Source organism: Leptospira montravelensis, assembly GCF_004770045.1.
GTDB lineage: Bacteria > Spirochaetota > Leptospiria > Leptospirales > Leptospiraceae > Leptospira_A > Leptospira_A montravelensis.
The window spans coordinates 1-56768 of the sequence record NZ_RQFO01000004.1; the positions used below are offsets into that span (position 1 = coordinate 1).

The window sequence follows — 56768 nt, forward strand, 5'->3', positions numbered from 1 at the left end:
TCTTATCAAATTGTTTATATAGAACTTGTTGGAATTCGTTCATAGTATAGATTTTTAGGGCATTGCATATAACGACACCTATTTTTGTTTTAGTTAAATGTCGATATTGGGTTAGTTTCTGGAGTTCTTCTTCGTTTAATATACAATTTCAGTTGCTTATTGAATAGCGTATCAATGTTGAGTATTGCTCAGATTTTGTTGACGTGTTATCAGTTATTTTTTGTAAATTTCTGTATTTCGTTTATTCGCACAATTGCTACTTTTTTCTGCTATATTAAGGTTTTATTCTGCTGATTTATTATGAGACATAATCTATAGTTTTGGTTTTTTTATTTTTGTTAGGGCGTAGCTCCGCCCCCTGAGTCCCAGTAGGTGAAAAACGAATCTGAGTCTTTTTTGTAATGGGGTGAGTGCAAACGTTTTTTAAATCGGCTTTAGAAATTCTCATCTAACATGCTTTTTTTATTTTGTATTTTGTGATTTTTTTTTCGATTCATGCAATAAAAGTAAATTTGCATATTGTAATGGATTTCATTTTTTCTTTTGTTTGGTTCTAAAATTGAAATGGTAATAACGGTTCGTCGCTAATGAGTTCATTAAAGTTATTGAAAGTTGCGATGCTTATCCAGATTTCTTTGAACGAGGAAAGTAATAATTTTCGGTAATGGTTTTTGTCGTAGATCAGAATGTTTGTCTGGTATTTTGTTTCTATTCTTTCTTCTGTTTTGTATCTTTCTCCTTTTCGTTCCGACTGTTTGTTTACTACCAAATAACGAATTTTTTCACCAGCTTGGACATGAATTCCCATTTCTAAAAGGTCTTTGACTGCCACTGCACTCGGGGCATCGACACTATAACCCTCTGGATCTTGAGATGTGGATCTGAGGATAAGGAGGTCCTTCCAGTGAACTTCTCCTTTTGAAAGAGGGGTATCAAATTTTTTGAAGATTTCTAAAATTTCATCTTCATGTGATTGCATTTCCGCTATGGTTTCAAACTGACACATCCATCGAATCATTTCATCTTGTGCTACCTTTATGTAACGAGGAAAGTCTTTTCTTCGAATGGCAATTCCCCTTCCTTTGAAGTGGCCGCTGATGAACCTTCCCATATAACGGTTAGCAACTGGCATTTTTTCATCTTGAGTGGATGGTGGAAAAGATAACCAAGAAAAGATACCTTCCACTTCCATTGTTATTTTTGTTTTTTGTTTTATCGTTTCACAAATTTCTAAGAGGTTTTTTTCGTTAATGGGTGATTTGTCTTTTTTTTGAATGAAGATACAATCGGTAATGGCATGTACTAAGTTGTAACCTTGGTCTTCTGCAATTTCTTTTGCCATAAGTAATTTTTCTCTTCCGAAAGCGGTGACAGCTTCATGGCTTTCTAGTTTTCCAAATTTTGCATTCCGGTAACCCAGATAACCGAAAGAGGTAACCAACATCCATTTTAAACTGGATTGTTTTTGTTCGATGTAATGTTTATTGATAATGTTTTTGTCCTTGATTTGTTTTTTGTAATGAGTCCTACGTTCGATGATATGCGCTAGTGCCAAAGAAACAACTCCGTTTCTTTTTTTGCAGATTCTATATCCAAGGGAAGGAACTCTTTCGATTTCGGAATCATCTTGGCAACATAAACAGTTGATGGTTTCGGGAGATATATTGTGTGTCACCATTACGTTGGGATACATTTGAGAAAAATCTAATTGAGCCACATTTTCTAATACAAAACCGTTTTGAATGTCTGCTTGAAAAACTAACCCACCTTTGTCGGCATTTAAAAGATCCAATGCTGTTTTTGGGGCTTCTAATGCACTTTTTTGCCAAGGAACAAGATAGTTCAATCTTAAGGCCACATCGACTTCAATGTAAGTGAGAGCTTTTCCTGTGGATGCTCTTGCCATTTTTTGGATTGGTAAACGAGAGATTCGAGCCAGTTCGATGATTCCCATAAGGTCGGCTTCTTTATAAACAAAACCGTTTTTTGAATCAATATGCCAGCGACCAAAAAGTGGGTAACTGGGGGCTCTGAATACGATGGTTCCGTAGGTATTGAAGCTAGTTCCTTGTGTTTGTATGGAGCGCCTGATGATGCTTGTTTTATCTCTATCAAATTCTGTTGTTAGGTGGTTGTCTTGTGAAGTTTTGAAGAGGTAAGGAAATAGGATTTGATCGCCGTAGGCTGTGAGAACAATATCGGGATCATGTTTTATAAAGATTTGATTTAATTTTTGGATTAAGTTTTTAGAATCATTTGTGGGTAGTTTGTACTTGTCGGAATGAGTTTCTACAATGAGTGTATTATTCCCAAGAGGAATCCTGTGGCTTTTTTCTAGGTAAAGAGAAACAGTTCTGAAGTTTGGGATTTCGTAATCTAAGTCTGTGATATTTGTGAAACTTTGAATTTTTTTGATTTGGTTTAATGCATTTTTTGTTTCATAGCTGACTTCTAAATATGCCAGTGGGTAAATTTCTTTTTCTACCATATAACCTGTGGTAATTTCTATATCTGAGTGATAGATATCGTATTTTCCATAGAGATAAAAAAGTTTTTGGGTGATTTTTGGTAAGAGTTGTGGTTTGGAGATTACTAATTTTAGTACAGAAACTGTTCTATTTTCATAAAACAGTTGTTTTTCTACAAAGGTTGGAATTTCTGCTAAGGCATCCAACTCATAGAATCGTTTGACTAACTTTTGGAGAATGTTTTGGGGTGCGTCAATATAGATTGTTGGTAAAAACTCATCGGAGAATAATCTTAGCTCTCCTTCAAGAGACCTTAACCAAAGGTAAATTTTTTGTTCTGAGTGGTAGATATCAAACAGGTAACCTTTGAATGTTTCCATAATTTTTTTGTTTTATTGTAGTCATTTGTCTGGGATTTTTTTTAGGCCTTTCTTAATTTCGTTCACTTCTTTTTTTAAATCGATAAGCATGGTTAGGATCATCGAGTCAATGGGGTATGGCAATGAGGCCATAACACCAGCTTGCACTTGTAATTTGGAGATTCTGATGAGATCATCGAAGATTTCTTGGTCTTGTTTGCGGAGAGACCTTCGAAAGTCTGATAAGTTCTCTTCTATTTGTAACATCTGGCGAGAATAGGGGGCAATGGTTCTTCCCATATTATATTCCTGTAATTGAAGTTTTTCTTGTACGAATGCGAGAAAGGCCTTTGTCTGTTTTTAATTCCCAGAGGTTTTGTGTGGTGCGTAGTAGTTTGGGAAAAAAGAGTTGAAAGTTTTTGTGGGAATAGGTCCAGGATTCGATGATGAGTAGGGGAACATCTTCGTTAGGAAATTTTTCAATTAATTGTAACATCAAGTTTAACAAAAACAGGCCTTCGTCTTCTTTGACATCCCCATCTAAAAATTGTTTGCAAGGAGCTAACAGAAAGTAAATGGTGTTTTCTTCTTTTGTGGTAAGGATGGTTTTTAGTGCATCTAAGATTTGATAGGGGGTGAAAGCTCTTTGGACTTTAATTTGTTCTAAAAACGGTTCTGGTTGTAAATATTGTTTTCTGGTTTCTTCAGCAATGGTGAAGGGGTTGAACCGAATGGCACAGTCTAAGTTGAAAACTTGAAACCCAGAACAAACTAGGGCATATTGCCAAAAATGAGCGAGGCGGTACATTCCTCTCTCTCCGGTCAGTAAACCTAAATCCCTCTGGTTCCAAGTCTGAATGGGTTCGTAGACATTGGTTGAAACTTGAGATTGTTCCGTTAGATCCATAATTACTATTTATATGTGTAGTAAAAATATGTAAAGTGTAATTTGTATGATCGGGAATGAGTATGGGAGTGGGAATATTCTAGAGGCCTTGTGGGCCTCTAGCGAAAAAAGGCTAGGACTTAGAGTGGGGGAACTTCTTGGACGGTTTTGATTCCAGTTACAAAGTAACTTGTTTCGGCAAAACAACTAAAGGGAACTCCCACATGTTCTTCATATTCCAAAACCACTCGTTTGCCAATGGATCCATTCAATTGTTCCGCAATGGCTTCATCACGAACACTGAAGAAAAACTTTTCTGTCATTGTTCCTGGCATTGTGACAAGGGCCATTTCCCCTTCCCAAGTTTTGCAAATCCAACCTTTTTTGGAAAGTTTTTGGATGTATCCGGCACGGTCTCCCTCGGAGTAACTCCACTGGAGAGTGAGCCAAGTATAACCCGCAAACAAAAGGGCAACCAGGATAAGGAAGAAACTAAAACGAATTAAAAATTTACTCATAATTTAATCCAGAAGTATCGTAAACGAAGGGAAAGTTTCAAGACAATATTTGGGGTGGGAGCTTACAATTTTGCAAATACAAATGGTTTCTCCTGCGCCAGGGCTACGAAGGGCTTGGTCTGGCCCAAGGCCAGACGGGAGCGAATGCGGACCCCGAAGTGTGCCCGGTCCCTTTTGGGGATTGATTCAACTCCACTAACAGAGTGGAGGCGCCCCTAAACAAAGAAAAAAGGGCGTGAGTCAAAATATGAACTTTTTGAATCAAATTTTTTTCGAGGTGTCGAATGGGGTGGCAAAATTTGGCCGTTCGTGATAAGTGTGAACCATTGGGTGGCGGGTCTAGTTCCCCACCCTCAGATCCGGCGGGGATACTATATTCACACAATCTTTCTTGCCAAACTCACGAACCCCCACCAAACTCTCCCCAATGCGCCTTTTATTATTTCTCATTTTCTTTTCATTTTTATTTGTTAGCTGCTCTTCTGTTTCCTACCAAAAAATAGACAAAGCCAAGGCCACCAAACAGTGGGGAGTTTTGGAAGTAAAAGAAACGGCTCGTAGTATGAGCCATTCCTTATCTAACTATTATAAGTCAGATTTGAAATCTGGGTATTTAGAGTGGAAGGCAATCCAAAATTCTACCTCAGAACATATTGATACAAAACTCATTAGTAATGAAATTTTAAATCAACTTACAAAAGATAAAATTCCGTTTGTGGATACTTCCATTCGAGAGGAAGCAAGCGCCGAGATGGCTTTTGGAAAAACGGGCATGGTTTCAACTGATTCGCGTTTGGCGGTAGGAAAGTTTAAATCACCTTCTCATAAAATAAAAGGTGAAATTAATGAAGTGGTAAATTTCGAATCGGGGTCTCGCATCCAATACATTACAGTGACACTATTTCTTGTCAGTATGGAGACCAATCAAATTGTTTGGTCAGAACAAACCAACTTTTTAAAAACAAGTAAAGTAGAAGGTTATGGCCTCTGAATGTCTGGGAAAAAACCAAATCGAACTTTTACTTTTCCCAAAGCAGGACTTAGCATATAAGGTAAGGTTTCAGGATTCATTTGAAGTTTTGGTGAGATGAGAGCAGACCTTGATTTTCCGATCCAAACATATTCTGGAAAAAAACGAACATAACGGTATTCGTCGGAGACATCTAAATCTTTTTTCATATTCCTTCTTGCATCATCGTAAGTAGTAGCAATCCAATCGGCACCGAGTTTAACACCATAGGCCATGATGACGATTCCCATTCCGATAGCATCACCCGAATGTGCTTCGGCACCTAAGTAAGCAACACCGGCACCAAAGGCAACAATGGTAGCACTGGCAAGGATGGCACCTGTGACTTTCACCGTTCCCTTGGTTCCTTCTTTTAAGGCACTGGCAGAAACCAGTTGAAAATACTTAGAATCTTGGATGAGTTCGGAAATTTCATTATCGCGTGTTAGGTGTCTTTGATACCAACCAAGGGTATCTTTTTCTAAAACAAGTGCAGATTTTTTCTCACCATCGACGAGTGTGAGTGAAGATTGTTTACCAGATAAACGGAATTTTAGATTTCTTAGGCCTCGGATGAAGTTAAGATTCACCGACGGATCCATTTCTGGTTCTGCACCTGGTCCACCAAAAATCAAAATGAATTCTTCGTTTTTGTCGTACCTTTCGTTTGCCATTGCGCGAAGGGCAGTCGATTGGGGTTTGAGTTGGCTTGCTTTTCTAAAATCTACCTTTGCCTCATCAATGGAACCTGTGGAGAGCCAAAGAGAGGCGAGTAATAGGCGCAAGGTGGGATCATCAAATTGGCCTTCGGCACTCCACTCACCACTGAGTAAATTCCCGGCGAAACGTGCTTGGATTTTTCCTTTTTCATATTCTCCCACCCTTACATAATACAAACCAAGAAGGATATGTAGGTAAATAATTTCTGCTTCGGAGGCATAGTATCCTTCCTCAGTTTCCATATAGAAAAAAGATTTAAGCGATCTTGAGGCACTAAAACGAAGGCGTTCTTTACTTTCTTCCGCAATTTTTTCTAAGGTTTTGTAGTTTGTTTCCCCTTTTAAAAAACCTAAATGCGCCCGCTCCAGAACGGCAATAAAACCTTTCCTTTCTTCTGTGGGAAGGTAATCAATGGCTTTTTCTAGGTTAGCTTTTTTGTATGCACGGAGAGATTCTTCATATTCTTGTCGTTTGGCGATGCTTGTACATTGGATACAGAGTAGTAAAAAAACAAGAATAAGAAAGGATAGGCGCATTCGGCCTATCCTATTTAAAAATTTAGTTTTGTCTATTCGAAATAGGTTTTTAGACCAGATTCAAATTCTGTCTCTAAAGATTTAGAAGTCCATTCCCATTGGAATCCATTTCCTTTAACAGAAAGAGAGGATTTAGAATTGGATTTACCTAAAGTTGAAAAACCAAGTCCCGCCTGGGTATATTTTGCTTTGACTTTCTCTTCGTCTTTCACAAGAAAACTAATCACAAAGGATGCTCCTGTTTCACCAAAACAAAGTTCGTCGAGCCGTTTGAATCTTTTCTGAAGTTCTTCTAGGTTTACTTCCAATCCTCTATTTCCGGAAATTACAATTTTTGCAAGTGCTACAAGGAGTCCACCGAGTGACAGATCTTTTGCGGAAGTGAGAAGTCCTTCTTTGCGACAAGAGATGAGTGTATCAATACTTGCTTTTTCTTTGGCGAGAGAAATATTCGGAATTTTTCCCGTATCTAGACCATGAAAACGGTAAAGGTATTCTGATGCCGAAATTGTTGGTTGGAATTCTCCCACAAGGGCATACAAAACTTCTTCCTCTGTCCGCGGGTAGGTGTGAAGGCCTTTTGCCACATCATCAATCACTCCCACCATACCAATGGTAGGTGTTGGGAACACAGGTCCTTCTGGAGATTCATTATAAAAGGATACGTTTCCTCCGGTCACGGGAAGGCCAAGAAAACGACATGCATCCCCAAGTCCTCTCACACATTCACTAAAGATATAATAGTTTTCTGGGATGTATGGGTTTCCAAAATTAAGGTTGTTTGTGACTCCGTAAGGTTCTGCACCCGTAGAGGCTACGTTTCTTGCAGATTCACATACAGCAATTTGTGCCCCTTCGTATGGGTTTAGATAGGTATAACGCGAGTTACAGTCTGTTGCGACAGCAATTCCTTTTTTAGTTCCAGGGATGCGTACAAGGCCTCCGTCTTCACCAGGTTCTACCACTTTCACAAGTCCCACTTCTGTATCATACTGCTCATAGAGAGGTCGCCTCGAACTGATATTTAAAGAAGCAAGGAGGGTATTTAGAGTTTGGGAAACCGTGTCTTTGGATAAGTCATTTATTTTTGTTGGATCAAACTTTGTTACCTCATCGAGGTAAGTCGGTCTTTTTTCTTCTCTCACATACCTGGGAGCACCACCACCAAGGACCAGTGAGTCGGCTGGGATTTCTGCTTTGAGTTTTCCGTCTTTTTTAATGCGAAGGATTCCGTCACCGGTAACCGTTCCTATTTCCACGGCATTTAGGCCCCATTTATGAAAGATAGAAACTAGTTCTTCTTCTTTTCCCGTTTCTGGAATGACAAGCATTCGTTCTTGGGATTCGGATAACATAATTTCGTAAGCATTCATATCCGATTCACGGAGAGGGACTTTGTCTAAGTCCACATCCATTCCGGTTTTTCCTTTGGCACTCATCTCGGATGTTGCACAAGATATTCCGGCAGCACCCATATCTTGGATTCCTACAAGGAGATTCTTTTGGATGGCTTCCAGAGAGGCTTCCATCAGAAGTTTTTCCATAAAGGGATCACCGACTTGCACGGCGGATCTTTTTTCTTCGGATTCTTTGGTTAGGTCTTTGGAGGCAAAACTGGCCCCGTGGATCCCATCCCGACCCGTTGTGGCACCCACGATGTAAACTTTGTATCCTACTTTTCCTTTGGTTGAAGCAGAGGCCATTTGGTCATGTCGGGCAATTCCTACAGTCATGGCATTGACCAGTGGATTTTTGGTAAACGTGGGATGGATGAATAATTCGCCACCACCTACAGCAATCCCAAGTGAGTTGCCATAGTCTCCGATTCCTTTGACAGCACGAGTAAGCAAATACTTGTTACGTGGTTCTTTTGGATCACCAAACCTAAGTGAGTTGAGAGAAGTGATGGGACGAGCTCCCATTGTAAAAATATCTCGCATGATCCCACCAACACCAGTGGCCGCACCTTGGTAAGGTTCTACCGCTGTTGGATGGTTGTGGCTTTCGATTTTGAAGACAACGGCAAGTCCGTCGCCGATATCCATCGCTCCCGCATTTTCTTCTCCTGCCTGAGCGAGGAGTTTATCCGATTTTGTCGGTAGGGTTTTTAATTTTAAAATTGAATTTTTATAAGAGCAGTGTTCCGACCACATGGCGGAGAAAATTCCCAGTTCTGTGGAGTTAGGCATTCTTCCCAAGATCTTTTGAATTTCTACAAATTCAGTTTCCGTAAGACCATGTTCTTTTGCATCTTCCAGATTCACTTTCTCTTTTTCCATACTGATTCCTTAAACGAGTTCCCTATAATTTCGATTGAAGTAGAGGAGGGGAGAACCTTCTCTCGTGACCACTGCCTCCACAAGACCTATGAGGATCCAATGGTCCCCGGCATCAATAGTTTGGTTCACTGTACAGTCAAGTGAGGCCAAGGTATCCGGTAAAACCGGTGCACCGGTAGAAAGTGTTCCTGGTTTTAGTCCTTCCAAAACAACCGCTTTGTCCAGGGAACCAGAAGCAAAATCAGCGGAAATTTGTTTTTGTTCAGCAGAAAGAATATTCACCACGAAGTTTCCCGTTTTTTCGATGGGTTCTTTGGCACTGGAATCTTTTGCCAAACAGAATAAAACTAACGGCGGTTCTAAGGAAACAGAAGAAAAACTAGAAACAGTAATTCCTCCTTTTTTATTCGATGATGCATATGTAATCACACAAACGCCACTGGCCCAAAGAGAAAGTGAAGTTTTAAATTGGTCTATCGATGCCGGCATAAAGCCTCCGTATTGACAAATATCAATTTCTGGAAGGATTCTAAAATCCAATTTCCATTTGACCGACTGATAAATTGTAGGTGAACTTGGGTCAAGGGATTTGTATGAAAGCACTCACAAAACATAGAGAACTAATTTTTAACGACCTAAGAGAAAGAAAAGACCACCCCACAGCAAAGATGGTTTTTGAATCGGTAAGAGGAAAGGCTGACAAAATCAGTTTTGCTACTGTTTATAATTCCTTGGAATACTTGGTAGAACACAAGATGGTAAACAAACTCAATATCGAATCGGATTCGGTTCGTTATGATGCCTTTTTGGACAACCATTCGCATTTGCTCTGCACTGAATGTGGGAAGGTTTTGGACGTACCTCCTCTAAAACTCAGTGATGATGCGGATCTGCAAAGCCTAGGTTTCCAAGTCAAACACGTGGATATCGTGGTGACAGGAACCTGTTCTTCTTGCCATTCTCTGTAATTTTTTCTGGATAGGGAGGTTCCCTATCCCATGATTGTCCTATGGGCATCATTCATTCACTTTCGGCGGATCTTATCAACCAAATTGCCGCCGGAGAGGTGATTGAGTCTACCCATTCTATCCTCAAAGAACTCATCGAAAATTCTATCGATGCCGGTGCTAGCAAAATTGAAATTGCTACCGATTCAGCAGGTTTTGGACGTATCCTTGTCTCCGACAATGGACATGGAATCCAAAAAGAGGATTTGCCTCTTGCCATCAAACGTTATGCCACTTCCAAAATCCAAGACTTCCATGACTTAGAACATCTCTTTACCTTTGGGTTTCGGGGAGAGGCTCTTGCCTCCATTGCTTCTGTATCTCGGATGGTTTTGGAATCTGGTACTGAGGGAAACCGCACCGCTTACCGAGTCACAGTGGAAGAGGGAAAAATCGTAAAAGAAGAAGAGATTCCTTTTTTTCTGGGAACCAAAATTGAAATCAAAGATTTATTTTATAATACTCCCGTTAGGCGAAAATTCTTAAAAACCGAAACCGGGGAAGAGAAAAAAAACAGGGCCCGCGTCCAAACGATGGCAGTTTCTGAACCGAGTATTGGATTTAGGTATTTGCAGAATGGAAAGGAAGTTTTGAATGTGGTTCCAGAAGAAGGCCTAGAACGAGTGTTATCTGTTTATGGCGAAAACTTACGTGACCACCTATTACCAGTGAATTCCAGTCGGAATGGGATGACCCTTCGTGGTTGGATTTCTCATCCTGATTTTTATAAATCGTCTCGCACCGGACAATTTTTCTTTGTAAACAACCGTTCTGTGGAATTAAAGTTTTCAGCTCAAATTCTCAAACGTTGTTACGGGGAACTCCTTCCTAGTGGTGCCTTTCCTTACGCCTATTTATTTTTTGATCTCCCTCGTGAGTTTGTGGATGTGAATGTCCATCCCCAAAAAAAGGAAGTTCGGTTTTTATCTGAAGAAACCATCACAGGAATTCTATTCCAAGGGATCACAGAAGTTCTACGGACCTCGACCCCTGTGGAATTTTTAGAAATGCGCCGACGACTTTCTATGCCCATTCCTTATGAAAATCGGGGAGGGGAATCAACTTTTGGATCTGGATTCGGTGGCCCTGGATTTGGGTTTGGTGTTGGCCAAGGGATGTTTGGGAATCTCCAAACAGAGGGTGAGTCACTCATTGGTCCAAGTTCCATTGAAGGAAGACAAGGGTTTTCATTAGAAGGAATTGGTGCTGGAACCAACTTGCATTTATTAGGTGAAAATCTTACCAAGCACAATTTGTTTGTCCCAAAAAAACACTACGGAGTTTTATTTGAAACCTTCATTCTCGCAGAAGCAGAGGACGGGCTTTATATCATCGACCAACATACAGCCCACGAAAGGATTCGTTACGAAGAAGTTTTGCGAGACCTAAAGTCCAAAGCCTATAAATCCCAAAGCCTACTCACACCCATTCGTTTAGAACTCACGAAAGAAGAAGCGGAAGAAATGTTAGAAGAAAAACATAGGTTCTCCGAACTCGGGATCACTCTGGAACCATTTTCCGGGGGCACCATTCTCATCCGAGAAGTCCCATCTTATATCGATCCCGGTAAAGAAACCGAAACCATTTTGGATTTATGGGAAAGGTTCAAACAAAAAGACCCGGAAGACAAAGAACTCTATGATGAAATGGCCAAATGTGTGGCCTGTCGCTCAGCCATCAAAAAAGGAGACCAGGTCTCGGATCCCATCATCGGGGAATTGTTACAAAGATTGTCCTATTGTGAAAACCCCTCCCTTTGTCCCCACGGTCGGCCAACTCTCATCAAACTCACAAGAAAAGATCTAGAAACGATGTTTCATAGGATCTAAGCCAGAAGAAAGAACCGAAAAACATTGATAGAATTCTCGGATTCGAAATTCTAGGCCTCATGCCACGCCCCCTAGAAGGCAAAAATATGACCCTGCGGGAGAAGGAAAAAATCCTCCTCCAAAAAATCAAAGCAGGGGATCCGACTGCCTACATGACCTTAGTGTCCCCATTTCGGGAACGATTGTTCCGCAAAGCTGTCTCTATGGTAAAAGATGGAGACGATGCGGAGGATATCGTCCAAGACGCCCTGATTTCCGGTTATAAATCCATCCAAAACTTTCGCGCTGAGGCCGGAGTTTATACCTGGCTCTACCGCATTGTGGTGAATAAGTCCAAGGATTTACTTGCCAAGAAGAAAAGAGGTAGGGAAAAACCTATGGATGACTCGGGAGATAACCAATTTGTGGATTCTCGTGTCGGATATGAAAAAAAATTGGAACTTTCTGAAGAGTCTCGTTATCTAATGGATAAGATTGCACTCTTAGAAGATTCCTACAAACAGGTTTTGGAACTTCGTTATTTCGAAAATCTTTCGTATAACGAAATTGCTGAAATCATGGAATGTAATGTAGGTACGGTTAAGAGTCGTCTCTTCAAGGCCAAGGAGTTTTTGAAGCACCTCATCCAGAAAGACGAAAAGGGAGAAGGGTTCTTTGAAAAATAAGTTTATGAGTTTAAAAGATTGGTTTCGTTCACAATATCCGGGTCTCTTTACAGATGAGACAGACAATGTAGTTTTGGAAAATAAGATTTGTTCTCTTTTTCAAAGGGTTAAGGAAAAGGAAGATACCATCCTTCCGCGAATGTCCCAAGACTTTGACACACGTCTCCTGAACCTATTAGAATCCGTCACCTTTGACAAACCCAACCAAAAGATCTCCTTCACTTTTCGCGATTTAATCGAAAACCGAACGGTTCAATATTCTTTTTCTGCGGTGATGGCAATTAGCCTAGTGTTTGTTCTTGCCACTCGCAATTCCCAAGAGCCTACTCTTGCGGGGAATGACAGTGCTGGTGTTGTGATTGAACAAAACAACTACCAAAATGAACCTACCAGTCTTGATCTAAACGAATCCTTCCAAAAACGTGAGTTATTGGATCATTTACGTTCCGCTCCCGGTGCTGTGTATGGGCTTCGTGAATTAGAATTGTATTATGAAAAAACAGGAAGAGAGTCTGCTGCAGATGAACTTCGTCTTTTAATTGAATCTGTCGAAAGATAGATTTTAAACAAATCCCTTTGCAAATTGGACGGCGTCCCGAGAACGGATGTCGTCTGCCGAATGCAAAATGGCTAAAGCAAACTGCTCCATTCTTGCTTCCAAACGAAAACTTCCCCCACTTCTTTCTTTACTATCTGCCAGTCTTTTTAGTTCAGAAAACCAAATTTGGATCGTGGTTTCGTCTTTTTTAACAAGAGGACGAAAGATTCCTTCTCTCCAAGCAAGGACGGGAACCAGTTCCTTCATTTCGTCTTCTTTGGTAGTCATTTCAATGGCTTTTTGGATGAGAGTGAGAAGAGGCGGCCAACGAACGATGGTATGGGGAAAAAGTTGGGGATCATTTAAGAAAGCGGTGCGGTAGGTTTCGATTCCTTCTCTTTCATTTCCTGTCATCACTTGAGTTTCGGCTAAATAATACTGAAGTACGGGAGATTGTTTATTCCCTCCATAGAGTAATACTTCTAATGCCATTCCATAATCTTTAATTTTAATGAGGCAGATGGCAAGGTCACGTAACAAATCTTTGTCGAGAGCATTGGCACCTTCCCATTGGTAGGCAAGTTTTAGGTGGTCTCTTGCTTCTTTAAGGATACAATCTTGGGTCACTGAAAAACTTTCTGTATTTTGAAATCCACGTTTGCGGATTTCTGTTTCAAAATCGGCAAAAAATCCAAGGAGGAGTTTGCCTCTTTCTTTTCCTTCTCTGGTTTTTAGAATTAAATCAAGTCTATGGTCCCAAAAACTGGAAATATAATAACCACTGATGGAGGCAAGGTCAAGTGGATCCCTGTCCAGAAGTACGGAATAGAGAGACTTAGCAGTTTCAAACTCACCATTAGAAAGATAAGTGAGTGCTTCTTCCGACTTCTGAATCATATTAGAGATTAGTGTTGGCTTTTTTTATCGTGGTGTTTGCTTACTTGAGAAAGGATTTTGTCTTCCAATCCATCGATACAAACATATACATCTTTGTCTTGGTTGTGAGCGTTAAAATTGGTTCCATCAGCGTGTAACTTTAAGTTAGAGCTAATTTCTCCATGAATGGCTTCAAATGATACTTCGCAGGATACGATTTTTTGAACGTATTTTGTAACTCTTTCTAGTTTTTCATCCGCATATTTTTCAGCGGCTTCGGAGCGGTCTAAGTGTTTCCAGGTATAATTGATTTTCATAGTTTGTCCCAATTTGGTATGGAATGATTGTATTTTGGAAAAAAAGCAAACGTCAAATAAAAAAGAATTGAAGGTGAGTGTTTCTCATCTTTAAGCTTGGAGGATGGCAAATGAAGAGAAAAAAGTTGGCGCCAAAAAAAAGTCCGCCCCTAAAAAGAAACAGTCAGTTGTCAGCCCAAAAGAAAAACCAGTAATCACTGGTGAAAAGAAAGCCGTTAAAAAAACGGTAAAAAAAACAATTCCTCTTTCTCGGTCTGTTTCTCCTGTTCTCATTTACAACGATTCCAAATTTACAAAACATCCAGAAATACCAGGGGATGATCTTATGAGGGTTCTCATTCGGACACCTAAAGAAGCTTTTGTCTTTTGGAAATTTTCTGAGAAAACACTAAAGAATGTTTTGAACGACTTAGAATCTCCTTCCACTGAAGGTTTAAAATTCCGGTTGAGGGTAGAATATAAAAATATATTTGGAAGTGAACGAACTGAATTTTTTGATCTTCTTCCATTTACAGAATCATATTATTTAAAGTTTATGTTTCCAGTGAGAGAAATCCAAACTTCTATCATTGTTTCTTATCAGAAAAAAGAAGTTTCGGCTCTTCATACGAGTGGAAAAGATTTTCCTGGTGGATCCGAATCCTTTCGTTTGGATAAAGAATGGATTCATCCGCAATGGATAGAGATGGGGCTTGTTGCCAAGTGGGCAGGTAGTGATGAGTATTATTTTAAAGATGGAGATCCTTCCGAGTTTTATGTAAACCCTAGAAAAATGGGTGGCCCAGAAGGACAATCGAATCCAAACCAAGGGCCTTCCTCTATAGGGAATGGATCAGGATCAGGAAAAGGACTTTTGTAATGATTCATTTTGTAAAAGGGCATTTGGTATTTGTTTTACATGCCCACCTACCTTTTGTTAGACACCCAGGATACGAAACTCCCTTTATCGAAGAAAACTGGTTGAACGAGGCCATTCTTGAAACTTATATTCCTCTCCTCCGTGTGTTTCGGAATTTAAAAAAAGAATCAGTTCCCTTTCGGATCACCATGTCTTTTACGCCCACCCTCTCGTTAATGTTAACGGATCCCTACTTACAAAATGGATTTCGAAAGTACATAAAGAATCTAATAAGTTTAGCAAGTCACGAAACCAAACGGACAACATACGATCCTCATCTCAATTATTTATCCAAACGTTATTTGGAACATTTTTTAGATACTGAATCCATCTTTGAAGAAACAAATGGTGATTTAACAAAAAGTTTTCTTCCATTTATCGAATCAGGTGAGCTTGAGGCCATGACAAGTCCTGCTACTCACGCCTTCCTACCTTTTTATGATTCGGAAAGTTCGATCTTTCGATCTCAACTAAAGAATGGTAGGAGGACCTTTCGCCGTATTTGGGGAAGGGATCCCAAAGGCATTTGGCTTTCCGAATGTGGATACACACAAAAACTAGAAGAGGAACTCGACCGGGAAGGATTTCGGTATTTTTTTGTGGACACACATGGAATCACTCATGCAAGCCCAAGGCCTAAGTTTGGAGTGTATGCGCCGGTAGAAGTGGGACGCGGTGTTTTTGCTTTTGGTAGGGATCCGGAAAGTAGCAAACAAGTTTGGAGTTCTATCGACGGGTATCCCGGAGACTTTCGGTATAGAGAATATTATAGGGACATTGGACATGACCTTCCTTGGGAAGATATCTCCCCATACCTTCATTCCAATGGAGTAAGGATCAATACCAGCATCAAATACTTTCGAATCACTGGGAAAACCCAGGATAAAGGATACTACCATCCCGACTGGGCGATGGAAGCGGCAGGAAACCATGCGGAAGATTTTTTACGAAACCGCATCCGCCAAGCGGAATATTTATTTGAAACAAACAAACAACCAGCAGTCATCGTATCCCCGTATGACGCTGAGTTATATGGTCACTGGTGGTATGAGGGCCCGCAGTTTATAGAATTTTTATTTAAAAAAATTCACTTTAACCAAAACACAATTCAACTTTCCCACCCATTAGAGGCAGCCCGTGGCATCCCTAGGGTCCAATCAGTAGAAATGAAAATGTCAAGTTGGGGAGAAAATGGATACGGAGAGGTATGGCTCAATTCTACCAATGACTGGATTTATCCTCTCATCCATTCGCTGAGCATACGGATGCACAAAAGAGTCCATGAATTTGGATCGGGAACTGATTTACAAAAACGGATTTTGAAACAAATGGGCAGAGAGCTTTTATTATTACAAAGTAGCGACTGGGCCTTTATCATGAAAACAGGTACGATGGTGGATTATGCAGTGCGTCGTACCAATGTGCACTCCAATCTTTTTCTTAGTTTGGAAGGGATGTTAAACGGACCTGTGGACGAAGGAATCCTTACGGCCGCAGAAAATGAAAACAATGCCTTTCCCGACATCCGGATCGAAGATTTCTATTAGAATTCTTCTAAAAAATTTCTTGCCTGGGCAGGGGCGGGTAAGAGGCTTAACATAAGTCGGAGGGTTTTATGCCGAATGCATTTCGTTTTCCCTTGGTTCTTACAATGATTATCTTTTTTGCCAATCTTTTGGTTTGCCGTTTGGTACACAAAGAGAGTAGCGAAGGAGTGTTTCGGATGGATGATTCCGTGATCCGTTATGTAGAAGCATTAGAAGCAGCCGATGCCCACAAAGCTTCTTCCAAACCGTCTTTTGGAAATAACGATCTCCTCTAAGGAGATCTTCACATTTGTTTTTTATTTGGATTTGGGCCAAATGGATTTTGGCCCCAAATTGCTTCTTACTTTGGTTTGAAGTCCACATTGTCCCAGTAGTCCTTTCCGTAATCAAAAAATATTTCTGATCCTTCTGGGATTGTTTTTAATACCTTAAACCTGGCAGTTTTCCATCTGACAGATGTGACAAGTTCTGCGTTCGGTTTTGAGGAATGGTTGATATAACGGGTGTAATTGGATTCTCGTCCTTCCCCATAAATCCACCAGTCTTTGCAGATCCAAAGTAGATATTTTGAGTCTACGTATTTGTTGGATTCCGCTTGTTCATCGGTAATGATTTTACCCATGTAATAACCAACGGTATCTCCCTTGTATAATGTTTGTTTGGTGAATAGTCCCATTCCAATATTAGGAATAGAGGAAGGTTTTACAATAAAGTCACTCTCGGTATACACAACCGGTTTTCTTTTTTTGACCTTCTTTACGGATTTCTTTTTCTTCATTTTCTTCCTATATGACATAAGAGGAAAACAATTCTACCTTGTAAAGTCATTGGCATTTAAGATTGGATGGTTTGGCATCCGACCTTTAAGTTTAAGAGGGGATCTATGAACCGAGAACCACAAAAACTGAACGATGATAAAACCAATGTGGTAAATCTAGCGATCTACCGTGCCAAAAAAGCTTTGGAACGAGATGGGTTTGAGGTTGTAGAAAATCCAGACGGAAAGATTACCCTTGTCATTCGTCTTGCGAAATAACCACCTCCTAGGATTTTGGATACATGACAGCTACACTGGAAGGCACACGCATCGGAAACGGACAAAAACATTGTGTCATCGTTTCAAAGTTCAATGAATTCATTACCGAGTCTCTACTCAAAGGAGCCAAAGATGCATACAGACAACATGGAATCGCAGATTCCGATGTCACTGTCATCTATGTTCCCGGTGCCTTCGAACTTCCACAAACCGTAAAACGAGTTTTATCATCCAAAAAATACCAATTCTCTGCCATCGTATGCCTGGGGGCCGTGATCCGTGGTGCCACTTCTCATTATGATTTGGTTTCCGGCGAAGCCGCCAAAGTTGGGTCAGTGGCTGATGGATCAGTTCCTGTGATTTTTGGGGTCATCACCACAGAATCCATTGAACAAGCCATTGAAAGAGCCGGTACCAAAGCAGGAAACAAAGGATACGAGGCAGCCACCACAGCCATCGAAATGGCAAATCTTTTCAAAGAGATCGGATGAGTTCTAGACACCGCGGGCGAAGTCTCGCCTTAATGTGCCTCTACCAAATTGACCTGGTGGGAACCGACCCGGACCGGGCCATGAAATTCGATTGGTATGACAAAAAAATCACTCGTGAAGAAAAGGATTATGCTGTCTTTCTTGTGAAAGGAGTGGTCGAAAATCGAAAAGCGATCGATACTCTAATCAAGAAGTATTCGGAGAATTGGGAACTTTCGCGTATTTCCGTGGTCAACCGTTGTATTTTACGTTTATCAATTCTTAGTTTGCAAAAGGAACCTTTCCTTGCGGCCCCCGTTGTCATCAATGAAGCGGTCGAACTCACAAAAGAATTTGAAACAGACGAATCGGCACAGTTCATCAACGGATTACTTGATGCCTTCTATAAGAAGGAGATCGTAGCGAACAAACCCCAGTAAGAGAAAGAATGGATCCCATCCAAAAAAACCGGTTTCGTATAGAGGAACAATCCTCACAGCCAAGTTATTACCAGGAAGATCCATACTTACGGAACCTGGGTCGTGAAAAAGAAACCAATTACGAATCAGAAACCACGGCTCGTCGTCCTGTTTTATCTTTTCTATTTTGGTCTTTTCTTGTGATCCTTGTCCTTGGATTTTTAACCGCCGGTTACTGGTGGTATTTACAAAAAAAACAAAACCCAGAAGAGATCGCAAAAGCCTTAAAGAACCTTCCCACAGACAAAAAGGCACTGAACCTTCTTGTGGATAAACCTTACCTTCCTGATGATTCCGTAAATCCGAAACTCGCGGCCTGTCTCAATGCCTATCACAACCGTTATGTGAACCGAGTGGGAAATGTTTGTGAGGAATTTTTAAATTCACCAGGCAGTGACGAAGACAAATCCATCGCTCTTACCGTTCTTGGGGTGATGTATGATGAAGCCGGTCGTTATATCAATGCCATTGAACGATTGGAAAAAGCCATCCAATACGATTCCAAAAACTATTTTGCATTTTATAATTTATCTCTCGCATTCAAACATGCGGGAAAATTTGAAGAAGCAAGACGGGCCGCAGAAAGAGCCAAAGAAATTGCCCCGAACGATTACCGAGTGGCACTCCTCCAAGGAAATTTATTCCAAGAGATTGGAGATCCGGCCAGTGCCATCGAAGCCTACAAAGAAGGGCAGTCTTTGGCCCCGGCAGATGTTACCCTTACTTACAACTTAGCCATTAGTTATTTAAAACAAGGAAATATCGCAGAAGCCATTTCCGAATTCCAAAAGGTAGTACAAACAGCACCCAATTCCCAAACAGCCGTTTTGTCTTATGGCCATCTTGGAACTATCTTTTACCAAAGAGAAGATTATGATAGGGCTGAGTTTTATTTCAGAGAAGTGATTCGTTTGAAAACAAACGACGCGAAGTCTTACTATAACTTAGGTTTGGTGTATTTAAAAAAGAAAGTGCCAGAAGAAGCGGCCAAATACTTTCAGAAAGCCCTCGATTCCAATGCCAACGAACCAGAAGTGTATCGTTACATTGCAGATGCCTTTTTATCCATGGGCCAAACCAATATGGCCATCACTGCCTTAAAAAAAGCATTGTTACTGAAACCAAGTGACGTGGATTCTCTTTTTGCTTTGTCTGAGCTCTATTATAAAAAAGGGGAACTAGTAGAAGCCGAAAGTTTGTTTCGTAGGATCATTCGCCTCACGCCTGGAGATACGTATTCGGAAACCGCTTATGTAAACCTTGGAATCATTTTAGATGAGATGGAACGGTACTCCGAAAGTATTACTGCTTTTGAAGGGGCACTGTCCTTAAATCCCAAAAACCAATCTGCCTATTACAATTTGGGCCTTGCCTATTTACATGCCGGAAAACCTACGATGGCCATTGAGTCCCTTCGTAAGTCACAAGCCCTTGATCCAAACCATACACAGTCACGACTTGCGATCGCCGATTATTATTTAGAAAACCGTTTTTATTCAGAAGCCATCGCTGAATACGAAGAGGCCATTGCTTGGAAACCAGAACTTTATGAAGCCCGATTAAAACTGGCAGATGTGTACATCCAAACCAAAAACTATCCAGCCGCAGAAAAGATGCTCGTGTATGTTTTAGAAAATTCTAAAGATCCTAAAGAAATCAAATTGGCTCATAGAAAACTGGCTTTAAGTTATGCAAATAGCGGAAACTCTGGGTTATCAAAAAAAGCCAAAGAGGAAGCATTTCGTGCGACTCATATCGATCCCGAAGATATGGAATCAAGGCTTGTTCTTTCCAAAATTCTCATTGATTCAGGTTCTCTTGTGGACCGGGAAAAGGCGATTGAGGAACTCATTGTCATTACGCGCTCCGATGTCACACCTACCATTTCTTCCAAAGCCCATAATTATTTGGGAGTATGTTATTTTAAAAATGGGGAATTTAAAAGAGCACTTTCTAGTTTCCAAACAGCCATTGATCTAAACCCAAGCCTTACCGAAGCCTATGAAAACAAAAGGGCGGCTAGGGCTCAGTATGAAAAATCCCTCGAATCCAAAAAGAGAACGTATTTTTGAGTTTATTCGAATTTATCCCACATAAAAAATTTCCAGAGTATTATGAAGAATGCCAACATACAGGTGTTCTTCGGTATCTTCCTGCTAAACATAGAGAGTATGGGGACAGTTACTTTATGGAAGAGTATAAGTCCCAATACAAAAAATCCTATTACGAAGATGAACCAAACTTACTAGGTATGGCAAAACGTAGGCTCCACAATTTGGAATCGGTGGGGGTTAGTCCGATGGGAAAATCCCTTTTGGAAATTGGATCGGCGGCCGGATTTTTTTTGGATGAAGCAAGGAGTGCCGGTTACGAAACGCGGGGCCTTGAACTTTCTCCAAAGGAAGTGGAATATTCTAAATCCACACTGGGCCTTGCCGTAGACCAAACTTCTGTTTTGTCAGTGGAAAGTCATTTATGGAAACATTCTTTTGATGTCATTGCCGCCTTTTTTGTCATTGAACATATTGAAGATATAGAAGGGCTTTGGAAACGACTAGGGGATTGGATTCGGCCTGGTGGGCATTTGTATCTCGCGGTTCCTTCTAGTTTTGGCCCCAGTTTCCAAACCAATCCCAAGGAATGGTTTTTAACCCATCCGTCTGACCACTTTTTTGACTACTCTGTTCACTCATTGAAAAAACTCTTGTCAATCCTTGGCTTTGAGGTGAACTATGTAAGACCTATGTCGTATCACTCCTACCGGGATTTAGGGCCTAGAGGCAAACTCCCCGAATGGCTGTATCGCCTCTATGCAAACCAATTTGCCTATGGTGATACCATCGAACTAATCGCCAGAAAATTAAAACACTGAAATCCATTATGAAATTTAACGAATTACCCTTTCACGAGTCTCTTGTAAAAGCACTAGATAAAATCGGCTACACAGAACTCACCCCCATCCAAGCCAAGTCCATTCCGTTCGCGATGGAAGGAAACGATCTCACGGGCCTTGCACAAACAGGTACTGGAAAGACTATGGCTTTTTTACTTCCCACTCTCCATAGGCTTTTATCTGCCGAAGAAGAGGAGGCTCTCCCTTATGCCCTTGTCCTTGCACCCACAAGAGAACTCACCATCCAAATTGCTGAAGAAGCAAAAAAACTTTTAGAGTTCACTGACCTCGGTGTGGCTACGATCATTGGGGGAACCGATTATAAGTCCCAAGAACAGGCGTTAGGAAATAAGGCTTGTCTCATTGTGGCAACTCCCGGAAGACTCATAGACTTTGTCAAAAACCACGGCCTCTCTTTGGAAAATATCAAAGTAGTGATTTTGGATGAAGCGGACAGAATGTTCGATATGGGATTTGTCCAAGATCTCAAATACATCTTTCACAAATGTAAAAATAGAAAACAGTCTCTTCTTTTTAGTGCTACTCTCAGTTACGAAGTGGTTCGACTTGCGAGTAAATACTTAAACGATCCGATTGAAGTCCATATCAATCCAGAAAAAGTAATCACCGAACGAATCGACCAAAACTTACTCCATTTAGGAAGGGAAGAAAAACTTCCTTACCTTGTGAATTCACTTTTGCATAATGAGATCGAAGGCCTGGGAATCATTTTTACTAACTACAAAATGAATATCCCGAAGATTGTATCTGTTCTTCGAAAGTTTGGAATTACGGCAACAGGACTTTCTTCCGAGCTCGATCAAAAAAAACGGATTCGTTTGTTACGTGATTTCAAAGCAGGAAAATACAAATACTTGATTGCCACTGATGTCGCTTCTCGTGGAATCGATATCGAAAACATCGATGTGGTTTATAATTATGACCTACCACAAGATGCAGAAAACTATGTGCACCGCATTGGACGTACTGCTCGTGCGGGAAGAAAGGGAATGTCGATTGGATTTTGTTCTGAAACCGATTATACCGAACTCGAACGAATTGAACGTTACCTAAATTCCAAAATCCCTATGGGAGAAATCCGAGAAGAGTATTTGGAATTTCCTAAGGGAGAGTTCACTCCTGTATTTGCCGATGAATCCATTCCTGGTGAAAAAAAATACCAAGACCGGGAAAGAGGAGAACGTGGAGGTCGAGGTGGAAAACCAAGACATGGAGGAGAGCAGAGAGGCGGCGAACACAGGTCAGGTGACAGAAACCAAAACCGTTCGGGAGACCGTGGACGTGGGAAAGGAAAAGGGGAAAAACACCATCCTGCCGCTAAGATGGCGCACCCGCACACTCATGAGGGAGAAGGTGATCATAAACAACCGGCCAAAATGACCCACCATGAATTCAAACATGGGTCACATTCCAAAGATGGAAAGGGCAAAGGCCAACATAAGAAAAACCAGTCAGGGAATGTTCATAAAAAAAATGATCCAAGACGGAATCTTTTCGATATCAACGAAGTAAAAAAATCCAAAAAACAGAAACAATCGATTTGGCAGCGAATTCTTTCTATCTTCAAAAAAGATTAGTTCTCTTTTGTTTTTGTATTTTCCCGAATTTCCTCGGAGCTGAGGTCGCCAAACTTCCGCTCTACGGGAGAGGGAACTACGTGGCATTTTCGGATTTAAAATCGATTTTGCCAGAACTATCTACCAAATTAAAAAAATTCACAAGAGTTGGTTCCATTTACACTCCCCAAGGGAATCTTCAATTTCGACTAGGGTCCAGTTTTTATACTCTGGATGGAAAAATTTTCAAAATCCCCAAAGCCATTTTGAAAAAGGAAGAAGATGTGTATCTTCCTTTGGATCTTGTGGAAGCAGTTTTACTAAACCTAATCTCCTATGATGTTCGTTATCAATTCAAAGAAACAGAACTTTGGGTCCTTATCCCCAAAGAACCGGTCCCCAAACGAAATTTGAATGTAAAAGCCATTGTGATTGATGCCGGTCACGGAGGAAAGGACCCAGGCACTTCCGATCCTAGTGGATTCTTTGAAAAGGATGTGAGTCTTGGTGTGGCCCGTTATACTTATTTATACTTACGAAAATACTACCCGGAAATTCGCGTGCAGATGGTTCGTAAAAATGATAGTTTTGTGGAACTTGAAGATCGTTCGAAACTAGCCAACCAAGTTTTGCAAGATACAAGGGATGTAGTCTTTATTAGTTTCCATTGTAATGCCTCCCTGTCGGATAAGGCAGCCGGTTTTGAAGTGTATTACCTTTCGCAAAGCCCAAGTACAGAGGCGGCCCGTGAAACAGCCCTTTTGGAAAATCGGTATGTGGGAAAACATAAGAACCCTGTTGTCTCCCAAATCCAATCACAGATGTTGTCCAGTGTCACCCAAAGGCGATCAAAGAAATTGGCGGCGGCTGTGGCAGAACAGTATGAAAAGGCCCTAAGCCCCGAGATTCCCTCTCGAGGAGTGAAAAAGGCAGATTTTTCCGTCTTGCGAGGAAGCCTTATGCCTGCGGTACTTGTGGAAATGGGGTATCTGACAAACCCAGAAGAAAGTAGGAAACTACGGGATAAAACCTACCAAAAGAAAATTGCCCGGAGTGTCATCAAAGGAATTCATGAATACGCATCTTCAAAAGATTAAGGAATATCTTCGTTCGCTAAGCGAAATCATCAAAATACTCGTCACTCGATTTTATAAAATCGGAACGGGAGAAACCAAACTCACTCGCGATTTTATCTTTTTGTTTGCTTCTTGGTTTTCTCTCCTTATTTTCTTTAGTTTTTTTATTTTAGCAGAACAAAACCCATTTCGGTTGCTTGTTCCTTTCCAACTTTATTCCTATCCCTCACTCGACCATAGAGAACCCATTGTGATTTATATTTCCAATGGAGAAGGGGAACAAATCCCTATCCACAGAAAGGTTTTAAAAAGAGAAGAAACAGGGGATTTTATTTATCAAATCGTAGGAGAAGTTGGTTCACCACCTTACTTTGATTCTGTGGAAGCATTGGCAAAAGATGGCAAACTTTTTTCTCCTAAAAAACTTTTGGACATTCGATTTGCTTTGAAACAAACCTGGTTTGTGGAAAAAGGAAACAAACTTGTGATTGATTGGAATGTACAAATTTTACAAGATGTAATGGAAAAATATAGACTTCCCCGTACAAAGTCTGATGAAGCCGACACAGATGAAGAGAATACAAATACTCCTGTGGATACCATTACTTATTATACAGGTGGTACAGAAACTGGACCCAAAGAACCAGAAGAAGTCATTCAAAAACGTAGGTCTCTTGCAATGGAATCCACCATACGTGCGTTAAATGCAAGTCTATTTGAGAACTTTAAAGACCTAAAAACAATCGAACATAAATTTTCTGGAGAAGGAAATCCCGTTTACCACTGGGATTTGATATCTCCACTCGCCATTCGCCCCTAATTACGGGGCACACATTAGTTTCCTAGGTTTCCACCTTCTCCTGGCAAAAACCAGGGGAATTCCTATACTTTTCCCTATTTTCCAAATTTTGCTTATGGAAAATAGGGATTTGCCGATCATCGTATGGGGGAATTTAGAACTTTTTTTTAAAAAAAATAAAACGCTAAAGTCACTAAAAACTTTCCAAAAATAGCAAAAAAACTCCAAAAAATCCAAAAACACCTCCAAATCTTCAAATTAATTTCTTCTATCCAATCACCGACGTACAAAGGGAACAAATAGAGATTTTAGGCACCATAGGGGCCTGAAAGCCAGACACAAAAAAACCAAAGAGAGAAGGGATTCTCTCTTTTGCCAGATCAAGTTTCAAGGAGGAAACCAATGATCATAAACCACAATTTAGCCGCGATCAACTCACATCGCGTCCTCAAGTTCCAAAACGAGGAAGTCTCCAAGAATATGGAGAAACTATCCTCTGGTATGCGAATCAACCGTGCAGGTGATGATGCATCAGGCCTTGCCGTTTCGGAAAAAATGAGAACGCAAGTGAATGGTCTTAGACAAGCAGAAAGAAATACCGAAGACGGTATGAGCCTTATCCAAACTACGGAAGGTTATTTGCAAGAATCGAATGATATCATTCAAAGAATTCGAACTCTTGCAATTCAGTCGTCTAACGGTATTTATACTGACGAAGACAGACAAATGATCCAAGTCGAAGTTTCACAACTTATTGACGAAGTGGACAGAATCGCTTCACAAGCTGAATTCAATAAAATGAATTTGCTTCAAGGTGATTTTGCTCGTGGATCTAGAGCAACTTCCATGTGGTTCCATATTGGACCGAACATGCACCAAAGAGAAAGAGTGTTCATTGCTACAATGACTGCACGTGCACTTAATCTTAAAGGTCAAAGTGGAGATCTCTTGTCTTTGTCAACAGCTGACAAGTCAAACGATGCGATCGGAACTTTGGATGCTGCGTTAAATCGCATTAGCAAACAAAGAGCAAACTTAGGTGCTTACTTTAATCGTCTTGAGCATGCTGCAAAAGGGCTCATGAACGCTTATGAGAATACCCAAGCCTCCGAGTCTAGGATCCGTGATGCGGATATGGCAGAAGAAACTGTGGCTTTCACAAAGAACCAGATTTTAGTTCAATCTGGAACTGCTATGTTAGCTCAGGCGAATGTTCGTCCACAAGGAGTTCTTTCTCTCCTCCGTTAACATTAGTTAGCGTAGTGAGTGGTTAGTGTAACTGAAGAGTTGTAATTAGATAATCAGCCGGCTTTCCCCTGCCAGGTGGCAAAATGAAAGCTCATCCTTGACACCGGACAGGGATTGTCCGGCTAAGAACGCAATACATATCGTTCTTGGTAATACACAAAGGAGTGTAGGCCAATGATTATCAATCACAACATGAGTGCGATCCAATCACATCGTGCTCTCAAGTTTACACAATGGGATGTAGATAAGACTATGAGGAACCTCTCCACCGGGCAAAGGATTAACCTTGCCGGTGATGATGCTTCTGGTCTTGCTGTTTCGGAAAAACTACGAACACAAATTCGTGGTTTACGTCAGGCCGAAAGGAATACGGAAGATGGACTGAGTTTCATCCAGACTGCAGAGGGTTACCTTGACCAGTCGGCGGAAATCGTCCAACGAATCCGGACCCTAGCGATCCAGACTTCGAACGGAATCTACACACCGGAGGACAGGCAGCTCGTGCAGGTAGAAGTATCTGCGCTGGTGGATGAGATCGATCGAATTGCTTCGCAAGCAGAGTTCAATAAAATGAAACTGTTTGAAGGAGACTTCGCTCGCAAGTCAACAAAGGCATCGATGTGGTTTCACATGGGAGCAAACGCAAAGCAAAGAGAGCGTTTCTACATTGGAACTATGACTTCGAAAGCTCTAAAGATGTCAGAAGGTGCAAATAAAATTGCTCTTTCTACACCTGGTAAAGCTGATGAAGCGATTGCTAAAGCGGACTTCGCCTTGAACAAGATCATGAAGCAGAGAGCAGATATGGGAGCTTATCAAAATAGGCTTGAAAGTACTGCAAAAGGCCTCATGGGTGCATACGAAAATATGCAAGCATCCGAATCAAGGATTAGGGACGCAGATATGGCGGAAGAAATGGTAGCGCTCACGACGAAACAAATTCTCGTGCAAAGCGGTACGGCAATGTTAGCGCAAGCCAGTGTTCGGCCAAATTCTGTATTACGACTTTTGAATAACGCTTAAGTTGTAGTAAGGCAAGAGTTGCCTTAAGACGGTTGCCTCTTCTCGAAGGAAACTTCGCGGAGAGGCTTTTTTTATTAGAGTTTGTTATTTTTTCTTCTGCCCAATCTTCCAGCTAATTGTATAAATTTTCGTCAAATTGTTTGGTTAGGGAGATGAGTTTTGAAAAAGAGTATCTTGAGGAATTATTTATATTTATCACTCGTTTTTGGAATTCTCATGGGAATTCTCTTCAGAACCATTACGTTTCGTTTCATTCTCCGCTATTACAAATGTCTTTTACTGTGTTATGTGTGATTGCGGGAATATTTGTAGGTTTATTTTCCTATTGGATTGGAAAAAAATCACTATTAAAAACAATACTTGAAATTAGTAATTTTTCAAAGGAAGTATCACTCGGAAACTTTAAAGGAATATTAAATATTGATTCAAATGATGAGATTGGAGAATTTGTTTCCCATTATAACGAGGTAATGGAGAAATTAAAAGAATCAATTTTAAGCACAAAATTATTAGCAATTGAAATCAATCAGTCAATGTCTGAACAAAAAATTGCTACCAATGATTTATCTAGCAATACTCAGAAATTATCTGAAAAGTATGAATGGATGAATCAGGATACAGCAAACAATTCACAAAATCTTTTTTATTCCATTTCACAATTTAATATTTTATGCCATTCAATGGATGGGTTGATGAGTCAGATTAAAGAGTTATCTAGTGCCATATCGAAATTAAAAATAATTTCTGATAGTGCTATTGATAGGACAAAAAAATTTGAAAGAAGGTTTGTCTATTTAGAGGATAGTTTGATATCTTTAAAGTCCAAGATGGATAGAATCCGACTTAGTTCTGATGAAATCACTAAAACGGTTGTGGTGGTTCAAACCATATCAGATAAAATCAATTTATTGTCTTTAAATGCTGCTATTGAATCTGCTCGTGCTGGTGAAAATGGTCGAGGATTTGCAGTAGTCTCTGAAGAGATTTCTAAATTAGCAACTCAAACAGGTAATAGTTTAAAATTAATTCAATCGCTTGTCAGAGAGAATAACAGTGAAGTCAGTATGGGTATGGAAGTATTCCAGGAAAATTTTAATACCGTGAATGAATTGTCTCAAGAGACAAAACGAATCACTGCTGAATTTGAATCATTGGGTTATGAAATGAACCAACAAATAGAGAATCAAACAAATGTGTCAAAGGAAGCAAATGAAAGTATTGAAATTTCGAATATCATCCAATCTTATTTAGAAAAATACCAGAACTCTGTGGAAACAACAAAACGAATCATTGATGAGATGGGTGAGTTAGGTACAGCCAATGCGGCCTCTGCAGAAGAATTATCTGCAGCCTCTGAGGAGATTGTTCATATAACGCATCAATTGGTAAAAAATATGGAATATTACCAATTTTAATAAAATCGAAAGTGTAGTCGTGATTTTTGCTATAAAAATCTAGTAATCGAATTTTGAATTCTTCCAAACACAAAATAGTGAAAAATGTTGTAAAATAAATAGGTATTTGTGGAATAAAAACTAACGAGAATTATTTGACATAAAATAAATAGGTTTTTTATATAACCTCATGTTATGTGAAGGATTTAAAATGAAAAATAGTATTATTAGTCTATTATTGTTTGGTGTTATTGGATGTTCCAATATATATTCCCCAATGGGAGTCAAAGGAAAAGATGCAAAAAAACAAATTAGGGATTTGAATAGTAATTTAGGATTATTATCCTTTCCTCTCCTTCTTTCCTCGGCAAGTTCCACTAGTTCTTCTAGCTCAAATACAAATTTTATTTGTCCTACCGAATCAAATGCCAATTTAGGTTCTGCCAGTGATTCTACAGCTGCAAATTTTACATTGCCGGCTGCGAATAATTATGTTGATTTAGATGCCAAAGCAGGTGGATCATTATATTTTCGATCGAATGCCTCTGCATCCAGCACAGCTTATATCGTTAAAGTGTTGCAGACTGCAAACACTAGTTCTACTGCTTCTTGTACTTATACAACGGGTGCCAGTGCCTGTACAGGCGCAATTTCTGCGGCTTTGACATTAACAACTACAACTACCACTCTATCGGCAACTTATTGCCTTGCCATTAAATGTACAGCAGCTGCCTATATCAGAATCCAACCTTCAGCGACGGCAACAAGTACTTCTTCATCTAGTACTAATTCATTTTTGTCTTTAGCACTTGCACCTGAAATCTTAAAATCAGTTTCAGGTATTGAGGATGATAAATATTATACAAAGGATTCATTAGAAAAATGTAAAGAAGGTTTAACCAATATTTCTCTTCTGCAAACAGCGTCGTTAAGTGCCTCTTTTGGCAATGTGAGAGAAGTTTCCTATTGTAATAAACCTTTGTCTATTATTTCTTCAGGAGTTGATAGTAGCGGCATTGCTGCCTTACAAGGAAATGAATGTAAATTAGATGAAGTGAATCCGATCGGATTCTAATTAAATGAAAAAGATCTCTCCTTTCAGAATAACGAGTAGGAGAGATCTTCCTATCTGAAAAGGCATAAGTTTGCCAATGTAAGATCATTTCCCTTTTTGCGATTTATTTTATTCTAAGTCAGTATATACGTTTTGTGATCCATAATTGGATGTTCCATAAAAAAACAATCGTTTTCCTACTAAGACGGCTCTATATCCATCGACTAGTGTATTCGGAGTCCAAGTAGCACCAGAATCGCCGGAATAGTTGTTAGACAATTGTATTCTTGTGCTAAACACGGAAAAAAACGTTGGTGTTAGAGGTATTTACACTAGCACCTAACTTTGAAAAATTGGTTCCGTCAGTGCTTGAGTATACAATCGAAGTATTATTTATCGTATTAACAAAGAGAACATAGGTTGTTTGGTTTCTTCGATCAAGTGATATTGAATCAGTTGAATTGGTACTTACAAATGGAGTAGAAAAACTAGTCCAATTTCTAGTTGGACCTCTTCTTATTATTTTAAATAAGGCACTGGCGATAAAAAATCCTTCTAGAGTTCCTTGGTCGAGCAAACTTCCTTTTGGTTTTTCATCAACAACTGATCTCTTCGTTTGAAAGAGTTATGATTTGTTTATTTTGTTCTATCAATCAGGTGATTAATTCATCGTTTAATTCATCACTTACATTTGCCGAGGATTCTTGTTTTTGGTTTGCGACATCGACAATTTTATTAACTTCTTTTTCGTCCAGGTCCCTATAGGTTACTTTGAGGATATCATTTCTTTGAAATTGTAAAACCTTTCCCTCCTTATTCTTTAGTTTTAAAAAACCGGGAAGCAAGGCGGAGTTTTACGATGATTCGTTTCGAATTTTCCAAATAGGCATCGTATTTAGGTAATTGACTTGAAGGATTACCGATAGGTTTATCAACAAGAGGATCTATTTTTTTTCCTTCAAATTTCGAATGGCATCTGGGATACAAATCAACCAAATGCACGGAACCTTTGTTTTTTGTAAGACAAACACTTGTTCTGTTGTGAATTAATGATCAAAGTTTTATGAAAAGCCAAATGACTATTCGAATTGGTTTTTCCTTTTCATTTGTAATTCCTCTGGGACTCAATTCGGCCCCTTTCCTAGGCAGAAAAATGGTTGAATCCGATAAGTTTCCAAGGGGATACTTACCAATTACAATGAAATGGATATACCTCTTTCTCGGAGATCCGAAAAAACATTCTCTCGAACACCGGTTGTTTAATACAGTTTCGCTAACTAACGGATTATTGAACTTACTAGGTGTATTTGGTGTCCTTTATCTAGAAAACTACCAGATACTCATCTCATTAAATGTTGGTTCTGGACTCCTTATGCTTGCCATGTACTACCTAAGCCGATTCAAAAGTATCTATTTTTCATTGTATTGGCCCTTCAATTTAACAATTCTTTTTTATCTTGCATCCATGTGGTTTTTTAATGGTGGTTCGGTAGGAGGAAATCATTATTATTTGATTCCATCTCTTGTAATCGCTTTGATCCTCATCCGTAATCACAATATTTGGTTGGTTTATTCGATATACATTGGAGTATCTGCATCACTTTATTTGACAGAATACTTTCATAAAGATTGGGTTGTTGGTTATGCAAGTGAAATGGACCGTTACCTCGATGCAGGTGGTAATTATTTATTCGTTCAAATTTTGACAGGTATTTTGATTTTTATATTAAGTCGAAATTTGAATATAGAACGGAAAAAATCAGAAACATTACTTTTAAATATTTTACCTGAAACCATCGCTGAAGAATTAAAAAGAGAAGCTCGTGTTATACCTAAAAGGTACGAACTTACATCTGTATTGTTTTGTGATATGGCAGGTTTTACAAAAATTGCTGAGAAAATGAATGCGGAAGAATTAGTAGGCGAATTAGATACTATTTTTCGTGAATTTGATCGTATATGCAAAGAATATAGGTTAGAAAAAATTAAAACCATTGGCGATGCCTATATGGCGGTTGGTGGAGTACCTGAAGAAAACCAAACTAATTCCGTTGATGCAGTGTTATGTGGATTAATGTTTCAACAGTATATGGCAGAACAAAAAGAAATTCATTCTTTGCGCGGACGTGAATTTTGGGAGATTCGTTTGGGAATTCACAGTGGTCCACTGGTCGCAGGAGTTGTTGGAACAGATAAATTTGCTTATGATGTCTGGGGAGATACAGTCAATACCGCAAGTCGATTAGAGAGTTCAGGTGTAACGGGCGAGGTGAATATTTCTTCCCAAGTGTTTGAAGAGGTAAAGTTTTACTTTGAATGTGAACCAAGAGGATTTGTATCTATTAAAAATAAAGCAGATATTGAAATGTATTTAGTAAAAGGGTTTTTACCTGAATATGCAGATCCAATCAATTCTAAAATGCCAAACGTACTTTTTAGACGTTTATATGAATCGGGCGCTTTATTTACAAGTAGTGAAGTATGAGGATGTACCATAAACAAAAGAAATGTCTAAGATTTGTATTGTTTCTACTACCTTTTTTGACATTAATTTTTTGTTCTAATGATTCCATAGAAGGGGAAGAACCCATTCAAAGTGCCAATTTACCTTGGCAGCAATTTCATATTCATTTTTTATCAAATGATTGTAAGGCGAAAAAAATACTTTTAGTTTTGGTGCATGGCTCTCCAGGTTCCTCCTCGGATTTTAAAACGTATCTGAAAAATAAGGAACTTCAGGACAAGTTTTGCATTTTTGTTCCTGATCGATTCGGTTATGGTGAATCTGCAAACAAAGAATCTTTACCTAGTATTTTCAAACAAGGGAATGCATTGGCACAGATCATTGAAACCTATATAAACAAAGAAAGTTATACTTTTGAAAAAGCGATCTTTGTTGGTCACTCTTATGGGGGGCCAATTGCAATTGTAATGTCTATGGCAAAGATTCCAACCTTTCCTAGGAAGATACAAACTATTTTACTTTCGAGTCCATCTGACCCAGATTTAGAAGAACTACATTGGTATAACCATTTAGCAAATATCCAAATTTTCCAATGGTTCCTTCCCAAGTCCTGGATTTTCAGTAATGAAGAAATGTTTACATTAAAATTTGATTTAGAACAACTAACAACGAAATTAGGAAAATGCAATTTGGATTTATTATCGGTGCATGGAGAAAATGACCAATTAGTTCCTTTGGAAAATGTATATTACTTTACGAAAAGGAAACTAAATATAAAACATAGGTTTCAAATCCTAAAGGGCGAAAACCATTTTATACCCTGGACTAGTTTTGCAGAAATCAAATCAATTTTATTAGCCGAAGGTTCTAAATGAAATTACCAAACATTCAATCCATTTTGTTTCATCTCGCCCGATTTGTGGCGGCTGTCATCATTGCACAAACTTTGTTTTTTAAATTTTCTGGTTCCAATGAATCTAAGTTTATTTTTTCCACTTTAGGTATGGAACCTTGGGGAAGATATGGGCTTGCGGTTTTGGAATCATTTTGTGTTTTGTTTTTACTCAACCCTTCTTTTGTATGGTTTGGTTCTCTTTTAAGTTTAAATTTAATGTTAGGTGCCATTTTATCACATTTTGTATTTTTAGGAATTGTTGTACAAGATGATGGCGGATTGCTCTTTTTTTTGGCTATCGTTGTATTTTTACTTTCTTGTTATCTTTTTTATGTAGAGAGAAAAAAAGTACCTTATCTAAAAGAGTATTTAGATTAGTTTTTTGTCGGAAGCGGAAAAAATGTTTAAGATTCTCAAACTCTAACAAGTTTGTGAATCTTAGTCTAAGTATTTTTCCTTATACTTTTTGTGATTTTTTATCAATTGATAAAGTTTATTGTAGGGATATAAGCTTACACCTGTTTTATAGTTTTCATATCCGATTTGGAAAAGAATTTTCCATTGACCAAATAAAATTGAATAACTTTTAAAAATTGAAAATTTCGGATCATAAAGATTGGTTGATTCACTGGTGGCACCATTGAGTTCAATGATTTTAAAATCTTTTCCTTCTTTGAATTTTTCTGGATCGGAAAACCGAATGTCAAACCTTCCAAAATAAAATCCTGGAATCGAATCGCCAATTTGTAGGATTATTTTTTCTAACTGACTTGACCTCCAATGGTTTCCGTCTTGAAACATACAACCTTGTATATGATTTCCTATAGACCCAATGGAAATAGATTCGCCTAAAGATAAAATTCTATTGTGTTGGTGTTTGTTGTGGTTTATATGTACTAATTTTTGGAATCGATATCTTGGATGGTTCGAAATTAAGGTTTTTAAATCCGAAAAACCATCACCTATAATTTTTGGAAAAATTTTATCTGTGATAGAAAAGATATTACCCTTTTTGTTTTTTGGAAAACGATAATAAAAAATCCCCACTTCATACGGCCCTGTTTCATATTCTTGAAAAAGCCAGTCGAGGGGATATGTTTTGAGAAGTAAAAAAGATTCTTCTAAGGAATTTATTTTTTTAATTAAAAATCCACGTTCGCCTTTGTCTGGTTTGGCGATTATGGGAAATTCTATTTCATTTTCCAACATCCAATTTTTGATTTGAGAAATCGAATTTTCGTTTTCCTTGGGAACTAGTAAAAAACGTGATACAGATTCTTTCGGAATTAAATTTAGAATCTCCGCCTTGGATTCCCCGGCAATTCCTGAAGCTAAAATCCCTGGGTTGACAGTTGTGATATAACGAATCCCTCTATAACGTAAAATTAAAAAAAGTAGATAGGGCACAAGAGGCAGATAAAATAAGGAAGCCGGCCAAAATTCCAGTTGAGATATTTTGGATGTATAAAATATAAAATTCTTTCTTTCCTTCTCGAAAATAACCAATCGAAGGATTTGATAAAGAAGATAAAAACTAAGACCTACTGTCAGAATTAAGAGGATTGTATTGTTTGTTTTCCAGTATACGCTTACTAAATTTCCATAAATAAAAACGATACAAACTAAGATCGTTGTCCATAGTGAGACTGCAAATAGGCTAGTGTATAAAAAAGGAAAGAAGGGAAGGCCAAAAAAACCACTACTAAGATAAAGTGGTAATCGAGTCCCAGGTAAAAACCTGGAAAGAAAAATTGATTTCCGGAAATGATGGCGCCAGTCCGTAAATATATCTTTGGACTCCCAGTTTAAGACCGTACTTTTAAAAAAATTGGAATGATGAAATCCTCGCCTAACAAGATTTCCTATTAAATACAATAAGCAGTCTCCAACAAAAATTCCAAGACCTGTCACCAAAATGGCCAAGGAAAGTTGTATTTTTCCTTCCCTGGCTAGAAGTCCGGCGCCAATACAGGTCAGGTCTTCTGAAAGGAAAGTTGAAAAAAATAATGTTAAAACCATCACTACGGAAATTTGAAAGAAATTTACCTCGTTGGTCAATGGAAAACTTTTTTTAAAAGGTTTTCCTCTCTACGGATTTTGTGAATTTGTCTCGTATGCCTAAAATTTTGATTTTGTTAGTCCACCCTGTACTTGAAAAGTCGAAAGCCAACCAAATGCTCTTGGATTCTCTTCCTCTATCTGAAAACATCACCTTACGTGATTTATATGAAGAATATCCTAATTTTTTTATCAATGTAAAAGCTGAACAGGAATTATTATCCAACCACCAAATCATTATATTCCAACATCCACTGTATTGGTATAGTTGTCCTCCGCTTATGAAATTGTGGATTGATATGGTTTTAGAGGACGGTTGGGCCTATGGTCCGGGTGGAAACAAACTATTGGGGAAAAAATGGATCCAAGTCATCACTACAGGAGGTTCCAAGGATGCTTACTCTAAAGGTGGTTTTCATGGCTATTCTACCGAGGAATTTTTATTACCGTTTCGCAGAACAGCAGAACTTTGCGGTATGGATTATTTAAATCCTTTTTTGGTTCAGGGAACGTTTCAATTAAACGAAGAAGATCTGCAAAAAGAATCTAGCCGATATTCTTTGTTTATTAATCATTTGTTAGGTAGTAATTATGAATGAGCTCGGTTTTTTTGTTCAAGCTTTAATTTATCTCACAAGTGCAATCATTATCGTTCCTATTGCAAATCGATTAGGTCTTGGGTCAGTTCTTGGTTATTTGATTGCAGGAATTGTCATAGGTCCTTTTGTTTTTGGATTTGTTGGAACCGAAGGAAAGGATATGTTGCACTTTGCCGAATTCGGCGTAGTGATGATGTTATTTGCAATTGGTTTAGAACTTGAGTTGGATCTACTTTGGCGGTTAAAGTTTTGGTTACTTGGTCTCGGTGGGTTACAAATCATCCTAACTACAGCGATTACCGCAGGTTTTGCTTTTGGATTTGGGTTTCACTGGAAACCATCGTTGGCACTCGGACTAATTCTTTCTTTATCTTCTACAGCCATTGTATTACAAACATTGAAAGAAAAGGGACTTATGAAATCGGTTTCTGGGCAGGCAGCTTTTTCTGTACTTTTGTTCCAAGATATGGCAGTCATTCCGATACTCGCCATATTTCCTATGTTAAGCGATGCTGAAGTAACCACATCTTCGCAGGGACATTCTCTGATTGAACATTTACCTGGTTATGCAAAAACTTTGGTAGTTTTGTCTGTTGTGGTCGGAATTATTTTAGTCGGAAGATATTTACTCAGCCCATTTTTTAGATTACTTGCCAAGTCGGGAAATCGAGAAATCTTTACAGGGGCAAGTTTGTTACTTGTAATCGCCATATCGGTGTTAATGGGGGCTGTGGGGGTGTCGGCAGCACTCGGAACCTTTTTAGGAGGAGTGGTCCTTGCCAGTAGTGAATACCGCCATGAATTAGAAAGTAATATTGAACCGTTTAAGGGACTTTTGCTCGGTTTGTTTTTCCTTAGTGTTGGTGCTTCGATGGACATTCCAGTGGTCATAAATAGTCCAAGCAAAATTTTAGGAATTGTGTTTGGTATCATTTTTATCAAAGCATTGGTTCTATTTTTACTCGGATTAACATTTCGGCTTCCTCTAGATCAAAACCTATATTTTTCCTTAGCACTTTCTCAGGTGGGGGAGTTCTCATTTGTTTTGTTTGGATATTCGGAAGGTTTGGGACTTTTTAGGGAAGAATCGATTATCATTTTAGTGGCTTGTGTGGCAGTAAGTATGGCAATTACTCCCGTACTTCTTTTGTTATATGAAAAAACTTTTTTTGGACTCTTAGAATCGAAAATTCCCAAAATACATTCCGACCAAAATATTCATAAACAAGAAAACCCTGTGATCATTTGTGGATTTGGTAGGTTCGGTAATATGTTAGGTAGGTTCCTACGTTCCAACGGAATCGCTATTACCATTTTAGATTTTGATGCAGACCGTGTAGAGATGTTGGGTCGTTTTGGATTTAAAGTGTATTTTGGTGATCCCACTCGTTTGGAGTTATTAGAGTCAGCAGGATTGGAACATGTTAAGGTGTTAGTGGCCGCTTTGGACAATCCTGAAAAACAAACAGAACTCATTCGAAACGTAAGCCAACATTATCCACAAATCAAAATTGTGGCAAGAGCTGGCGATAGGGAAGATGCCTATAATTTAAAGGAAATGGGAGTGACATACATTTATCGAGAGACTAGGGAAACCGCAGTCCAAATGGGAAAGGATGTATTAAAAATTTTAGGAACTAGGGCACATACTGCTGAAAAAGCAAAAAATCTTTTTTTAAAACATGATGATGATACCTTCCACGAACTTTTTGCACTGAGGGCTGACAGAGTGCAATATATGAGTCATGCTAAACAGAGAAACGCAGAGTTAGAAAGGTTGATGTTTGTGGACTTAGGAAAAGAAGAGGAACTTGGAAGAGATCCTTGGAGTGAGATGGAGAGGTAGGTGAGTCGCTTAGAAAAAAAGTGAAAGTAGAAACTCTATTCCCGAATGATCTTCTTTTTTCTTTCGAGAATAGAGTTTTTTTGATGGTTTTACTTTGGTTGGTTTCATAGAAAAAATGATTCTAGAAGCCGCTTTGATTTGGGAGATCTGTTTTGGTTTTCCTTTTGCCTTCATATCCATTAGACTTATGAAGGCAAAGGGAAGAATCAATTCTTATTTTTTAGAATCTAGAATTTGGTTCCACTCATCCAAAAAGGGTTTTGCCACTGCTAACACGGAAGACGGGTCACCTTCGATCGTGATTGTTTCGATGACATCACCTTGTCGGATCGCATTCACTACTTGTTGGTCAGCTTCATCGACAACAGCACCAAATACAGAATGTTTTCCATCAAGCCAAGGAGTGGGGACGTGTGTAATAAAAAACTGACTCCCATTGGTTCCAGGTCCTGCGTTGGCCATAGAAAGAATTCCTGGTTTGTTATGTTTTAAACTAGAATCAAACTCATCTCGGAATTTATAACCTGGTCCACCGGTTCCTGTTCCTTGTGGGCATCCACCTTGGATCATAAAGTCTTCAATGACCCTATGGAATTTGAGTCCATTGTAAAAATTCCTTTGTGCTAGGTTTACGAAATTGGCTACAGTATTGGGTGTTTTGTCAGGATACAAATCAATGCGAATTTCGCCTTTGTTTGTTTTGAGAATTGCTCTAAGTACGCTCATTCATGCATCACAATCTCTTTAATTCCCTTGGCAAGTCGAAAAAAGGTTTGAGTTCTTGGAACGTTCCCATACAATTTTTGTTTTCTTATGGAGGATTTTTATGAAAAAAAACATAATTCTTTTATTTATCATTTTTGCAATTCCTCTGTTTTCCGGAACTTCCAAAAAGAAAAAAATAAAACAGGTCCCGATTGAAAACAAACTCATTAATTACGGAGAATTCAAAAGGATCGTCAATCGTTCCGAAGGGGAAAGAGAAACTCATCGCCTAACAGAAGAACAATTTTTGAATTTGATGAACGAAGAAGGTGTTATATTACTTGATGCAAGAAGCGAAAATCGTTTCCATATTTTGCATATAAAAGGAGCAAAAAATCTTCCTTTCACTGAATTCACTAAAGAATCATTAGCAGAGATCATTCCTCTGAAAAATACAAAAATCCTAATTTACTGTAACAATAATTTTGAAGGAAACCAGGAAGCCTTTGCTGCCAAAAGTCCTGCCGCTTCTCTCAATTTATCTACATACAACTCACTCAAAGCTTACGGGTATGAATCGATTTACGAATTAGGACCACTTCTCGATGTGAAAAAAACTATACTTCCACTCGTAACGGACCAACCGGAACCTTGATTTCGATTGACCAAAGAATTAATTATGGACTACTAGAAATAAATTTATGATTCAAGGTGAGCTTCTTTCCGAAATCATTGAAGCCGTTTCTAATACCTATGGAAACGAATTTTTAGATAGAATCACGCTGAAATTAGCATCGACCATTCAAGCTGATTATACTTTTATCGCCATTTTTGATAAAGAAAAATACGAGTCCAAAACGATCTCCCTCGTAGCAAAAGGGGTAATTGCGGAAAACATGGCTTATTCTTTAAAAGATACACCTTGTGCATATGTTTTTGATAATTCTATTTGTTATTATCCAAATGATGTGCAAAAGTTTTTTCCCCTAGACCAACTTCTGATTGAAATGAAAATCGAAGGATACATTGGTACGCCTTTACTCAATTCTAAAAAAGAGGTGGTAGGCCTTATTGTAGGATTATTCGAAAAGGAAATTCCAAACAAAGACAAAATCCTAACCTTATTTCAAATTTTTTCCGGAAGGATCGCCGCTGAATTAGAAAGATCAGAATATGAAGCTAGGTTGGAAAAAAACAACCATGAATTGGAAACCCTTGTGGAAATGAGAACCAGTGAACTAAAACGGACATTAGATGAACTAAGGGAAAGACAAAACCAACTCATTGAATCCGAAAAAATGGCAAGCTTAGGATTACTTTCTTCCGGGATCGCCCATGAAATCAATAACCCTTTAAACTTTATATTAGGTGGATATTTTGGAGTTCGTGGAATTTTGGAAGGTTCAGTTTTGGAATCGGAAAAAACGAAAATGTTTTTAGAGGCAATCAAAGAAGGGGTGGAACGCACATCCAAAATTGTAAAAGGTTTAAATCAATTTTCTCGCAGTGGGGATTCCAAAGAAGAGGGGTTTGATTTACATGAGATTTTAGAGAATTGTTTAGTGGTTCTCAACCATTCTCTTCGTGATCGAATTCAGGTGGAAAAAAATATGTATGAAAAACCTTTAGTGATTAAAGGGAATTCAGGAAAAATCCATCAGGTGTTTTTAAACATCCTCACCAATGCCATCCAAGCGATGGAAGGTAAAGATGGGATTTTAGTCTTAAAATCTTATAGAGACTCTCACTACGGAACCATAGAGATTACAGATACAGGTGTCGGAATTCAAAAAGAACACCAAAACCAAATCAGAAATCCTTTTTTCACAACCAAAGACCCAGGGAAAGGTGTGGGGCTTGGATTACCTATTGCTTATAAGATCATTCAAGACCACAATGGTTCCATTGAAATGGAATCCGAATGGGGAAAGGGAACTACCTTTCGGATTAAACTTCCGATGCCAATATGAAAGGACAAAATCACAAACAAAAAATTAGTCCCAATATTACCTATTGTATCTTAACTGGGTATGATCTTACAACGGAAATCGAAAGAGCCATTGGAGAAAAAAAGGTTGCTCGTTATTTTTCTAAACCGTTAGATCCTACAGAGATTTTATTATTTCTCTCCGTAGGACCAAACAATGAATAAACGATAGTTTATTTGTTTTTAAAATCGATTTCTACAACACCGCGTTTGGAACTATTGATGTTTAAGGTTTTACTACTTAGAAAACGGAAACTAGAATCTTTTTTATACATCAGCTCTTCAGCAAACATAGATTCTTTTCCAGGATAAGTCAGTTCCCATTCCGATCCATTCATTTCTGTTTTACGATCATTGATTTGTTTGACTGAAGTGTATTCCAACAAATCGTTTTTGAAATTGATAGCATCTTCCAAACCAAGGCCTTTGAATTTTAAGATCACTGTGTTTTGTTCTGTGAGTTTGAACCATTCATCTTTGATTTGTTTTCCCACTTTGACGGACACAAGGTTTGCCCAATCTTTGACGGCTTGTTCTCTAGAAACTTCTTGGGTGATATCTGCCCCGCGTCCTTCTAAACTTCCCGAGCCAAAAATTTTTCCATCACCCCAAAGTTGGATGATGCGGTAAGGACCAGTGGCCGCCGAACTTAAAAAATCTGTTTTTTTCCCACCAGGTAAAACCACTGGTTTTTGGTCTGTTGTTGTGACTTTAGCAATGATCAATACTTCTGCCCCAGAATCTTGTGCGAGTGTGAGTAAAGGACTTCCTTCTTCCACAGACGTGAGGTCAAGTTTGGCAAGGCTTGGATTTTTTTTGAGTAGAGCTGTGAGTTGGGAACTATCCACAACCTTGTTTCCTTTGGCTCTGAGTTTTTCGATGAGTTCTGCTTCTGCGATATTGGTTGCCGATCCAATCGGATAGGATTTTCCGTTGACGACTGTTTGGACTAACACTGCTATTCTTGGATTTCCTACATCATCCAGGAGGGCATCTACTGCTGTGGAAAGTTTGGTTGCTTCCACTTCACAGCGAACATTCAAACGGATCATGTCTTGGGTGTCCAATTTCCATTGTTCTTCACTGATGATATCGTATTTCTTTACGAAACTATCTGTTTTCCCGTAGAGTTTGGAGCCTAGAGACTGGCCATCGGAAACACCCGATTTTTCTGTGATTTGTTCTCCCACGAGTTTACGGATGGCATTGAGTTTTGCATCTTTCAAAGCTTTGTTTCTTGCGAGAGCCAAGTCTCCTTGGTAGATAGGTGCCTCTCCCATAGCTGTCACCACATTGTCTGGCAGCGTAGGTTGTTTCTGGGCTGAATTGGATCCGGCACATGCCAAAATGGTAAGGATGAGAACTCCGGTTAAGGGAGCCAAACGAAGTCGGTTGAACATGAAGGACATTTCTCCTTGAAGATTTGCTATATTATAGAAACATATACTTACATGACCAATTACTTTTTTAGGTTTTCTCTCTGCTTTCTTGTACTCGCATGCCACGGGAACACAGTTCCCCAATTTCGCGTTCATCCGAATGATTCCAAGTTGCGAATTTCTCAGGACATTTTTTATGAAAAAATCCTTCCGACCATGGCCGGAAAAAAATTGATGCTTGCGACAAACCCATCGGGAATTGGAACAAACCCCAAAAAGATCATTACCTCTTTAGAAAAATATAAAATCACTCTGGAACATTTGATTGGACTCGAACATGGTTTTCTCGGTTTAGAAGAAGAGTTTAGTCAAACACCTGTTACTATGGATTCTACTTTCAATCGTCCACTGTATCATATCTACCGAATCAAAGATTCTGAATTACGAGACCTAGTCCGTGAGGTAGATTATATTGTTTTTGATGTACAAGATGTGGGGATGCGTTGTTATACGTATCTCAGTGTTTTAAAAAGACTCATGGATGCCATGAAGAATACAAAAACCAAACTCATCGTCCTGGATCATATTCATGTGGCCATGCACCTTCCGCCTATGGGTGAAAAAATGAATCCAAGGAATTTAAATTTTGCAGGTGAGTTTCCCTCGCTTCTCATCACTGGGATGACCGTTGGTGAAGCCTCCAGGTTCTATAACAAAGAATATTTAAAAGACAGTGTGGATGTAATGGTGGTACCTGTAGAAGGTTACCGCAGAGGAATGTATTTTGAAGATACAGGAATTCCTTGGACCACTCCCTCACCAAACCTACCTATGGTGGACTCAGCTAGAAATTATCTTTCTTTGGTTTTACTTGAAGGTGTGAATGTGTCTGTGGGCCGAGGCACCCAAGCTCCCTTTGTTTATTTTGGTGCACCTTGGATGACAAATCCAGAAGAACTGGCATCCAAACTAGAAAAATTAGGAAACAAATCTTATTATTTTTCGCCGGTGTATTTTAAACCAACCTTTGGTCCTCATAAAGGCAAAATTTGTTCAGGGCTTCGTATGAATTTAGTTCGTCCAGATTACGACCCCATCCAATTGGCTTATGATTTGATTCGGCTTATGAAAGAAACCTATCCCAGTGAATTTAAATGGAGTAAAGGTTCTGCAAACCATTGGGTAGACCAACTTTGGGGAAATGAACATTTTCGAACTTCCATTAATGAAGGAAAAAGTTTTGCCGACTTTCATAAAACTTATTTAACAGAAGAAGAATCGGAACGTAAAAAAATCGCTCCCTATTTATTGTACTGAGGTTATGATGAAAAAGATTCTATTAACATTTTTAACTTTTTTAATTGCATTATCAGTTTTGGCTTCTGAGAAAGAACCGAAAACCGTCTCCAAAAATAAAACTGCAAAAGTATTGAAATCTGTGGCCTTTGCTACCATTCGTTCGACACTTCTTGTTTCCTACGGAGAGGGGGAAGAAAAACAATCTGCCTATACTCCTTGTTCGGAAAATTTTCCGAGTATGCCAGGTGACTTTCCTTGTAACTATCTAGATTACGAAGGGACAACCCTGGAGGTGGCTTCTCATTCCACTGTAAACGAAGGAGAGGCAACAGAAGGATCGGATCCGGAGGATGTATTCCCTGGTGGAAAGATTATCATCAAACTTATCAAACAAAAATCACCTAACCTTAATGGAAAGGTGGTATTTCTTGGTGAGGGAGAAGATCAACTAAAACTATTTTATGGTCCCAAAGGCCAAATTTCTCATTACTTATACCGGCAAACTCTCGTTATTTTTAAATGGGATTGGAACCAGTCGGAACCTAGCCTTACCGGTTTGCTTTTTGTAAATGTCAATAGAGAGTATTTTCCATTAGAAGTAAAAGAGTATTCATTTTAGTCTATGCCTACCATCCAAGGTTATGTAAGAAAAATGTCACACAAAGGTATTTCGCCTGTTTCTTATTTTTGGGAAACAGCAAACTACAATGAGGTGGACAAAAAAGATCTAACTGCTATAAAGTCCACTTCGACAAGCTCAGTGGACGTTTGGATTGGAAAAAAAATTACGTTATCGACGAATGATATCATTCGTTGTTTGCACTGCGGGAAAAAAACAAAAAAATCCTTTAGTCAAGGTTATTGTTTCACTTGTTTTACTACTTTGGCGGAAAACGATCTTTGTATTTTAAGACCAGAAACCTGCCATTTTCATAAAGGAACTTGTCGGGAACCAGAATGGGGAAAAACCAATTGTTTTAAAAAACATACAGTTTATTTTGCAAACTCCAGTGGATTAAAAGTGGGGATCACAAAAGAAAATCCTGTTTCCAATCGTTGGGTGGACCAAGGGGCAACCTATGGGCTTCCCATTTTGGAAGTGGAGTCAAGAAGAGATGCAGGAATTTTAGAACATTATTTAAGTCAGTATTTGCCCGATAAAACTACTTGGCAAAAGATGGTGGCGGGTGATCCACCTGACATAGATTTGGTGCGTGAGGCAAATAAATTCTTAAATCATTTAGAAAAAAATGATTTTTTTTCCCCTATCGATAGTAAAACAAAACTAGTATGGAAAAGATTAGATCTGAGTGGTGGTGTGACAGAAATTGATTATCCGATTGAAACTTATCCAGAGAAAATCAAATCGCTCAAACTCACAAAAGAAACTCCTATCTCCGATACTCTTGTAGGAATCAAAGGGCAGTATCTCCTTTTTCGATCGGGTGTGATCAACATTCGTAGTCTCAGTGGTCTTTGGATTGAAGTCTCCACTTAGACAAATCCGACTAAAAGGTGGGTTTACCACCAAGATTCTTTTTGAATGTGAGGAATTTTTAATCGCTGAAAAACCAGAAGGACTTCCTGTTCACGAAACCAAAGATCCAAATCGGAAAGACTTTACTAGGTTACTGGCAAGTTACTTACATTTAAAAGACTTACGTACTGTAAACCGTTTGGATTTGGGAACCAGTGGGATTGTTCTTCTTGGAAAAATCCAAAGTAAAAATAAAGAAATTGATTCACTATTAAAAGATGCAGAAAAGGAATATATTTTTTTATGCCACGGGATTCCCGATTGGAAGGAAAAAAGATTCGAATGTTTTATTCGGGATGGAAATCAAAAAGTACAAATTGTCCGGAGTGGTGGAAAAAAAGCCATAACCGAGTTTCGAATCTTAAATCATTTTCCAGAAGCAGGATTGACTTTTGGAATGGCAAAAATTCTAACAGGAAGACGGCACCAAATTCGCGTTATGCTTCGCGAACTTGGTTTTCCTGTTCTTGGGGATCCAGTTTATTCAGATTTCCAAACAGAAAGGATGGAAACCAGGATGTATCTACATTCCTTTCGATTGTGCTTTACCGACTTACAGGGAAAAAAACAGTGGGTGGAAACGGAAATCCCGTTGGAATTTTCCAATCGTGTAGGAAAAAAACTTTCCCTCTAAACTAAATAGAATGAAAAACAAAGTATTTCACAGCTTTATCAAAGAACAAAAAGTTTACAGAATCTTTTCTCAGATCGCAAAGTATGTATCAATAGTTTTTCTTATCATTTATTTATACTTATTGTTTAGCTCTAGTTATACGGCAAGCCCTCTCATTGTAGTTATCAATTATTTAGCCATTCTCACTAGTTTTTCTGGCATTATCATTTTTAAATACTACGAAATTCCAAGTATCCTTTTGACAGTTTTTACAGAAGGAGAGTTGTCTCCTTTCTTTCAATTGAACACCGAGGAAAGGCAATTGGTTTGGAGAAAAGCAGGACGAGAGGATTTGTTACCACAAGAACCCAATCCCGATTATATTTCAACCCACCTACATTTGTATGATCGTTATCCTTGGAAAAAAATTGGAAAAATTTATGCGGTCATATATTTAGTTGTCATTCTTACCTCTATTTTCTATTTAACTTCCGTATATATCGAGACCGGATTTCAAAACTAAGAAAGCAATTTTCCTTGTCTTACGGTCTCTGGTAAAAATCCTATCCCTATGGCTTTGAATTGTGGAATTGTAGGTCTCCCGAACGTCGGTAAGTCGACTATTTTTAATGCTCTCACGAAGGCAGGAGCGCAAGCTGCCAACTATCCGTTCTGTACGATTGAACCCAATACCGGTGTGGTCGAAGTTCCTGATGAAAGGCTAAACCGTTTGGCCGAAGTTTATAAACCAAAACGAACCGTTCCCACAATGATTGAGTTTGTGGACATTGCGGGCCTTGTAAAAGGGGCAAGCCAAGGGGAAGGACTTGGAAATCAGTTTTTATCTCATATCCGTGAAGTGGATGCAATTTGCCACGTAGTTCGTGCTTTCCAAGATGAAAATATAACGCATGTTCATGGGAAAGTAGATCCCATCGAAGATATCACAGTGATCAATTATGAATTGATCCTTGCCGATTTGGACAGTTTAGAGAAACAACAACAACGTGTTGCAAAAACTGCCAAAACCGGTAACAAAGAAGCCGCAGAAATTCTATCGGTGATGGATAAAATTTTAGATGCCTTAAAAAAAGGAAACCGTGCCTCCACTGTAGAACTGGGTGATGAAGATATTAAAATTGCTAAAAAATTCAACCTCATCACCATAAAACCAGTATTATATGTTGCGAATATTTTAGATTCTGATGTAAAAACGAATGAAAATCCTCTCGTGAAAACCATAGTTGATTTTGCTTCCAAAGACGGAGCACCTGTGGTTGTTTTATGTGGTCGTTTTGAGGAAGAAATTTCTGGTTTAGAAAAAGAAGACCAAATTGCTTTTTTAGAAGAGATTGGTGAAAAAGAATCGGGTTTGTCTCGAATGATTCGTGCCTCTTACAAACTTCTTGGATTAATTACTTTTTTTACAGCAGGTGTGGAGGAAGTTCGAGCTTGGACCACCCACCAAGGAAGTACAGGGCCTGTGGCAGCAAGTGTCATCCATTCTGATTTTGAAAAAGGTTATATCCGCGCAGAAGTGATGCGGTATGAAGATATCGACAGAACAGGGGATGCTGGCAAGGTCAAAGACGAGGGCAAACTCCGCGTGGAAGGAAAAGAATACATTGTCCAAGACGGGGATGTCATTTATTTCCGAGTGAACGCTTAAAAAAAATCCCGACTTTCGCCGGGATTTTGAAGTGAACTAGTTTGGAAAAGAAAGTAGGTTCCTAAAAGTAGGAACATTTCTCAGTTAATTAATGACCTCACACTTCCTTTTTATTGCATACGAATCAAAAAAATTACGATTGTAACATAAAATGATAACGGCCAATTTCTTTGCCGGATTCAAAGATCGCAAGTTCGGGGCTCGAATCTAGAGTAATCGGAGAATCAAACATGGACTGGGATCCCAGCTTGGGTAGGGTTTCCACGGGAGCTCCATCTAAAAACAACTTGGCAGAAAGCCGGTCGCAATTGGAAGCCTCGACCGAAAGGAATACTTGATTCTTTTCGGCACTAGGTTGGAAGACAAAATCCAAATCCCGCCCCCCCACCTGCCTGTGCACTCGAAAGGCACCTCCGCTTGCGTTTCCATCGCCTCGGAAGGCAAGTTCCGGAGACAGTAGGCTCCTCTCCAAAAGCTCGCTGGAAATGAACTTGAGTTTGTCATTTATGAATTGTAGACAAATTTGGACGGTTGGGCTTAGATCCGGGAGAACGGTTTTTAAGATCCGGTCGACCGTTGGTGAGTCCGCCTCTTCCCCTTGGGACATGAGGTATAGAGCTTCTTTTAATTTGAGTCGGTTCATAAATTCATTTGGATCTTTTGGTTCCATAGTATTTATTACCCCCCGCTAAGGCTTTATTTCCTTTGTAAGGATTTTTTTTATCTTTTCTTTTGCTCGATTGGCCCGGGCGAGGACTGTTCCTAGGGGAACCTCGAGGATTTCCGCAATTTCTTTGAATTTATAGCCTTTTAAACGTAGTACGAGAATTTCTTTGTGAACTTCATCTAAACTTTCAATGAGATCGTAAAACTCTCGTTTTTCTTCCCAGGCAAAAAAGACATCTTCTTGGGTTTGCCTATCATCTAAAATATCAATACTCAAATCCAAAGAAATTCCTTCACGATACTCATACCGACGAATGGATCTTGTCTGAGACATACTTATATTTTTAGAAATTTCACTTAAATAGATAATAAAAGCAGGAAGACTATCTCCTTTGAATTTTCTGAGCAGGTGGTAGTCGTTTTCTGTGAGTTTTAAATAAACTTGCTGTGAAGTATCGGTCACTTCTTCTCTGGGAACATAGTGTGCACAAGTTCCAATGATGAGTCTATGAAACTTATGGATCAACTCTTGCCAAGCGGCACGGTTTCCAAGGAGGCAGTTATCGATTAACTTCCGAATGTCTTCGCTCATAGATCGTTTAGGGATTGGACGGAATTTTTACAAGAAGTCAGGACATTTTCTAGTCTTTTTTGAAAATGGTGGGAACGAAATAAAGTTTGCCTAATGAACCGAACGCGAGTTTGGTTTGATTGCGAAAAGAGTGTTTGGTCTTTTGTTGTAAAACGCCCATAGTCACTAAAAAAACCAAAAAAACCTAACAAACGAATTTTTTTGTTAGTAACGGGAATTTCCTCTATACAATTATGAAATTCTTTTAATAAGGATAGGTTTTCTGGATAAAAATCAGAATCTAACTCCCATTCTTCGATTAATGATAAAAAGAATTTTTTAGCTTCAGTATTTTCATCTTTTAAACTGGAAACAGCCCAAGGATTTTGTTTTGAATAATAAAATAATTGATAGGAACTTTTGTTTTGTTGTTTCATATCCTGCAAAAGTCGTAGAATTAGTGTTTTTCTTCTAGATTCCGGCATTTCTGAATACAAAACTCGATTGATTGCTAAAGTGTATTCTCTCTCTTTTCCAAGTAGTAAGACTTCTTGTGCTTTATACAAATTAGAGAATATATAAATTGTTTTTTCCCATTCCTTTTGTAGTTCAGTGATGAGAGGAATTAGCTCTCCACTTGTGATTTCTGATTCTAAAATTTCTAGTTTAGGTAGTACAATGAGATCAAAAATCTTTTTTTTGGTAAGTTTTTCTAACTGTATTAACTCCTCTTTATTAAATTCGGAACAATGTTTTACAGTCAGAATGGCATCGTAAAATGAAATGTATCGCAGAATTTCTGTTAGATCCTTGATTTCTGCATGAGTACAAAGTTTCCAATAATATAAAAACTCTTCTTCCTCTTGGGCCGTTTCCGTTCGAATCATATCTCTCGTTTGGATTCCGTAAGCCTGGCTAATTAGGTTTTGGTTTGAATCAAACGAATTCCAGACTTCATCGAAGGATTTGGATTTAGGAAACCATTCAGCAAGTATGGGGAAGGACAAAACCAAAAGTAGAACTAAAGATTTTTTGAATCGTTTCAATATCCACTCCTAGTTTTGAATTCGTAATACATTTTTTCTTCTGAGATATCTTTGGACAAAATAGAGTTCAAAAGCTCTCTCTTTTGAAAATCATCCAGAAATTCGTGTTTCGTTGATAGAAAAGATAATGCCATTTTACGAAATTCGGAGTTACTTAAATTAGAGATTCGATTCAGAAGTGGATCCTTAGGTTTGACGGCCAAAACTTTTGTGTCTTTTTTTGTCGCGATTTTAGGTTCAGAAACTTCGAAATTCTCTATCGAGATAGGTTCTTTCTTCTCTCTGGAAAAAACAATACAAAAAAGTAAAAATAACAAAACAAAAGTTATGCCGAGAATTCTATTTATTTGGAAGGTTTGTTTTTTTGTTGAAAAGTGAACTAAGCTAATAGCCGTTATTATTTCTTTAGGGGATCCTTTGTATAAATTTTTTCTAATTTTTGCTAAGGATTTATGTGAATTTTTTGATTTTAAATAAGAATCCCAAAATATGATTCCAATCTCTTTTGCTAAATTGGTTTCTACTGGGAATAAAAAACCGATTACTTCTTTTGCACCTGCCTTTAAAAAACTAGTTGTAAGTCCAGAATGTTCTATGGAGTCAAAAGAAGAATGGCAACTGTTGAAAAATACAAGATCTAAATTTGAAAAAGAAAGTTCGGTTATTTCTTTTGAATACAAAAAATCATTTGTTCCAATGGGAATTCCATTCTTTTCGGTATGCCCTGCATAATGTAAATACTTTGCAGAGCTGATCTCTTCAATTAATCTGACTCTTGTTAAGTGATCTTCTTTTAAGATTCTTAAATTTAACTTTTTCTCTAAGATCGGGTATAAAGATGTACATTCTTCTTTTACTGTAGATATTAAATTCGGTTTTACTGGATTACAAACAATTAAAACGGTATTTGATTTTTGTTTGTGTTCTTTTAAAATGGTTTCGATTCTGATTCCTCTATGGTAATCGATGTCTTGGAATAAAAAACCTTTGTGAGTTCGTAGAATTTCCCAGGGGACAGAGGAAAGTTCAGGATCAATTAGTAGATGGATCGAATCTGTAAATCCTGGTTTTCGCCAAAAAGGTAGTGTTTGGCCAAATACAATTTGTTCTAGGTTATCTGATTTTTTCCCCAACTTTTCTAGGAACTCTTTATGAGTCGGGTTTTGAGATAAGATTCTTTCTACAAAAAGAGCCCAGTCCATTAGGAATTCATGCAGGTGTTTGCCTGAGAATTTTGTAGTTTTTTCTACATTACCAAAGTTCTCCTGTTTCTCTTCCCAAATACATTCTCCATCTGTGAAATTTTCTCTAGAAAATTTGGCTATAATTCTAAGTTTCATTGTTTTGTTTATTGGAACTTGTGGATTAAATCTTCCATGTTTGTGAGTAATGTTTTCACATCCTCTTCTGTTGTGAAATAACCTGTAGAGATGCGAATGCATCGTAATGCTTCTTCTTCAGAATATCCCATATACAAAAGTGATTTGGAGGCTTCTCTGGCTCGGGACTTACAGGAGCTACCTGTGGAAACTAAAATTCCCTTTTCTTCCATCCCGAGTAGAAAAAAGTCTACGGACTGAATCGGAAGAATGAGAAACGTTGTGTTTGGAAGCCTTGGTGAATACTTTGCTATGATTTTGCAACCTAAAGATTCTAACTTTTCTTCGATGAGAGATTGAAATGCACTCAGTTTTTCATTCTTTGTTTCTAATTCTCTGAATTGGATTTCAGCCACTTGTTTGAAACATTCAATGGCAAAAATATTTTCAGTACCGGCTCTATGGTTATTTTCTTGGTTTCCTCCACCAAACAAGTGAAAGCGGTGATCTGGTTTGGGAAGATAAGTAAGTGCTGCACCCATTCCTCCTCCAATTTTGTGACCGGAAAAAGTATATCCGTCGAAAAACTGAAATGGTACATCTGTTTTACAAAAACCTTGCATTAAATCACTATAAAATAGCTGGTCGTATTTTTTTGTTAGTTTTGAGATCTCTTCTGCAGGTTGGATCACACCAGTTTCATTTCCCGCATAAAGGCATACCACAGGTCTTGGGTTTTCCTTTAGTTTATTTTCTAAATCCATCAAATCAATGATTCCCGAATGGTCGGTTTGGATGAGAGTTGCCTTAAATCCGTAGGATTCCAAAGCGGAATACATACTGGAATGTTCCAGTGGAGAAACTATGACGGAATCTAAGTTTGGATAGAGAACACGTAAACTTTGGATGAGTAAGTAATTGGCTTCTGTTCCTGTTGCAGAAAAAACAAATTGTTTTTCTTGGCCATTGGTAAGATTTGCAAAATACTTTCTTGTTTGTTCAATTTTTCCTTGGTTTTTTAAGGAAAATCGAGTGATTCCGGATGGATTATAAAATCCTGAAAGATAGTCTGCCAAACATGTTTCCAGAATTTCTGTAAATGGAGGGTGAGTGGCATTGTAATCAAAATATTTTATATCATTCGTTAAAGGGGATTTCATCTGCTTCTTCGTAGCGACCCAGTTTGCGAAGAACGGATCTAGTTAATTTATGATACGATTTTAAAATATCATCTTTTTTTCCACCTACACTTCGTTCATCGACATTCCGAAGTTTTGGTTTTAAGGCATCTAAAATCGTTAAACTTTTGGAGTTCTCTTTTAGTTTGTGATACGATTCTGCTTCTTTCATTTTAGAATCAAATTCATGAACAAGAAGTGCAGGTAAATTGATATCTTCGATTTCAGAGGCAAGTTGTATATTCGAAGCTTCTTTAAATTCAGTGGCCGCACGTTTGTAGTAGGTTTCTTCTTCCTCACCCAGTTGGAAAAATAATTCTCCTCGTCTGAATTTGAATTTTAGATACTCCCTTTCATCGGCTCCCACAAAATACAGGATCCTTTCATAAATATCATCCATCTCTCTTGGAGAAAAGTTTTTCATACCTGTAAGTAGGATTTGTCTAAGAAGGGATTCCAAATAGTCGTTAGCTGAAACTTCCGAAAAGTCACTCCGTTTGATGGAAGATAAAACTACACTACGTTTTTGGACGGCGCTTAGGCCACTCGGAACCTTTTCTAATTCAGTAAGTTTTTTTAGAACAAAGTTTTCTGTTTCCAACATATGGGTTTTATAACCGAGTAGGATTTCACTGGGTCTACAACTTGCCCAAGCTACGGATTCAATTTTTTTAGGGGCAAGTAATTCTGGGCCAGAGAAACGTAACGCGCGTTTGTAGTAGTCAAGTGCTGTTAACACAGCTTCAATATGAGAATTCCAATAATCTTTAGGATTGGGTCCGAGGGTGAGTTCGCCTTGAGGAGCCATTTTGAGAAAGAGGGGAGAACCCCAGTCTTTTGCTTTTTCCCGCCAAGTTAGTTCTAAAAAATGATCCTCCACATGTTCCTTGCTGCGAAAGTACAAACATGCCTTTTCCATCAGAGCCAAATCCAAAGGCAAAACGCTACCTTTCGTGTTCTCTTCGGAGCTGAAAAATTGGTTTATGGTTTGGAGGAATTCCGTCCCACCTTCTTTTCGTCCCTCAAGGACTGCATCGCCTTTAGATATGAGTTGGTGTGCAATCCGAGGATTGGGATAACCAAAAAACGAATTGTAGGCGAGGGTGAATTTGGCAAGGATTGTGTCCTTGTTTCTCAGAATCCACGGGAAAGTGATTGCCCACACGATGAGAACAGCCAGGATGTATTTTAAATTTTCTCGGAAGATTTGGTTCAAGGATTGTCCCTGTTCCCGATCTTTGCCGGAATCTACTGATGTTTCAAGCAATTAAAACTCCAAACCGTCCCTTACTCTTTGTTTTCTTTTGTTTTCTTTCGCTTTCTCTCTTTGCGGCACCTGAAACAAGACAGAAAACCTGTTCCTTGTTAGAACCGGGTGTTCCGGCAGATTATTTCTTGTCTCGAGCCTTTCGAGAACAGGTGGACGGATTTCAATCGGCCCAAAGGCGAAAAAACGAGGATTCCAAACTCTCCTTTGAGCGCTCTGTTGCTTTTTTAGATTCTTACCATAGTTGCTTAAAGGAGGTGGGAAAGGAACCAAGTGCCCTCAGTGCGGAAACCCAAAGTTTAAATTACCTAGAACTGGGAAATATGGAAAAGGCTTGGGAATGGTCGGAGCTGGCAACGGGTAAATCCCCTGAGGTTACCAAAGATTTAGTTCTTTTACAAACGAGAATACGCATCCGTCAGGGAGAGTTGGCTAAGGCCTCCGAGGTTTTAGAATCTTCTCTCCATTTGTTTCCGAATGATCCTGACTTTTTATACTTACTTGGTAATATCAATTTTGAAAGAAAAAACTGGAATCATTCCATTTTGTATTATACAGCTCTTTCTTTTGTCATTGAGAGAAGGGATACACATTCCAAATACAAATTCCTAACCGCAAAAGCTTTAGGTGAACTCAATTATAAACTCGATTACCCTAAAATTTCCATCAAACGTTATAACGAATACACGAACGCCTATAAAAATGATATGGAAGTTCTATTTCGTTTGGCTCAAATTTATTTTGTGTTAGGTGATTTTAAACATTGCCGGATGTACCTCGAACAAATTCGCGAAAAAAATCCAAGAGACATTGATGCTTCCCATATGCTTGCAGAAATTTATTTTATGGATTCGCGGGACAGTGCTCCTATTTATTTTGCAACTTTGAAAAAAGAGAAAAAAATTCCGAAAGATGGAATCATCTTTTTTCTCTATCAATTAATTTCTGGTTCTAATGAAGGATTGGAAACTAAATTAAAAACTTATATCCAAGAAAATCCAGGGAGACTTTCTCCGAGGATTGCACTTTTGGAACTTGCAGAAAAAGAAAAAAATCCTGATTACCAAACTCTCAATGCAGAAACGGCACAGTATGCTTTTGAGTATAGGCAGTATTATACGGCAGAAAAAATTCTACGTAAGGGACTATCAGAAATAAACACAAAAGAAAATTTGGACGAAGAAAAGTCATTGTTTTTTGAAAAAATTTCTTCCTGCCAAGAAATGTTGGGACAGTGGAATCATGCAGTGATGTCCACGAAAGAAGCATTACGATTAACCAAGGAAACGGAAAAAACATTACGTTTGCGTTTTCGTTTGGCTTATCTCTACCTCCAGGGAAATTTAAAAAAAGAATCTCTTTCTGTTTCGGTTTTATCGGAAACATTAAAAGAAAATCCAACGCCTACTCATTATTATCTAAGAGGTCTTGCGTATTTTCAGTTGGAAAAATACAAAGAAAGTGTGAAAGATTTTTCAGAAGCCATCAAACTAGATTCTAAAAATTATAACTATTATTTTTATCGCGCCTCTGCTTTCGATAAATTAAAACAATTTAGCGATACGGAGTCCGACTTAAAAACCACAATTGCTTTAAATCCCAATGCATCCAATGCTATGAATTACCTGGGATATCTGTATGCTGAAAAAGATATGAACCCAGAGGAAGCAAACCAACTTCTAAACCAAGCCATTTCTTTGGAACCAGATAATCCAGCTTACCAAGATAGTTTAGGTTGGGTTATGTATAGAAAAAAGGATTATAATCGTGCTTTACTTCATTTGAATTTTGCAACTTCCCTTGCTTTGGAAAGAGGGTTTGAAGACCCAGTGATTTATGAACATTTAGGTGATGTATACTTGGCAAAAAATGATCCAGTCAATGCTTTGCAGTTTTTTAAATTGTCAGAATCTAAAATAAAGTCAGTTCCCAATAAAGATCTCATAGCAAAAATTAAAAAAGTGCAAAAGGAAATTTCAGAATGAAAGGAAAGACCATCCTTCTTAGTGTTTCATTATTAATCATTTCTTGTCAGTCAGCGGAAGTGGAAGATCCCAATTTTATTGGCCGAGACAAAGAAAAATACATTTCTGCAAAAGAAAAAGAATCCAAAACTTTACTCAAAGAAATTTTAGAAAAACAAACTGATTTTCCTAGTTTTAAATCTGATTTTAGTATGCAAATCCAAACCTTTGTTCCGAAAAAAGACAATGTTTACTTGGATGGAAAACTATATTTCTCAAAAGAATCTAAACAGGTCAAAATCCAATTGATGGATAGTTTTTTTGGAATGATTTTTACAGAGCTCATTGCCGATCCAAACCAAATCCAAATCAAACCAACCAGTACAAAAGAAATCCAAACACTTCCAATGGGTGATATCCTTATCCAAGACCCAAATACTGGCAAAAAATTTGCCATTCCCTTTCCAGTCATTTATGAATATCTCACTGGGACTTATGTTGGAGAAATCCAAAATCCAAAAGCTAAATTTTACACAAAAGAGGCTCGTATCATTCTCTCTAAACCAGATGGCGAATACGAATATTTTTTTAAAGATGGAAATTTAGATCGTTTGGAACTTTCTAGCACTAAACGTGGGTTAAAGGCCATTGCCATTGTAAAAACAAAACCAGATCAAATCCATCCCCCAAAAGAAATTACTACTAAGGTCATTAGTTTAGATACAGAAAAGGAAAATGTTCTGATCCTTATCAAACTAAAAAAATCACAAATGGTAGAACCTCCGATAAATACGTTTCGATTTTAGTTATTTAACTTTAGTTTCTAAATGAACCTATTTCGAATTGGTTATTCCATTGTTTTTGTTTTGCCATTTTTATTATTTGCGGCAGACCTTCCTGAATCGGCTGAATCGAAACTAGAATTACCAATATCTGATTTATATCGTTTCCAAACAGAATCTGGAGAAACGATCCAATATGCCAAATCTACTAAACTTTGGTTTGGTGGGGATGTGATGTTCAATTGGGGAGTTCGTGATTCTATGCGAAGTGAGGATCCATATTTTCCATTTCGTAGTTTTATTAGTTACCTAAAGAATTTTGATTTTCGATTTCTCAATTTAGAAACTCCTATCCTCCACAAAACACCTACGGCCGACCAAAGGAAGTCCTATGTTTTTTTTGGAGAAAAAAAAGATTTAACCGTTCTGCAACTTTTGGGAATCGATGGGGTTTTTCTTGGAAATAATCATACAATGGACTTTGGTGAAAACGGGTTATCTGATACCTTAGACTTGTTAGATGAATTTGGAATCCGTCATACAGGAGCTGGGAAAAATACCGATGAGGCTTTGGTTCCCATTACGGTTTCCAAACAAAATACAGAGTATCGGATTTTTTCTTTTTCTGATACAGGGGAAACTCGGTTGTTTTCGGGAATCAAATCTCCGGGGGCAGCATACTTTCGAGTGGGAGTGGCAGAAAGACTCATTAAAAAAACAAAACCAAACCAAGTCAACATTCTCTCGGTGCATTGGGGTGTGGAATATAATCCCTTTCCAATGGATACAGAAAGAAATGCTGCCAAATATTTGGTGAATGCAGGGTACCGGGTAATTCTCGGCCATCATCCTCATGTTCCACAAGGGATAGAAGTATTTCCGAAAGGGGTTGTGATTTATTCGCTCGGAAACTTTCTATTTGGATCCAAAAACCAATACTTAAAACACAATATCTCGGTTGTTTTGCATTTTGATGCCGACAAACTTTTGTTTGTGGAGGTGGTTCCTGTTTTTGGAAAACACCAATCCCTTTCTGGTGACCATTATTTTTTTCCACTCGGTCCTAAAGAGGCAGAAAGTTTTTTAAAAGAATATGCGGTCCTTTGCAAACAATTAGGAACCGATCTAGTGATTTCTGGGGGAAGGGGTTATGTTTTTTTGGATAAGGAACTAAAGGCCAAACTAAAACCGTAATGGAACCAACTGCAAGTGAGTCCCACAGCAAAAAAGGGAAAACTCAGTTCGAGTAAATTGGTTTTGTAAATCGAAAAGAGCTGCAAAAAAAATCCCGTAAAAAACAGAATGGATGCCGTTCTTAAAATCCAACCTTTTTCATATAACCAAAAATAGACGGAAACAATTGCAACATACCCAAACAAACAAAACCATTTGAGTTGGGAGGTGGGTTTTAAGTATTCCAGAG

General features: G+C 38.5%; 59 protein-coding genes (1 of these 59 running past the window's edge). 37 read left to right on the plus strand and 22 right to left on the minus strand.

What is annotated here, in order from left to right; translation table 11 throughout:
• Positions 1–553 precede the first annotated feature (553 nt).
• The 4 genes from EHQ31_RS00815 to EHQ31_RS00830 form a co-directional block, all read right to left on the minus strand.
• A complete protein-coding gene (locus EHQ31_RS00815) occupies positions 554–2848 on the minus strand; it encodes a DNA polymerase domain-containing protein (RefSeq protein ID WP_135568642.1) in 2295 nt (764 codons plus the stop codon).
• Positions 2849–2869: 21 nt separating this feature from the next.
• Positions 2870–3127, minus strand: a complete 258-nt coding sequence (locus EHQ31_RS00820; protein WP_135568644.1) for a DUF8156 family protein — start codon at positions 3125–3127, stop codon at positions 2870–2872.
• 1 nt (position 3128) lies between these two features.
• Positions 3129–3734 (minus strand): P-loop NTPase family protein, encoded by a 606-nt coding sequence (locus EHQ31_RS00825; RefSeq protein WP_135568646.1) that lies wholly within the window; start codon positions 3732–3734, stop codon positions 3129–3131.
• Between the two features lie 119 nt (positions 3735–3853).
• Positions 3854–4231: a hypothetical protein gene (locus tag EHQ31_RS00830; protein WP_135568648.1), complete on the minus strand. Its 378-nt coding sequence runs from the start codon at positions 4229–4231 to the stop codon at positions 3854–3856.
• A gap of 427 nt (positions 4232–4658) precedes the next feature.
• Here EHQ31_RS00830 and EHQ31_RS00835 point away from each other — a divergent pair, with 427 nt between their 5' ends.
• Positions 4659–5222, plus strand: a complete 564-nt coding sequence (locus tag EHQ31_RS00835) for a penicillin-binding protein activator LpoB (protein ID WP_135568649.1) — start codon at positions 4659–4661, stop codon at positions 5220–5222.
• On the opposite strand, the gene EHQ31_RS00840 is transcribed toward EHQ31_RS00835, so the two are convergent.
• From EHQ31_RS00840 to EHQ31_RS00850, 3 genes are read right to left on the minus strand one after another with little or no spacing between them, the layout of a single operon-like run.
• Positions 5210–6496, minus strand: coding sequence for a hypothetical protein (locus tag EHQ31_RS00840; RefSeq protein WP_135568651.1), 1287 nt, complete (start codon positions 6494–6496; stop codon positions 5210–5212). The genes EHQ31_RS00835 and EHQ31_RS00840 overlap by 13 nt on opposite strands.
• A gap of 32 nt (positions 6497–6528) precedes the next feature.
• A complete protein-coding gene (gene purL, locus EHQ31_RS00845; protein WP_135568653.1) occupies positions 6529–8775 on the minus strand; it encodes a phosphoribosylformylglycinamidine synthase subunit PurL in 2247 nt (748 codons plus the stop codon).
• Positions 8776–8784: 9 nt separating this feature from the next.
• Positions 8785–9264, minus strand: a complete 480-nt coding sequence (locus EHQ31_RS00850; RefSeq protein ID WP_135568655.1) for a flavin reductase family protein — start codon at positions 9262–9264, stop codon at positions 8785–8787.
• A gap of 104 nt (positions 9265–9368) precedes the next feature.
• On the opposite strand from EHQ31_RS00850, the gene EHQ31_RS00855 reads away from it, so the two are divergent.
• The 4 genes from EHQ31_RS00855 to EHQ31_RS00870 are packed head-to-tail and all read left to right on the plus strand — an operon-like array spanning position 9369 to position 12835.
• Positions 9369–9743, plus strand: a complete 375-nt coding sequence (locus EHQ31_RS00855; RefSeq protein ID WP_135568658.1) for a Fur family transcriptional regulator — start codon at positions 9369–9371, stop codon at positions 9741–9743.
• A gap of 41 nt (positions 9744–9784) precedes the next feature.
• Positions 9785–11611: a DNA mismatch repair endonuclease MutL gene (gene mutL / locus EHQ31_RS00860; protein ID WP_135568660.1), complete on the plus strand. Its 1827-nt coding sequence runs from the start codon at positions 9785–9787 to the stop codon at positions 11609–11611.
• A gap of 59 nt (positions 11612–11670) precedes the next feature.
• Positions 11671–12276, plus strand: a complete 606-nt coding sequence (locus tag EHQ31_RS00865) for an RNA polymerase sigma factor (protein WP_004784002.1) — start codon at positions 11671–11673, stop codon at positions 12274–12276.
• Positions 12277–12280: 4 nt separating this feature from the next.
• Complete coding sequence (locus EHQ31_RS00870) at positions 12281–12835, plus strand: LIMLP_12425 family protein (RefSeq protein ID WP_135570902.1); 555 nt, start codon at positions 12281–12283, stop codon at positions 12833–12835.
• 3 nt (positions 12836–12838) lie between these two features.
• On the opposite strand, the gene EHQ31_RS00875 is transcribed toward EHQ31_RS00870, so the two are convergent.
• Both EHQ31_RS00875 and hpf read right to left on the minus strand, forming a co-directional pair.
• Complete coding sequence (locus EHQ31_RS00875; RefSeq protein ID WP_135568662.1) at positions 12839–13711, minus strand: hypothetical protein; 873 nt, start codon at positions 13709–13711, stop codon at positions 12839–12841.
• Positions 13712–13719: 8 nt separating this feature from the next.
• A complete protein-coding gene (hpf, locus tag EHQ31_RS00880; RefSeq protein ID WP_135568664.1) occupies positions 13720–14007 on the minus strand; it encodes a ribosome hibernation-promoting factor, HPF/YfiA family in 288 nt (95 codons plus the stop codon).
• 103 nt (positions 14008–14110) lie between these two features.
• Here hpf and EHQ31_RS00885 point away from each other — a divergent pair, with 103 nt between their 5' ends.
• The 3 genes from EHQ31_RS00885 to EHQ31_RS00895 all read left to right on the plus strand — a co-directional run bounded on the left by EHQ31_RS00885 (position 14111) and on the right by EHQ31_RS00895 (position 16727).
• Complete coding sequence (locus EHQ31_RS00885; RefSeq protein WP_135568666.1) at positions 14111–14866, plus strand: hypothetical protein; 756 nt, start codon at positions 14111–14113, stop codon at positions 14864–14866.
• On the plus strand, positions 14866–16452 hold the full coding sequence (locus EHQ31_RS00890; RefSeq protein WP_135568668.1) for a glycoside hydrolase family 57 protein: 1587 nt from the start codon (positions 14866–14868) through the stop codon (positions 16450–16452). Before EHQ31_RS00885 ends, EHQ31_RS00890 begins: the two co-directional genes overlap by 1 nt.
• Before the next feature lie 68 nt (positions 16453–16520).
• Positions 16521–16727 (plus strand): hypothetical protein, encoded by a 207-nt coding sequence (locus EHQ31_RS00895; RefSeq protein ID WP_135568670.1) that lies wholly within the window; start codon positions 16521–16523, stop codon positions 16725–16727.
• A gap of 65 nt (positions 16728–16792) precedes the next feature.
• Here the strand turns inward: EHQ31_RS00895 and EHQ31_RS00900 are convergent, their stop codons facing one another.
• A complete protein-coding gene (locus tag EHQ31_RS00900; protein ID WP_135568672.1) occupies positions 16793–17230 on the minus strand; it encodes an SET domain-containing protein in 438 nt (145 codons plus the stop codon).
• A gap of 105 nt (positions 17231–17335) precedes the next feature.
• Here EHQ31_RS00900 and EHQ31_RS18775 point away from each other — a divergent pair, with 105 nt between their 5' ends.
• From EHQ31_RS18775 to EHQ31_RS00955, 12 genes are all read left to right on the plus strand, one after another.
• Positions 17336–17488 (plus strand): hypothetical protein, encoded by a 153-nt coding sequence (locus EHQ31_RS18775; RefSeq protein ID WP_167481617.1) that lies wholly within the window; start codon positions 17336–17338, stop codon positions 17486–17488.
• 23 nt (positions 17489–17511) lie between these two features.
• On the plus strand, positions 17512–17979 hold the full coding sequence (ribH, locus tag EHQ31_RS00905; RefSeq protein ID WP_135568674.1) for a 6,7-dimethyl-8-ribityllumazine synthase: 468 nt from the start codon (positions 17512–17514) through the stop codon (positions 17977–17979).
• Entirely contained in the window at positions 17976–18398 is a 423-nt protein-coding gene (nusB, locus tag EHQ31_RS00910) for a transcription antitermination factor NusB (RefSeq protein ID WP_100743287.1), read from the plus strand. Before ribH ends, nusB begins: the two co-directional genes overlap by 4 nt.
• A gap of 8 nt (positions 18399–18406) precedes the next feature.
• Positions 18407–20509 (plus strand): tetratricopeptide repeat protein, encoded by a 2103-nt coding sequence (locus EHQ31_RS00915; protein WP_135568677.1) that lies wholly within the window; start codon positions 18407–18409, stop codon positions 20507–20509.
• Entirely contained in the window at positions 20506–21309 is an 804-nt protein-coding gene (locus EHQ31_RS00920) for a class I SAM-dependent methyltransferase (protein ID WP_135568679.1), read from the plus strand. Before EHQ31_RS00915 ends, EHQ31_RS00920 begins: the two co-directional genes overlap by 4 nt.
• 8 nt (positions 21310–21317) lie before the next feature.
• The gene (locus tag EHQ31_RS00925; RefSeq protein ID WP_135568681.1) at positions 21318–22928 is read left to right on the plus strand and encodes a DEAD/DEAH box helicase; all 1611 of its coding nucleotides are present in this window, start codon (positions 21318–21320) and stop codon (positions 22926–22928) included.
• Positions 22892–24004, plus strand: coding sequence for an N-acetylmuramoyl-L-alanine amidase family protein (locus EHQ31_RS00930; protein WP_208652701.1), 1113 nt, complete (start codon positions 22892–22894; stop codon positions 24002–24004). Before EHQ31_RS00925 ends, EHQ31_RS00930 begins: the two co-directional genes overlap by 37 nt.
• Positions 23979–24803 carry an LIC_10740 family protein gene (locus EHQ31_RS00935; RefSeq protein ID WP_135568685.1) on the plus strand — a complete coding sequence of 275 codons (825 nt, stop codon included), beginning with the start codon at positions 23979–23981 and terminating at the stop codon, positions 24801–24803. The genes EHQ31_RS00930 and EHQ31_RS00935 overlap by 26 nt, the downstream gene beginning before the upstream one ends.
• Positions 24804–25184: 381 nt before the next feature.
• A complete protein-coding gene (locus tag EHQ31_RS00940) occupies positions 25185–26030 on the plus strand; it encodes a flagellin N-terminal helical domain-containing protein (protein ID WP_135568688.1) in 846 nt (281 codons plus the stop codon).
• A gap of 174 nt (positions 26031–26204) precedes the next feature.
• Positions 26205–27053: a flagellin N-terminal helical domain-containing protein gene (locus EHQ31_RS00945; RefSeq protein WP_135568691.1), complete on the plus strand. Its 849-nt coding sequence runs from the start codon at positions 26205–26207 to the stop codon at positions 27051–27053.
• A gap of 152 nt (positions 27054–27205) precedes the next feature.
• Positions 27206–28468 carry a methyl-accepting chemotaxis protein gene (locus EHQ31_RS00950; RefSeq protein ID WP_135568698.1) on the plus strand — a complete coding sequence of 421 codons (1263 nt, stop codon included), beginning with the start codon at positions 27206–27208 and terminating at the stop codon, positions 28466–28468.
• A gap of 190 nt (positions 28469–28658) precedes the next feature.
• The gene (locus tag EHQ31_RS00955) at positions 28659–29522 is read left to right on the plus strand and encodes a small lipoprotein (RefSeq protein ID WP_244247225.1); all 864 of its coding nucleotides are present in this window, start codon (positions 28659–28661) and stop codon (positions 29520–29522) included.
• A gap of 108 nt (positions 29523–29630) precedes the next feature.
• Here the strand turns inward: EHQ31_RS00955 and EHQ31_RS18780 are convergent, their stop codons facing one another.
• Positions 29631–29780: a hypothetical protein gene (locus EHQ31_RS18780; protein WP_167481618.1), complete on the minus strand. Its 150-nt coding sequence runs from the start codon at positions 29778–29780 to the stop codon at positions 29631–29633.
• 919 nt (positions 29781–30699) lie between these two features.
• Between EHQ31_RS18780 and EHQ31_RS00965 the strand changes: the two genes are divergently transcribed.
• The 3 genes from EHQ31_RS00965 to EHQ31_RS00975 are packed head-to-tail and all read left to right on the plus strand — an operon-like array spanning position 30700 to position 33238.
• Positions 30700–31986 (plus strand): adenylate/guanylate cyclase domain-containing protein, encoded by a 1287-nt coding sequence (locus tag EHQ31_RS00965; protein WP_135568706.1) that lies wholly within the window; start codon positions 30700–30702, stop codon positions 31984–31986.
• Positions 31987–32024: 38 nt separating this feature from the next.
• Positions 32025–32840, plus strand: a complete 816-nt coding sequence (locus tag EHQ31_RS00970; protein ID WP_244247226.1) for an alpha/beta fold hydrolase — start codon at positions 32025–32027, stop codon at positions 32838–32840.
• A complete protein-coding gene (locus tag EHQ31_RS00975) occupies positions 32837–33238 on the plus strand; it encodes a DoxX family protein (RefSeq protein ID WP_135568711.1) in 402 nt (133 codons plus the stop codon). The genes EHQ31_RS00970 and EHQ31_RS00975 overlap by 4 nt, the downstream gene beginning before the upstream one ends.
• 60 nt (positions 33239–33298) lie before the next feature.
• On the opposite strand, the gene EHQ31_RS00980 is transcribed toward EHQ31_RS00975, so the two are convergent.
• Positions 33299–34918: a VTT domain-containing protein gene (locus EHQ31_RS00980; protein ID WP_244247227.1), complete on the minus strand. Its 1620-nt coding sequence runs from the start codon at positions 34916–34918 to the stop codon at positions 33299–33301.
• 56 nt (positions 34919–34974) lie between these two features.
• Between EHQ31_RS00980 and EHQ31_RS00985 the strand changes: the two genes are divergently transcribed.
• Together EHQ31_RS00985 and EHQ31_RS00990 are read left to right on the plus strand one after the other, a co-directional pair.
• Positions 34975–35517 (plus strand): NAD(P)H-dependent oxidoreductase, encoded by a 543-nt coding sequence (locus EHQ31_RS00985; RefSeq protein ID WP_135568716.1) that lies wholly within the window; start codon positions 34975–34977, stop codon positions 35515–35517.
• Positions 35510–37363: a monovalent cation:proton antiporter-2 (CPA2) family protein gene (locus EHQ31_RS00990; RefSeq protein ID WP_135568718.1), complete on the plus strand. Its 1854-nt coding sequence runs from the start codon at positions 35510–35512 to the stop codon at positions 37361–37363. Before EHQ31_RS00985 ends, EHQ31_RS00990 begins: the two co-directional genes overlap by 8 nt.
• 9 nt (positions 37364–37372) lie before the next feature.
• Here EHQ31_RS00990 and EHQ31_RS18855 read toward each other — a convergent pair whose 3' ends face one another.
• Both EHQ31_RS18855 and EHQ31_RS00995 read right to left on the minus strand, forming a co-directional pair.
• Positions 37373–37537: a hypothetical protein gene (locus EHQ31_RS18855; RefSeq protein WP_167882027.1), complete on the minus strand. Its 165-nt coding sequence runs from the start codon at positions 37535–37537 to the stop codon at positions 37373–37375.
• A gap of 39 nt (positions 37538–37576) precedes the next feature.
• Positions 37577–38089, minus strand: coding sequence for a peptidylprolyl isomerase (locus EHQ31_RS00995; RefSeq protein WP_135568720.1), 513 nt, complete (start codon positions 38087–38089; stop codon positions 37577–37579).
• Between the two features lie 100 nt (positions 38090–38189).
• Between EHQ31_RS00995 and EHQ31_RS01000 the strand changes: the two genes are divergently transcribed.
• Genes EHQ31_RS01000 through EHQ31_RS01010 form a run of 3 tightly spaced genes read left to right on the plus strand, consistent with a single transcriptional unit; the run spans position 38190 to position 40220 of the window.
• Positions 38190–38723 carry a rhodanese-like domain-containing protein gene (locus EHQ31_RS01000; protein ID WP_135568722.1) on the plus strand — a complete coding sequence of 178 codons (534 nt, stop codon included), beginning with the start codon at positions 38190–38192 and terminating at the stop codon, positions 38721–38723.
• A gap of 46 nt (positions 38724–38769) precedes the next feature.
• A complete protein-coding gene (locus tag EHQ31_RS01005) occupies positions 38770–40038 on the plus strand; it encodes a GAF domain-containing sensor histidine kinase (RefSeq protein ID WP_135568725.1) in 1269 nt (422 codons plus the stop codon).
• Positions 40035–40220: a response regulator gene (locus EHQ31_RS01010; protein WP_244247228.1), complete on the plus strand. Its 186-nt coding sequence runs from the start codon at positions 40035–40037 to the stop codon at positions 40218–40220. The genes EHQ31_RS01005 and EHQ31_RS01010 overlap by 4 nt, the downstream gene beginning before the upstream one ends.
• An 8-nt stretch (positions 40221–40228) precedes the next feature.
• On the opposite strand, the gene EHQ31_RS01015 is transcribed toward EHQ31_RS01010, so the two are convergent.
• Positions 40229–41455, minus strand: a complete 1227-nt coding sequence (locus EHQ31_RS01015; RefSeq protein WP_135568728.1) for a lipoprotein LipL46 — start codon at positions 41453–41455, stop codon at positions 40229–40231.
• Positions 41456–41506: 51 nt separating this feature from the next.
• Between EHQ31_RS01015 and EHQ31_RS01020 the strand changes: the two genes are divergently transcribed.
• Genes EHQ31_RS01020 through ychF form a run of 6 tightly spaced genes read left to right on the plus strand, consistent with a single transcriptional unit; the run spans position 41507 to position 46552 of the window.
• The gene (locus EHQ31_RS01020) at positions 41507–42751 is read left to right on the plus strand and encodes an exo-beta-N-acetylmuramidase NamZ family protein (RefSeq protein ID WP_135568731.1); all 1245 of its coding nucleotides are present in this window, start codon (positions 41507–41509) and stop codon (positions 42749–42751) included.
• 7 nt (positions 42752–42758) lie between these two features.
• Positions 42759–43352, plus strand: coding sequence for an LIC_11883 family protein (locus tag EHQ31_RS01025; protein ID WP_135568733.1), 594 nt, complete (start codon positions 42759–42761; stop codon positions 43350–43352).
• Positions 43353–43355: 3 nt separating this feature from the next.
• A complete protein-coding gene (locus EHQ31_RS01030) occupies positions 43356–44231 on the plus strand; it encodes a DUF2797 domain-containing protein (RefSeq protein ID WP_135568736.1) in 876 nt (291 codons plus the stop codon).
• The gene (locus EHQ31_RS01035) at positions 44215–44904 is read left to right on the plus strand and encodes an RluA family pseudouridine synthase (protein ID WP_135568738.1); all 690 of its coding nucleotides are present in this window, start codon (positions 44215–44217) and stop codon (positions 44902–44904) included. The genes EHQ31_RS01030 and EHQ31_RS01035 overlap by 17 nt, the downstream gene beginning before the upstream one ends.
• Positions 44905–44914: 10 nt before the next feature.
• Positions 44915–45406, plus strand: coding sequence for a hypothetical protein (locus EHQ31_RS01040; RefSeq protein WP_135568740.1), 492 nt, complete (start codon positions 44915–44917; stop codon positions 45404–45406).
• Positions 45407–45454: 48 nt separating this feature from the next.
• Complete coding sequence (gene ychF / locus EHQ31_RS01045) at positions 45455–46552, plus strand: redox-regulated ATPase YchF (protein ID WP_135568742.1); 1098 nt, start codon at positions 45455–45457, stop codon at positions 46550–46552.
• A 133-nt stretch (positions 46553–46685) separates the two neighbouring features.
• On the opposite strand, the gene EHQ31_RS01050 is transcribed toward ychF, so the two are convergent.
• The 6 genes from EHQ31_RS01050 to EHQ31_RS01075 form a co-directional block, all read right to left on the minus strand.
• The gene (locus EHQ31_RS01050) at positions 46686–47222 is read right to left on the minus strand and encodes a hypothetical protein (RefSeq protein ID WP_135568746.1); all 537 of its coding nucleotides are present in this window, start codon (positions 47220–47222) and stop codon (positions 46686–46688) included.
• Between the two features lie 18 nt (positions 47223–47240).
• A complete protein-coding gene (locus tag EHQ31_RS01055; RefSeq protein WP_135568749.1) occupies positions 47241–47810 on the minus strand; it encodes an RNA polymerase sigma factor in 570 nt (189 codons plus the stop codon).
• Positions 47807–48676, minus strand: coding sequence for a hypothetical protein (locus EHQ31_RS01060; protein WP_135570904.1), 870 nt, complete (start codon positions 48674–48676; stop codon positions 47807–47809). Before EHQ31_RS01060 ends, EHQ31_RS01055 begins: the two co-directional genes overlap by 4 nt.
• Positions 48677–48831: 155 nt before the next feature.
• Positions 48832–50175 carry a CHAT domain-containing protein gene (locus tag EHQ31_RS01065; protein WP_135568752.1) on the minus strand — a complete coding sequence of 448 codons (1344 nt, stop codon included), beginning with the start codon at positions 50173–50175 and terminating at the stop codon, positions 48832–48834.
• A gap of 8 nt (positions 50176–50183) precedes the next feature.
• Positions 50184–51314, minus strand: coding sequence for a cysteine desulfurase family protein (locus tag EHQ31_RS01070; RefSeq protein ID WP_135568755.1), 1131 nt, complete (start codon positions 51312–51314; stop codon positions 50184–50186).
• Positions 51292–52548, minus strand: a complete 1257-nt coding sequence (locus EHQ31_RS01075) for a hypothetical protein (RefSeq protein WP_135570905.1) — start codon at positions 52546–52548, stop codon at positions 51292–51294. Before EHQ31_RS01075 ends, EHQ31_RS01070 begins: the two co-directional genes overlap by 23 nt.
• Positions 52549–52586: 38 nt before the next feature.
• On the opposite strand from EHQ31_RS01075, the gene EHQ31_RS01080 reads away from it, so the two are divergent.
• From EHQ31_RS01080 to EHQ31_RS01090, 3 genes are read left to right on the plus strand one after another with little or no spacing between them, the layout of a single operon-like run.
• The gene (locus tag EHQ31_RS01080) at positions 52587–54584 is read left to right on the plus strand and encodes a tetratricopeptide repeat protein (protein WP_135568757.1); all 1998 of its coding nucleotides are present in this window, start codon (positions 52587–52589) and stop codon (positions 54582–54584) included.
• The gene (locus EHQ31_RS01085) at positions 54581–55369 is read left to right on the plus strand and encodes a hypothetical protein (protein ID WP_135568759.1); all 789 of its coding nucleotides are present in this window, start codon (positions 54581–54583) and stop codon (positions 55367–55369) included. The genes EHQ31_RS01080 and EHQ31_RS01085 overlap by 4 nt, the downstream gene beginning before the upstream one ends.
• A 21-nt stretch (positions 55370–55390) precedes the next feature.
• Positions 55391–56539: a CapA family protein gene (locus tag EHQ31_RS01090; protein ID WP_135568761.1), complete on the plus strand. Its 1149-nt coding sequence runs from the start codon at positions 55391–55393 to the stop codon at positions 56537–56539.
• Here the strand turns inward: EHQ31_RS01090 and EHQ31_RS01095 are convergent.
• Positions 56494–56768 carry the 3' portion of a hypothetical protein gene (locus EHQ31_RS01095; protein WP_135568764.1) on the minus strand. 508 nt of this gene lie beyond the right edge of the window, so 275 of the gene's 783 nt are visible here — the last part of the coding sequence; the start codon falls outside the window, past its right edge; its stop codon occupies positions 56494–56496. The two genes, EHQ31_RS01090 and EHQ31_RS01095, sit on opposite strands and share 46 nt — an antisense overlap.

Excerpts from the sequence above, each read along its gene's own strand:
- hpf (WP_135568664.1), bottom strand. The coding sequence starts at position 14,007 with ATGAAAATCAATTATACCTGGAAACACTTAGACCGCTCCGAAGCCGCT.
- EHQ31_RS00975 (WP_135568711.1), top strand. The coding sequence starts at position 32,837 with ATGAAATTACCAAACATTCAATCCATTTTGTTTCATCTCGCCCGATTT.
- EHQ31_RS18775 (WP_167481617.1), top strand. The coding sequence starts at position 17,336 with ATGAACCGAGAACCACAAAAACTGAACGATGATAAAACCAATGTGGTA.
- EHQ31_RS00865 (WP_004784002.1), top strand. The coding sequence starts at position 11,671 with ATGCCACGCCCCCTAGAAGGCAAAAATATGACCCTGCGGGAGAAGGAA.
- EHQ31_RS00945 (WP_135568691.1), top strand. The coding sequence starts at position 26,205 with ATGATTATCAATCACAACATGAGTGCGATCCAATCACATCGTGCTCTC.
- EHQ31_RS00965 (WP_135568706.1), top strand. The coding sequence starts at position 30,700 with ATGAAATGGATATACCTCTTTCTCGGAGATCCGAAAAAACATTCTCTC.
- EHQ31_RS00995 (WP_135568720.1), bottom strand. The coding sequence starts at position 38,089 with ATGAGCGTACTTAGAGCAATTCTCAAAACAAACAAAGGCGAAATTCGC.
- EHQ31_RS00870 (WP_135570902.1), top strand. The coding sequence starts at position 12,281 with ATGAGTTTAAAAGATTGGTTTCGTTCACAATATCCGGGTCTCTTTACA.
- EHQ31_RS00900 (WP_135568672.1), bottom strand. The coding sequence starts at position 17,230 with ATGAAGAAAAAGAAATCCGTAAAGAAGGTCAAAAAAAGAAAACCGGTT.
- EHQ31_RS01060 (WP_135570904.1), bottom strand. The coding sequence starts at position 48,676 with ATGATTCGAACGGAAACGGCCCAAGAGGAAGAAGAGTTTTTATATTAT.
- EHQ31_RS00940 (WP_135568688.1), top strand. The coding sequence starts at position 25,185 with ATGATCATAAACCACAATTTAGCCGCGATCAACTCACATCGCGTCCTC.
- EHQ31_RS01050 (WP_135568746.1), bottom strand. The coding sequence starts at position 47,222 with ATGGAACCAAAAGATCCAAATGAATTTATGAACCGACTCAAATTAAAA.
- ribH (WP_135568674.1), top strand. The coding sequence starts at position 17,512 with ATGACAGCTACACTGGAAGGCACACGCATCGGAAACGGACAAAAACAT.
- EHQ31_RS01070 (WP_135568755.1), bottom strand. The coding sequence starts at position 51,314 with ATGAAATCCCCTTTAACGAATGATATAAAATATTTTGATTACAATGCC.
- EHQ31_RS00840 (WP_135568651.1), bottom strand. The coding sequence starts at position 6,496 with ATGCGCCTATCCTTTCTTATTCTTGTTTTTTTACTACTCTGTATCCAA.
- EHQ31_RS00855 (WP_135568658.1), top strand. The coding sequence starts at position 9,369 with ATGAAAGCACTCACAAAACATAGAGAACTAATTTTTAACGACCTAAGA.
- nusB (WP_100743287.1), top strand. The coding sequence starts at position 17,976 with ATGAGTTCTAGACACCGCGGGCGAAGTCTCGCCTTAATGTGCCTCTAC.
- purL (WP_135568653.1), bottom strand. The coding sequence starts at position 8,775 with ATGGAAAAAGAGAAAGTGAATCTGGAAGATGCAAAAGAACATGGTCTT.
- EHQ31_RS00875 (WP_135568662.1), bottom strand. The coding sequence starts at position 13,711 with ATGATTCAGAAGTCGGAAGAAGCACTCACTTATCTTTCTAATGGTGAG.
- EHQ31_RS00990 (WP_135568718.1), top strand. The coding sequence starts at position 35,510 with ATGAATGAGCTCGGTTTTTTTGTTCAAGCTTTAATTTATCTCACAAGT.
- EHQ31_RS00985 (WP_135568716.1), top strand. The coding sequence starts at position 34,975 with ATGCCTAAAATTTTGATTTTGTTAGTCCACCCTGTACTTGAAAAGTCG.
- EHQ31_RS00850 (WP_135568655.1), bottom strand. The coding sequence starts at position 9,264 with ATGCCGGCATCGATAGACCAATTTAAAACTTCACTTTCTCTTTGGGCC.
- EHQ31_RS01030 (WP_135568736.1), top strand. The coding sequence starts at position 43,356 with ATGCCTACCATCCAAGGTTATGTAAGAAAAATGTCACACAAAGGTATT.
- EHQ31_RS01000 (WP_135568722.1), top strand. The coding sequence starts at position 38,190 with ATGAAAAAAAACATAATTCTTTTATTTATCATTTTTGCAATTCCTCTG.
- mutL (WP_135568660.1), top strand. The coding sequence starts at position 9,785 with ATGGGCATCATTCATTCACTTTCGGCGGATCTTATCAACCAAATTGCC.
- EHQ31_RS00815 (WP_135568642.1), bottom strand. The coding sequence starts at position 2,848 with ATGGAAACATTCAAAGGTTACCTGTTTGATATCTACCACTCAGAACAA.
- EHQ31_RS00935 (WP_135568685.1), top strand. The coding sequence starts at position 23,979 with ATGAATACGCATCTTCAAAAGATTAAGGAATATCTTCGTTCGCTAAGC.
- EHQ31_RS00890 (WP_135568668.1), top strand. The coding sequence starts at position 14,866 with ATGATTCATTTTGTAAAAGGGCATTTGGTATTTGTTTTACATGCCCAC.
- EHQ31_RS00925 (WP_135568681.1), top strand. The coding sequence starts at position 21,318 with ATGAAATTTAACGAATTACCCTTTCACGAGTCTCTTGTAAAAGCACTA.
- EHQ31_RS01010 (WP_244247228.1), top strand. The coding sequence starts at position 40,035 with ATGAAAGGACAAAATCACAAACAAAAAATTAGTCCCAATATTACCTAT.
- EHQ31_RS00835 (WP_135568649.1), top strand. The coding sequence starts at position 4,659 with ATGCGCCTTTTATTATTTCTCATTTTCTTTTCATTTTTATTTGTTAGC.
- EHQ31_RS01090 (WP_135568761.1), top strand. The coding sequence starts at position 55,391 with ATGAACCTATTTCGAATTGGTTATTCCATTGTTTTTGTTTTGCCATTT.
- EHQ31_RS00820 (WP_135568644.1), bottom strand. The coding sequence starts at position 3,127 with ATGGGAAGAACCATTGCCCCCTATTCTCGCCAGATGTTACAAATAGAA.
- EHQ31_RS00915 (WP_135568677.1), top strand. The coding sequence starts at position 18,407 with ATGGATCCCATCCAAAAAAACCGGTTTCGTATAGAGGAACAATCCTCA.
- EHQ31_RS01080 (WP_135568757.1), top strand. The coding sequence starts at position 52,587 with ATGTTTCAAGCAATTAAAACTCCAAACCGTCCCTTACTCTTTGTTTTC.
- EHQ31_RS00885 (WP_135568666.1), top strand. The coding sequence starts at position 14,111 with ATGGCAAATGAAGAGAAAAAAGTTGGCGCCAAAAAAAAGTCCGCCCCT.
- EHQ31_RS00895 (WP_135568670.1), top strand. The coding sequence starts at position 16,521 with ATGCCGAATGCATTTCGTTTTCCCTTGGTTCTTACAATGATTATCTTT.
- EHQ31_RS01015 (WP_135568728.1), bottom strand. The coding sequence starts at position 41,455 with ATGTTCAACCGACTTCGTTTGGCTCCCTTAACCGGAGTTCTCATCCTT.
- EHQ31_RS01085 (WP_135568759.1), top strand. The coding sequence starts at position 54,581 with ATGAAAGGAAAGACCATCCTTCTTAGTGTTTCATTATTAATCATTTCT.
- EHQ31_RS00830 (WP_135568648.1), bottom strand. The coding sequence starts at position 4,231 with ATGAGTAAATTTTTAATTCGTTTTAGTTTCTTCCTTATCCTGGTTGCC.
- EHQ31_RS00950 (WP_135568698.1), top strand. The coding sequence starts at position 27,206 with ATGAGTTTTGAAAAAGAGTATCTTGAGGAATTATTTATATTTATCACT.
- ychF (WP_135568742.1), top strand. The coding sequence starts at position 45,455 with ATGGCTTTGAATTGTGGAATTGTAGGTCTCCCGAACGTCGGTAAGTCG.
- EHQ31_RS00955 (WP_244247225.1), top strand. The coding sequence starts at position 28,659 with ATGAAAAATAGTATTATTAGTCTATTATTGTTTGGTGTTATTGGATGT.
- EHQ31_RS01055 (WP_135568749.1), bottom strand. The coding sequence starts at position 47,810 with ATGAGCGAAGACATTCGGAAGTTAATCGATAACTGCCTCCTTGGAAAC.
- EHQ31_RS00825 (WP_135568646.1), bottom strand. The coding sequence starts at position 3,734 with ATGGATCTAACGGAACAATCTCAAGTTTCAACCAATGTCTACGAACCC.
- EHQ31_RS01020 (WP_135568731.1), top strand. The coding sequence starts at position 41,507 with ATGACCAATTACTTTTTTAGGTTTTCTCTCTGCTTTCTTGTACTCGCA.
- EHQ31_RS01065 (WP_135568752.1), bottom strand. The coding sequence starts at position 50,175 with ATGAAACTTAGAATTATAGCCAAATTTTCTAGAGAAAATTTCACAGAT.
- EHQ31_RS01025 (WP_135568733.1), top strand. The coding sequence starts at position 42,759 with ATGAAAAAGATTCTATTAACATTTTTAACTTTTTTAATTGCATTATCA.
- EHQ31_RS18855 (WP_167882027.1), bottom strand. The coding sequence starts at position 37,537 with ATGAAGGCAAAAGGAAAACCAAAACAGATCTCCCAAATCAAAGCGGCT.
- EHQ31_RS01040 (WP_135568740.1), top strand. The coding sequence starts at position 44,915 with ATGAAAAACAAAGTATTTCACAGCTTTATCAAAGAACAAAAAGTTTAC.
- EHQ31_RS01005 (WP_135568725.1), top strand. The coding sequence starts at position 38,770 with ATGATTCAAGGTGAGCTTCTTTCCGAAATCATTGAAGCCGTTTCTAAT.